This window comes from Lentzea tibetensis, assembly GCF_007845675.1.
In the GTDB taxonomy this organism is placed as follows: Bacteria; Actinomycetota; Actinomycetes; order Mycobacteriales; family Pseudonocardiaceae; genus Lentzea; species Lentzea tibetensis.
Genome location: NZ_VOBR01000031.1, coordinates 57672 through 115342 on the forward strand (window position 1 = coordinate 57672; position 57671 = coordinate 115342).

Here is a 57671-nt window from a genome sequence, read left to right on the forward strand (position 1 = left end):
GTGTTTCCGGGACGAACGCGCACGTGATCGTCGAGGAGGCGCCGCCTGTCGGGCCCGTTTCGGTGTCTGATGTGGATGGTGTGGTGCCACTGGTGGTGTCGGCCCGATCGGCTGCCGCGCTGCAGAGGCAGGCTGACCTGCTTGCAGAGCTTGACGCTGGTGCTGGTGAGTTGGCTGGTTCTCTGGTGGGGCGGTCGTTGTGGGAGCACCGGGCGGTGGTGCTGGCGGCTGATGGGGACGGGCTTCGTGATGGTCTGCGGGCGTTGGCCGAGGGGCGTTCGGCTCCCGGTGTGGTGACCGGTGTCGCTGATGGGCTCGGCGGAAAGCTGGTGTTCGCGTTCACGGGTCAAGGTGCGCAGCGGGCAGGTATGGGCCGTGAGCTGTACGAGACCTATCCGGTGTTCGCCTCGAAGTTCGATGAGGTGTGCGCCGCGCTGGATGCTCCGGTGCGGGATGTGGTCTTTGATGAGCCGGATGGTCGGCTTGATCAGACGGAGTTCACGCAGCCCGCCCTGTTCGCGTTCGAGGTCGCGCTGGCGGCCTTGTTGCAGTCGTGGGGTGTGCGGCCGGATGTGCTCGTGGGGCACTCGATTGGTGAGCTGAGCGCCGCGCGCGTGGCCGGTGTGTGGTCACTGGCCGACGCGGCGAAGCTCGTGACAGCACGAGCGCGATTGATGCAGGAGCTGCCCGCCGGTGGGGCGATGACGGCGGTCGCTGCCACCGAGGACGAGGTTCTCGAGGTGCTGGCCGGGCGAGACGGTGTAGGTGTTGCGGCGGTGAACGGCCCGTCTTCGGTGGTGATCTCCGGGACCGCGGAGGCTGTTGCTGAGGTCGGCCGCGTGTTCATCGAGCGGGGCCGGAAGGCCAAGCCGTTGACGGTGAGTCACGCGTTCCACTCGGTGTTGATGGAGCCGATGCTGGACGAGTTCCGTGAGGTCGCTGAGTCGGTCGAGTACCTGGAGCCGAGGATCCCGATTGTCTCTACGGCTGGTGGCGACATGGGCACGCCGGAGTACTGGGTGGAGCAGGTGCGCAAGCCGGTGCGGTTCGCCGATGCGGCCACCTCGCTGCGCGATGCGCGGTGGGTGGAGGTCGGTCCCGACGGTGTGCTCACCGCGATGGTCCGTGATGTGCTCGGTGATGTGGTGGCGGCTGCGTTGTGCCGTCGCGACAAGCCCGAGGTCGCCACGCTGCTGGGCGGCTTGGCGGAGTTGTTCACACACGGCGTGCCGATCGACTGGACGCACCACGTTCCCGAGCAGCACGGGCACCTGGAACTGCCGACCTACGCGTTCCAACGCGAGCGCTACTGGCTCACGGCGGGCTGGGGCGGAGGGGATCTGGCGGGTGTCGGCCTGACCTCGGCGGACCATCCGCTGCTGGCGGCGGTGGTCGAGTCGGTGGACGGCGTGATCCTGACCGGTCGCATCTCGCTCGCCACGCACGCCTGGCTGGCCGACCACGCGATCTCCGGCACCGTGGTGGTTCCCGGTGCGGCGCTGGTGGAGATGGCGATCCACGCAGGCGACCAGGTGAGCTGTCCGGTGGTGGATGAGCTGGTGCTCGAGGCGCCGTTGCGGTTGGACGGCGTGACACGGGTGCGGGTCAGCGTCAACGAGATCGACGCGTCCGAACGGCGGCCGGTCTCGATTCATTCCTGTGTGGACGGTGGCGAGTGGGTGCGGCACGCGACCGGCTTCCTGGCGGCGCAGACCTCTGTCGACCGGGGTGGCCTCGATGTCTGGCCGCCCGCTGGCGCGCGTTCGGTCGAACTGGACGACTTCTACGCCACCCTGGCCACCCGCGGCTACGACTACGGGCCCGTGTTCCAGGGCCTGACCGCGGCCTGGGTGCGTGGTGACGAGATGTTCGCGCAGGTCGGGCTGCCCGAGCAGGCGGACGCCACCGGGTTCGGCATTCACCCCGCGCTGCTCGACGCCGCCCTGCAGACGGCGGGCGTCGCCGGTGCGGACGAAGCCGAGGACGGAGTGCGACTGCCGTTCGCCTGGAACCGCGTCGTCTTGCACGCGGCCGGGGCGACGGCGGCACGGGTGCGGGTGGTGTCGCGTCCGGACGGGCTCGAGCTCGACCTCGCGGACTCCGCAGGCAAACCCGTGCTGTCCGTGGGTTCGCTCGTGACCAGGTCGATTTCGCTCGACGCCCTGTCGGACGCCCGCCGGAGGGATCACCTCTACGCGCTCGACTGGCGGCCGATCGCCTCGGGTGCTGGTCAGCGGCCGACGTTGCTGCTGGAGGTCGACTCGAGCGGCGACGTGCGCGACGTACTGGGGCACGTGCTGAAGGAACTGCAGCAGTTCCTGGCCGATCCGGACCTGGCCACGAGCGTGCTCGTCGTCGCCACCCGCGGCACGGATCCCGTCGCCGCGGCGGTGTCGGGACTCGTGCGCGCGGCGCAGGCGGAGAACCCCGGCAGGTTCCTGCTGGCGGACTTCGAGAACGGCGAGGTCGAGCTCGACGTCGACGGGCTGGCCGAAGCGGGCGAGTGGCAGGTGTCGGTGCGCGACGGCCAGGTGCTCGCACCGCGTCTCGTGCGGGCCGACGAGGAACCGGGCGAGGTGCTCGGCCCCGACGGGACCGTGCTGATCACCGGCGGCACCGGCACGCTGGGTGCGTTGGTCGCCAGGCACGTGGTCACCGCGCACGGCGTGCACAGCCTGGTGCTGGTGTCCCGCAGGGGAGTCGACGCACCGGGTGCGGTCGAACTGCGGGGCGAGCTGGAGGAACTCGGGGCGCGGGTGGAGATCGTCGCCTGCGACATCGCCTCTCGCGCGCAGACCGAGGCGCTGCTCGCCGGGATCGAGGACCTGACCGGCGTGGTGCACACCGCGGGTGTGCTCGACGACGGGGTGATCACCGCGCTCACGCCGGAACGGCTCGACGGGGTGCTGCGGCCGAAGGTCGACGCCGCCGTGCACCTCGACGAGCTCACCCGCGGCCGCGGGCTGGCCGCCTTCGTGTTGTTCTCCTCGGCGGCCGGTGTGTTCGGCAGCGGTGGTCAGGGCAACTACGCGGCGGCCAACGCGTTCCTGGACGCGCTCGCTACGCGTCGTCGCGCGGACGGCGAGGCGGCCGTGTCGCTGGCCTGGGGCGCTTGGGAAAGCGGGATGGCGGGCGAGCTCGGCCACGCGGACCTGGCGCGGATGGCGAGGTCCGGTATGCGGACGCTCGACCCCGAGCAGGGCATGGCGCTGTTCGACGCCGGGCTGGCATCCAGCCGCGCCGTTCTGGTGCCCGCCGCGCTCGACATCGCCGCGTTGCGCAAGACGGGAAGCCCCGCGCTGCTGCAGGAGCTCACCGGGCGAGGCAGGCGCGCCGCTAGCAACGCCCTCGCGGCAGGTGCCTTCGCGGACCGGCTGGCCGGGCTGACGGAGACTGAACGGCGCGCCGCGCTCACGGAGCTCGTCCGCACCGAGGCCGCGGACGTGCTCGGCGGTTCGACGGACCTGGTGCGGGCCACCGGCGCGTTCAAGGACGCCGGGTTCGACTCGCTGACCGCGGTCGAGCTGCGGAACCGGCTCACCGGGCTCACCGGCGTCACGTTGCCGGCCACGATGGTGTTCGACTACCCGAACCCCGCCGCGCTGGCGGACTTCCTGCACGGTCACCTGGCCGGGCCGAGCACCGGATCCGTCGACGAGGAACAGCTCAGGCGCAAGCTCGTCGAGCTACCCGTCCATCGACTGCGCGAGGCAGGACTCCTGGATGCGTTGCTGCGTCTGGTGAACACCGCGGACACGGCTCCCGAACTGCCGGATGCCGACGTGATCGACGAACTGGACACCTCGAGCCTGCTGAAGATGGCGCGGGAAACGCTCAGCCTCACCGGAAGCGAAGGGTGACGGGAATGACCGAGAACACCGAGGCTGTCGTGACCGCGTTGCGGGAGTCGCTGAAGGAGATCAAGCGTCTCCGGGAACGGAACGCGCAGCCGATCGCGGTTGTGGGCGTCGGGGTGCGGTTGCCCGGCGGGGTCACCGGCCCTGACGACCTGTGGGCCGCACTGGCGAACGGCTCCGACCTGGTGGGTGACTTTCCCGCGGACCGCGGCTGGAACGTCGACGGGCTGTACGACCCGGACCCCGAGGTGCCGGGCAAGTCCTACACCCGCAGCGGCGGGTTCCTGTCGCAGGCGGCGGAGTTCGACGCGGGGTTCTTCGGGATCTCGCCGCGTGAGGCGTTGGCGATGGATCCGCAGCAGCGCCTGCTGCTGGAGACGTCCTGGGAGGCGCTCGAACACGCGGGGCTGGCTCCGGACGCGCTGCGGGGCCGCGACATCGGTGTCTACACCGGACTCATGTACCACGACTACGGGCTCGGAGCGCCGCCCGCCGAACTCGAAGGCATGCGTGGAGTCGGTGCCGCGGGCAGCGCGGCCGCGGGCCGGGTGTCCTACGAGCTGGGCCTGGAAGGGCCCGCTGTGGTCATCGACACGGCGTGCTCGTCGTCGCTGGTGGCGATTCACCTGGCGGCGCAGGCACTGCGGGTCGGTGAGTGCTCGATGGCGCTCGCCGGCGGCGTGACGGTGATGGCTTCTCCGGAGTCGTTCGTCGAGTTCTCCCGGCAACGCGGACTCGCACCGGACGGCCGGTGCAAGGCGTTCGCCGAGGGCGCGGACGGCACCGGGTGGGCCGAGGGCGTCGGTGTCGTGGTGCTGGAGCGGTTGGTGGACGCACAGCGCAACGGCCGCCGGATCCTGGGGGTGATCCGCGGGTCGGCGGTGAACCAGGACGGCGCGTCGAACGGCTTGACGGCGCCGAACGGTCCGTCGCAGCAGCGGGTGATCAGGCAGGCGCTGGCCAATGCGGGGATCGCTGCTACCGAGGTGGATGTTGTTGAGGCGCACGGCACGGGCACCTCGCTGGGTGATCCGATCGAGGCTCAGGCGTTGATCGCGGCTTATGGTCAGAATCGTGAGACGCCGCTGTACTTGGGGTCGTTGAAGTCGAACATCGGTCATGCGCAGGCTGCGGCCGGTGTTGCTGGTGTGATCAAGATGATTTTGTCGATGCGCCACGGTGTCATGCCGCAGACGCTGCACGTCGACGCGCCGTCGTCGAAGGTCGACTGGTCGGCTGGTGCGGTGGAGTTGTTGACCGAGGCGCGTGAGTGGCCTTCGGCTGGTCGTCCGCGTCGGGCAGGTGTCTCGTCCTTCGGTGTTTCCGGGACGAATGCTCACGTGATCGTGGAGGAGGCCCCGCCTGTTGAGCTGTCCGTGCTGTCTGCTGTGGACGGTGTGGTGCCGCTCGTGCTGTCGGGCCGGTCAGCAGAGGCGTTGCGAGGTCAGGCTTCCCGGTTGACCGAGGTTGATGCGGGTGTGGGCGAGGTGGCTGGCGCCTTGGTCTCGCGGTCGCTGTGGGAGCACCGGGCGGTGGTGCTGGCGGCTGATCGCGGCGAGGCCGTTGGTGGTCTGCATGCGTTGGCTGAGGCACGCTCAGTCCCTGGTGTGGTGACCGGTGTGGCTGATGCCGCGGGGAAGACGGCGTTCGTCTTTCCTGGGCAGGGTGCGCAATGGGTGGGTATGGCTCGCGGCTTGTGGGCTGCTGATCCGGTGTTCGCCGCACGGATGGCCGAGTGTGAGCGGGCCCTGGCCTCGGTTGTCGACTGGTCGTTGGCGGATGTGGTGCACGGTGTCGAAGGTGCGCCGACCATCGATCAGGTTGATGTGCTCCAGCCGGTGTCGTTCGCCGTGATGGTGTCGCTGGCGGCGGTGTGGCAGGCGTCTGGGATTCGGCCGGATGCGGTGGTCGGGCATTCGCAGGGTGAGTTGGCGGCGGCGTGTGTGGCTGGTGCGTTGTCGTTGGAGGATGCGGCGCGGATTGTTGCTTTGCGCAGTCAGGTGATCGCGGCGGAGCTGGCTGGCCGTGGCGGGATGATGTCGATCGCTGAGCCGGTGGAGCGGGTGGCCGAGCGCCTCATCGATCGGGTCGAGATCGCTGCGGTGAACGGGCCTGCCAATGTGGTGGTGGCTGGTGATCTGGACGCGTTGGAGTCGCTGCGGGACGCCTGTGAGAGCGATGGTGCGCGGGCTCGGTTGATCTCGGTGGACTATGCGTCGCACACCTGGCACGTGGACGCGATTCGCGAGCGGCTGGCGGAGTTGCTGGACGGCATCGCGTCGATCGCTCCGGCCGTTCCGTGGCTGTCCACTGTGGATGGCGAGTGGATCAACGGGCCGGTTGACGCCGGCTACTGGTTCCGGAACCTGCGGCAGCGGGTGCGGTTCGCGGAGGCCGTCGGTCGGCTCGCGAACGAGGGCTTCGGTGTGTTCGTGGAGGTGTCGAGCCATCCGGTGCTGACCTCCTCAGTCGAAGACTTGGTCGGCCCCGGGAAGGTCGTGTGCGGGACGTTGCGGCGGGATCAGGACGAGCAAGCCCGGTTCCTGCAGTCCCTGTCCGAGTTGTTCGTGCGGGGTGTGCCGGTCGACTGGAGCCGATACGTCCCGGCTGGCGGGCATGCCGAACTGCCGACCTATGCGTTCCAACGAGAGCGGTACTGGCTGGCAGGATCGAACGCCGGTGATCTCGAGACCGTCGGACTCGCCGGGAGCGGTCACCCGCTGCTGGGTGCCGTGGTGGAGTCACCGGAGGGCGTGACGCTGACCGGCCGGATCTCGCTGAGCACCCACCGGTGGCTCGCTGATCACGCCGTGTCGGGCGTGGTGATCGTCCCCGGTGCGGCGCTGGTGGAGATGGCCATCCACGCGGGCGACCGGATCGACCACCCGGTGCTGCAGGAACTGGTGATCGAGGCGCCGCTGCGACTCGGCGGCGAGGCCGTCGTGCAGCTCAGGGTGAGCACGGGCGAGGAGGACGATCTCGGGCGCAGGCCCGTGTCGATCCACTCCCGGCCGGACGGCGGCGAGTGGACCCGGCACGCGACGGGCTTCCTGGTCGAAGACGAGCCCGCGGGGCCGGACGGCGATCTCGTGGTGTGGCCGCCCGCCGACTCCCAGCCGGTCGGACTGGACACCTTCTACGACACGCTGGCCGGGCGCGGGTACGACTACGGCCCGCTGTTCCGCGGGCTCACCGCGGCGTGGGTGCGCGGTGACGAGGTGTTCGGCGAGGTCACCCTGCCCGACAACGCCGACTCCGGCGGGTTCGGCATTCACCCCGCGCTGCTCGACGCGGCACTGCACGCGGGCTCGGTGACCACGGCGAGCGTGCGGCGCAAGGGCGTGGCCGGGGCGGTCGACCTGCCGTTCGCCTGGAACGACGTCGTACTGCGGGCCAGCGGTGCGCGCAGCGTCCGGCTCCGGGCCGTCCTGCGCGACGGGATCCGGCTCGACCTGGCCGACCCGATGGGCGAGCCCGTGCTGTCGGTCGGTTCGCTGACGACCAGGCCGGTCGCGCTCGACCAGCTCGAGGCGCCGAAGCACAACGACGCGTTGTACGCGGTCGACTGGAAGACGGTGCCCGCGCCGGGCACCGGTACGGAGTCCGCCGTCCTGGTGTCCGATGTGGACGATCTGGAGACGGTCAAGACCTTCAGCCTCGGCCAGCCTCCCGCATGGCTGGTTCTCCGCGCCGATGTCGACGGCGCACCCGCGACGGAGACCGTGCAGGTGCGGGCCGTGCTGACCCACGTGCTGCGGGTGCTGCAGACGTTCGTCGCCGACGAGGCGTGGAGCTCGACCCGGCTCGCGGTCGCCACCTGCTCCGCGGTGATCGCCGGGCCGGGCGACCTGGCCGATCCCGTCGCCGCGGCGGTGTGGGGGTTGGTGCGCGCCGCGCAGACCGAGCACCCGGACCGGATCCTGCTCGCCGACCTGGAGAAGCCGGTGGACGACGACTCCGCGGCCGCGCTCGCGCTCGACGCGCTGGCCGCCGCGGGGGAGTGGCAGGTGGCCGTGCGGGGCGACGAGGTGCGGGTGCCGCGGCTGGTCGCCGCCGATCAGCACGCGGTGGACGGGCGCGAGCTCGACCCCGCGGGCACGGTGCTGATCACCGGTGGTACCGGGACGCTGGGTGGAATGGTCGCCAGGCACCTCGTCACCGAGCACGGCATCCGCTCGGTCCTGCTGGCGTCGCGGCGCGGCCCCGAGGCCGCGGCCGCGATCACGGCGGAGCTGGAGGCACTCGGTGCGCGGGTCGACGTGGTCGCCTGCGACACCGCCGACCGCGACCAGGTCGCGGCGCTGCTCGCCCGAGTCCCGGCCGATGCTCCGCTCACCGGCGTGGTGCACGCGGCGGGTGTGCTCGACGACGGAGTGATCTCCGCGCTCACCCCGGAGCGGATCGACCACGTCCTGCGGCCGAAGGTCGATGCCGCGGTGCACCTGGACGAGCTGACCAGAGGGATGGGACTGGCGGTCTTCGCTCTGTTCTCCTCCGCGGCAGGCACGCTGGGCGGTGCCGGTCAGGCCAACTACGCCGCCGCCAACACCTTCGTCGACGCCGTGGCCGAACGGCGGCGCGCCGCCGGTGAGCCCGCGATCTCCCTGGCCTGGGGCTACTGGGAGCAGAGCAGCGAGATGACGGCGAACGTCGGCGACACCGAGCTGTCGCGGATGGCACAGGCCGGCGTGCTGCCGCTCGACTCCGCACTGGGCCTGCGTTTGCTGGACACCGCACTGCGCTCCCCGCGGGCCGTGCTGGTACCGACCGTGCTGGATCGCAGGCAGCTGCGCAAGATGACCGCCGCGCCCGCGATCCTGCGCGGACTGGCCGGCCGGGGCAGGCGGGTCGCGAACACGGTGAACGCCAGCAAGGACCTGCTCGCCCGCCTCGAACGGCTCACGGCCGAGGAGCGGCTGACCGAGCTGACGGCGCTGGTGTGCGCGGAGGCCGCCGCGGTGCTCGGCGCGGCGGGCACCGACCTGGTCGCGGCGAACGCGGCCCTGCTGGACATCGGGTTCGACTCGCTCACCGCGGTCGACCTGCGCAACCGGCTCACCGGCCACACCGGACGGGCGTTGCCGTCGACGCTCGCCTTCGAGTACCCGACCCCGGAGATGATCGCCGAACACCTGCTGGAAGAGATGTTCTGACAGAAGGGAAGTGACCATGTTCGACGCAGAGACGTACCTGCGGGCGATCGGCCACACCGGTGCGGTGGCACCGGACCTGCCCACGTTGCGCGCGTTGCACCGCAGGCACGCCGAAGCAATTCCGTACCGCAGCGATCCGCAGGACCCGTTGATGAACAAGGCGATCTCGACCTGGGACTGGGACGAGGTCTTCCGGCGTTCGATCGTCGACGGCAGGGGCGGGAACTGCTTCGAGGTCAACGAGACGTTCGGCAGGTTGCTCTGGTCCATCGGGTTCGAGGTGGACCGCCTGTCCGCGAGCAGCCTGTTGCCCGACGGCCGGTACGGACCGGAGATCGAGCACCAGGCACTGCTGGTGAAACTGGACGGCGAGTCCTACCTCGTCGACGTCGGCTTCGGCCAACCCACCTCGGTCGACCCGCTGCCCGTCGAGTCGGCGGCGCAGGGGTCGTTCCGAGTCGTCACCTCGGGGGAATGGCACAGCTACGAGCGTCGGAGCAAGGACAAGTGGATCCCGGTGTACCGCTTCAAGCTCGTGCACCGCTCGCTCGACGACTGGGACTTCCAGAGCGAGGAGTTCGTCAACCTGGCCAACGACATCCCGGTCGCGCGGCTCAGGGTGATCAGCCGTGTCGTCGACGGCTCCACGCTGACGCTGAGCGGGAAGCGGTTCTGGAAGCACAACGCCGACGAGGAGACGTTCCGGATGATCCTCGACCGCGCCGAGTTCGAAGACCTCACCCGGCTGATCCTCAACGAGAACTGAAGGAGATCGACGTGGACTGCGACGTGCTGATCGTCGGCTTCGGACCGGTCGGACAGCTGCTCTCGATCCTGCTCGCGGACAAGGGATGGCGGGTGGTCGTCGTCGAGCGGCGCACCGAGCCGCACGCCATCGCGAGGGCGGTCTCGTTCGACGGCGAGGCCGCGCGGATCTTCGCGGCGGCCGGACTCGCCGACGAGCTGCCGGAGCTGGGGGAGCTGTCCAGGGAGATCGAGTTCCACAACGGCAGGGGCGACGTCCTGTACCGGTCTGAGCCCGCCGCGGAGGGCTACTTCGGCTGGCCGGACAGCACTTCCTTCTACCAGCCGGACCTCGAGGCGGCGCTCATCGCGCGCACCGAACAGTTCCCGAACCTCTCCGTGCTGCTCGGCACGGAGGCGGTCGGCGTTGAGGAGACCGGAGAGCACGTCGACGTCCGACTCCAGGACGGTTCCCGGATCAGCGCCCGGTGGGTCGTCGGCTGCGACGGCGCCCGCAGCTTCGTCCGCGAGCAGATGGACGTCTCCGAACAGCAGGCCGGGTTCTCGTTCGACTGGCTCGTCTGCGATGTGGTGCCGCACGAGATCACCGAGTACCGGCCCAACAACCTGCAGATCTGCGACCCGAAACGACCCAGGACGCACGCGTCGGCAGGCCGCGGGCACCGGCGCTGGGAGTTCATGCTCCTGCCCGGTGAGTCCCCGTCCGAGATGAACACCCCTGACTACGCCTGGAAACTGCTCGCGATGGCGGACGTCACGCCGGAGAACGCGACACTCGAACGGCACTCGGTCTACAAGTTCCGGTCGGCCTTCGCCGACCGCTGGCGGGCAGGCAGGCTGTTGCTCGCTGGCGACGCCGCGCACGTGATGCCGCCGTTCAGCGGTCAGGGCATGTGTTCCGGCGTCAGGGACGCGCGGAACCTCTCGTGGCGGCTCGACCTCGTGTTGCGCGGCCTGACCTCCGACGCGCTGCTGGACTCCTACGGCGTCGAGCGGATCGACCACCTGCAGAACTCCATCGAGCTGGCCATCAAGCTCGGCAGGGTGATCTGCCTGACCAACGAGAAGCTCGCCGCCGCAAGGGATGCGGCGATGCTCGCGGGCCGCGCGCGGGGCGACGTGCCGCCGCGCCCCGAAGACATCTACTGGCCCATCAGGAAAGGCGTGTTCGGGCACGCCGACCAGGTGACCGGGCGGCTGGTTCCCCAGGCGCGCGTGGCCTCCGCCGATCGTGAAGGGTTGTTCGACCAGGTCGTGGGCACCGGCTTCGTGCTGATGACGCTCGGCGACCCGGCGCAGTGCGTGAGCCCCGAGAGCCAGGAGATCCTCGACTCGCTGGACGCGCTCGTGGTGGGCATCCTGCCTCCCGGCACGCCGCGGGACACCCTGCGGCCCGGCACGGTCGTCGACGTCGACGGAACCTGTTCGGCCTATCTTTCCGGCGCTCACGGCGAGGCTGTTCTGATGCGGCCCGACTTCTACGCTTTCGGCGCCGATGAAATCAACGACCTGATTCGCCAACTGGCGACCGAGCTGAATCTCGTGCTCCGTGAAGATGTCTTGAAAGTGGGATGAAATCGCCACTCTCTAGCTTTTGACCTGCCTGTTCAGGTCGATTCGCGAGGAGTGAGTGATGACCAGTGCCGACCAGGCCGCATGTCCTTATCCGTTCGGTGAGGCCGACCGGTTGGAGCTCCACCCCGAGTACGGCAGGCTGCGCGACACCGGCCGACCGGCCAGGGTGACGTTGCCGTACGGCGGCGAAGCCTGGATGGCGCTGAACCACGCGGACGTCCGCACGGTGCTGACCGACCCCAGGTTCAGCCGTGCCGCGACCGTCGGGCAGGACGTGCCCCGCGTCGTCCCGATGATCATCAAGAAGGCGAACATCGGGTTCATGGACGGCGCGGAGCACGCCAGGCTGCGCAAGCTGGTGGCGAAGGCGTTCACCGGGCGGCAGACCGCCCGCCTGCGGCCGCGGATCGAGGAGATCGTCGACGGCCTGCTCGACGACATCATCGCGACGGGTGCCCCGGCCGACCTGCTCGAGGGCCTCGCGATGGTGCTGCCGATGCACATCATGTGCGAGCTGCTCGGCGTGCCGTTCGCCGACCGCGACCGGTTCCGCGACTGGTCGGAAGTCGTGCGCACGATGGGGGACACCTACACCGCCGAGCAGTACGCCACGGCGACCAACGAGCTCGAGTCCTACCTCGCGGGCATGATCGCCCGGCGACGCGAAGAACCGTCCGACGACCTGCTGGGCGTGCTGGTCGCCGCCCGCGACGAGGGCGAACGCCTCACCGAGACCGAACTGGTGCAGTTCGGCGTGCTCCTGCTGATCGCGGGCCACGACACGACCGCGAACTACCTCGCCAACTCGATCTACTGCCTGCTCTCGCGGCCGGATCAGCTGGAGCGGCTCAGGTCCGACCCGTCGTTGCTGCCGACAGCGGTCGACGAACTGCTCCGCTACCTGCCGCTCGGCACCACCGCGGGGGTCGCCCAGATCGCGCTCGAGGACGTCGAGCTCAGCGGTGGCGTGGTGGTCAGGAAGGGCGAGGCCGTGCTCACCCAGGCCGCGGCCGCCAATTTCGACGAAAACGTGTTCGCGGACGCGGACGAGCTGGATCTGGCGCGCACGCACAATCCGATGCTCACCTTCGGGCACGGCCCGCACCATTGCGTCGGTGCCCAGCTCGCCAAGGTCGAGATCCAGGTCGCGATCGGCTCGCTGCTCCGCCGGATCCCCGGTGTGCGGCTCGCGAAACCCGTCGACGAGATCGAGTTCAGGTACGGCAGCATGATTCGCGGGCTGGTGGCTCTGCCTGTCACGTGGTGATTCCGGCAACGCATTCATCGTGACAGGAGGCTTGTGTTGAGCTGGGTACCCGAGTCCGCGCGGATCGCCGTCGTCGGCTTGTCCTGCAGGTTCCCGAAATCACCTGACCCGGCGTCGTACTGGCGGCTGCTGGCAGGCGGCGGGGACGCGATCGGTCGCGCACCGCGGGACCGCCGGGACGCGGCGGGAGACCCGCCACCCGGTGGCTTCCTGGACCACGTCGACCGCTTCGACCCGGCGTTCTTCGGGATCCTGCCGCGGGAAGCGGGTGCGATGGACCCGCAGCAGCGGCTCGCGCTCGAGCTGTGCTGGGAGGCCGTCGAGGACGCCGGTGTGGTGCCGGAACGGTTGCGGGACACCGCGACCGGCGTGTTCATCGGCGCGATCTGGGACGACTACGCCGCGCTGGTGCACCGCCGAGGGACCGACGAGATCACCGCGCACTCGTTCACCGGACTGCAGCGGAGCATGATCTCCAACCGGGTGTCGTACCTCCTCGGCACCAGGGGACCGAGCCTCGTGGTCGACTGTGGACAGTCGTCGTCGCTGATGGCCGTGCACATGGCGTGCGAGAGCCTGCTGCGCGGTGAGTCGGAGCTCGCGCTCGCCGGTGGCGTCAACCTCGCGCTGTCCGACGACTGCACGATCGCGGCCGAACGGTTCGGCGGACTCTCCCCGGACGGCCGGTGCTACACCTTCGACGCCCGTGCGAACGGCTTCGTGCGGGGTGAGGGCGGCGGCATCGTGCTGCTCAAGCCGCTCGAGGCGGCACTCGCCGACGGCGACGACATCCACTGCGTGATCGCCGGTACCGCCACGAACAACGACGGCGGCGGCAGCAGTCTCACCTCACCCAACCGGGATGCCCAGCGCGAAGTGCTGCTGCTCGCCCAGCAGCGGGCGGGCGTGACGGCCGACGAGGTGCAGTACGTCGAGCTGCACGGCACCGGCACCCCCACGGGCGACCCCGTCGAGGCCGCCGCGCTCGCCGACGTGTTCGGCGACGCGCCGGTCGACGTCGGATCGGTCAAGACGAACATCGGGCACCTCGAAGCCGCGGCCGGTATCGCCGGCCTGCTCAAGGTTGCGCTCTCGCTGAAGCACCGGCAGCTGCCCGCGAGCCTGAACTTCGCCACCCCCGCGTTCCCGCTCGGCCCGGTGACGGTGCGCACCGAGCTGGGGCCGTGGCCCGAGCCGGACGTGCCGCTGGTCGCCGGGGTCAGCGCGTTCGGGCTCGGCGGAACCAACTGCCACGTGGTCGTGACCGAGGCTCCGCCCGTCAGGCCTCGGGACGCGGCGCACGCGGATCGCGGTGTGTGGGTGCTCTCCGCCAAGAACGAGCGGTCGCTGCGGGAACAGGCGCGCCGGCTGGCCGAGCACCCCGGTGACCTCGCGGACATCGGGCTCTCACTGGCCACGACGCGGACGGGCTTCCCGGTCCGCGCGGCCGTCACGGGTGATCGCACCGAGCTGAACGACGGACTGCTCGCGCTCGCCACCGGAATCCCAGCGCCCAGCCTGGTGCGCGGAACCGTCACCGGCGACCACCGGGTGGCGTTCGTCTTCCCCGGCCAGGGCGGCCAGTGGACGGGCATGGCCGCGGAGCTGATGCGTGCGGAACCGGTGTTCGCCGAGCACATGCGGTCGTGCGCCGCCGCTCTCGCCCCGCACGTCGACTTCGACCTGTTCGACGTGCTCGACGACGAGAAGGCGTTGCGCCGCATCGATGTCGTGCAGCCCGCACTGTTCGCGATGATGACCTCGCTCGCCGCGCTGTGGCGGGCGAACGGCGTCGAACCGGATGCCGTGGTCGGCCACAGCCAGGGTGAGATCGCCGCGGCCTACGTCGCGGGCGCGTTGTCGCTGCGGGACGCCGCGATGATCGTGGCGGTGCGCTCTCGGCTGCTCAGCACGCTCGTCGGGTCCGGCGGCATGATCTCCGTCGCGGCACCGGCGGACGAGGTGCGCGGGCTGCTGCAGGGCGACCTGGTGGTGGCCGCGGTGAACGGTCCCGGCTCGGTCGTCGTGTCCGGTCCCGACGACCAGCTCGACGCCTTCGCCGCCGCGCACCCGCTGCGCGTGCGGCGCATACCCGCCGACGTCGCTGGCCACTCCGCTCAGGTCGAGGCCGTCCGAGACCAGCTGATCGACCAGATCGCGGCGGTCACCCCGAGAGCGGCAGCGGTCCCGTTCCTGTCGACGGTCACCGGCGACTGGCTGGACGACACCACCGCGCTCGACGCGCATCACTGGTATCGCAACCTGCGGCAGACCGTCCAGTTCGCCCCTGCGGTCGAGCGGCTGGCGGGATTCGGCGTCCTGATCGAGGTCAGTCCGCACCCGGTGCTGACGATCGGCGCCCAGCAGACCTTCGAGGCAGCGGGCTCCGACACCGCCGTGATCGGCACGCTGCGCCGGGACGAGGGCGGGTTCCCGCGGGCGCTGGCGAACGCGCACGTCGCCGGGGTCGGCGTGGACTGGCACTCGGTCTTTCCCGGCGCCCGCCCGGTGCGGTTGCCGACGTACGGCTTCGATCGCCAGCGCTACTGGCTGGGCGACCACGACGCTCCCGTCATCACGGACCGGACCGACCACCTCGCGGTCGTCTGCGCGCACGTCCGCGCGATCACCGGCCGGGACCCGGATCCGGACCGGACTTTCAAGGACCTCGGACTGGACTCGCTCGCGGCCGTCGAGCTGCGCAACGGCCTCAACACCGGGCTCGGCGCCGACCTGCCGTCCTCGGCCGCGTTCGACCACCCGACGCCGCGGCTGCTCGCGGGCAGGCTGAGCGCACCGGGAACGACGGTCACCGCGCACGCCAAGGCCGTTGTGGACGAACCCATCGCGATCGTGGGGATGGCGTGCCGCTATCCCGGTGGTGTCACCTCACCGCTGGACCTCTGGAACCTCGCCGCCGACGGTGTCGACGCGATCACCGGCTTCCCGGAGAACCGCGGCTGGGACCTCGACGCGCTGTACGACCCGGCGATGAGCAGGCCGGGCACCTCCGCCGTGCGCGAAGGCGGTTTCCTGCACGACGCGGGCTTGTTCGATCCCGCGTTCTTCGGGATCAGCCCGCGCGAGGCGCTGGCGATGGACCCGCAGCAGCGGTTGCTGCTGGAGATCGCGTGGGAGGCGTGTGAACGCGCGGGCGTCGACCCGCGGTCCGCGGTCGGCGAGCGGGCCGGTGTGTTCATGGGCGTCATGGCTCAGGAGTACGGACCGCGGCTCGACGCCGCGCCTGACGGGCTCGGCGGCTACCTGCTGACCGGAACGACCACGAGCGTCGCATCGGGCCGGATCGCTTACGCCTTCGGGTGGAACGGACCGGCGGTCACCGTCGACACCGCCTGTTCCGCGTCACTCGTGGCGATTCACCTCGCGGCGCAGTCACTGCGCACCGGTGAGAGCGATGTCGTGCTCGCCGGAGGCGCGGCGGTCATGGCGGGACCGGGCACGTTCGTCGAGTTCAGCAGGCAGGGTGGCCTCGCTCCGGACGGCCGCTGCAAACCGTTCTCCGCTGCGGCGGACGGCACCGGATGGGCCGAAGGCGCCGGCGTCGTCCTGATGGAGCGGTTGTCGGACGCGCGCCGCAACGGCCACCCGGTGCTCGCCGTCCTGCGCGGCAGCGCGATCAACTCCGACGGCGCGTCGAACGGGCTCACCGCGCCGAACGGGACGTCGCAGCAACGGGTGATCCACGCCGCGCTCGCCGCGGCCGGACTGTCCACTTCGGACATCGACGCGGTGGAGGCGCACGGCACGGGCACGGTGCTGGGCGACCCGATTGAGGCGACGGCGGTGCTCGCCACCTACGGGCAGGGGCGGGAGACGCCGCTGTACCTGGGTTCTCTCAAGTCGAACATCGGACACACCCAGGCCGCCGCCGGCGTGGGCGGCGTGATCAAGATGGTCATGGCGCTGCGCCACGGCGTGCTGCCCGGCACGCTGCACCTGGACGAGCCGTCCCCGCACGTCGACTGGGCGTCGGGGGCGGTCGAGCCGTTGACCGCCACCAGGCCGTGGCCGGAGGTCGGCCGGGTGCGCAGGGTGGGTGTGTCGTCGTTCGGCGTGAGCGGCACGAACTCGCACGTGATTCTCGAAGAGGCGCCGCTGGAGGAACCACGACCGGCACCCGTGCCGGTTCCGTGGGTGGTCTCCGGTCGCACGGTGCAGGCGGTGCGCGACCTGGCGGCCGCGGTCGGCTCGGTGGACGCGGACCCGGCTGTGGTCGGGTGTTCGCTCCTGACGACCCGGACGCCGCTGGAGTACCGGGCGGTGGTGCGGCCCGGCGAGACGGACTTCCCCGTGGCGGCGGCCCGGCGCGGCAAGGTCGCGTTCGTGTTCCCCGGCCAGGGCGCGCAGTGGGTGGGGATGGCGCTGCGGCTGGTCGAGGAGTCTCCGGTGTTCGCCGCCCGGCTGGCCGAGTGCGGGGACGCACTGGGGTGGGACGTGCCCGCCGTGCTCGCGGACGCGGAGGCGTTGCGGCGGGGCGACGTGGTGCAACCGGCGTTGTTCGCGGTGATGGTGTCCCTCGCCGAGCTGTGGCGTTCGTTCGGTGTCGAGCCGGACGCCGTGCTGGGGCACAGCCAGGGCGAGATCGCGGCCGCTGTCGTTTCGGGTGCGCTGTCGCTGGCCGACGGCGCGAAGATCGTGTTGTTGCGCAGCAAGGCGTTGCTGCGGATCGCCGGCCGTGGCGGCATGGTGTCCGTCGCGCTGCCGCGTGACCAGGTCGAGGGGATCTCGGTCGCGGCGGTGAACGGTCCGACGTCGACGGTCGTGTCCGGTTCCACGCGGGAGCTTGAAGACTTCGTCGCTCGGTGCGATGCGCGGACCAGGTGGATCGAGGTGGACTACGGCTCGCACTCCGCCGAGGTCGAGGAGCTCGAAGCCGAGCTGCTCGAGGTGCTGGCGGGGATCGAGCCACGGGCCGCACAGGTTCCGTTCTTCTCCACGGTGACCGGTGAGTGGCTGGACACGACGCGGCTCGACGCGGAGTACTGGTACCGGAACCTGCGGCAGACCGTCGAGTTCGACTGCGCCGTGAACACGCTGGCAGACGAGGGTTTCGCGTTCTTCGTCGAGGCGAGCCCGCACCCGGTGCTCGTGCCGGGCATCGAGATCGACGTGGTCGCGTCGGGCACGTTGCGCCGCGACGAGGGCGGCCTGGACAGGTTCCTGCTGTCGGCGGCCGAAGGGTATGCGCGAGGCGTGCCGGTCGAGTGGAGCCGGGTCTTCGCCGGCGCGGAGCGGACCGAACTGCCCACGTACGCGTTCCAGCGGGAGAACTTCTGGCTGCCGCGCGGTGAGTCCGTCATCGCACCGGCATCAGACGACTGGCACTACCGGACGTGCTGGGAGACGGCGCAGATCGGCGGGACGGGCCTGACCGGCACCTGGCTGGTGATCGGGAGTGATGCAGCGTCCGACGCGCTCGAGGTGGCCGGTGCGCGGGTCGTGACGGTCGCGGACCCGCGCGCCGACCGGGCGGAGCTGGCCGAGCGGCTCCGGGTCCTCGCGGGCGAGGAGATCACCGGTGTGGTGACCGTGCTGCCGGAGGACGACTTCCACCCGCTGCACCGGTCGGTGCCGTCGGGGATGGCGCTCGGCCTCGTGCTGACCCAGGCACTCGGTGACGCCGGGATCAGCGCGCCCGCCTGGTGGGTCACCACCGGAGCCGTGGACGGCGTGACCGCGCCGTGGCGGTCGGCGTTCTGGGGATTCGGCAGGGTGGCGGCGCTGGAGCACCCCGAACGCTGGGGCGGCATGATCGACCTGCCGGACGGGAACGATGCGTTCACCCGGCTCGCCGAGGTGCTCGCCGATCCGCGCGGAGAAGACCACATCGCGGTGCGGCCGGCCGGTGTCCGCACCCGGCGGTTGCGTCGAACCTCCCTCCGCGCCGGGGGAAAGTGGCAGCCTCGCGGCACGGTGCTGATCACGGGTGGCACCGGAGCGCTGGGTGCCAAGGTGGCCAAGCGGCTCGCGGAGAACGGCGCGGATCACCTCCTGCTCGTCAGCAGGCGCGGTGCGGATGCGCCGGGAGCCGCGGAGCTGCTCGCCGAACTGGACGCGCTGGGCTGCCGGGTGACCGTCGCCGCGTGCGACGTGGCCGACCGCGCCGAGCTCACCGCGTTGCTGGACACCGTGCCGGAGGACCAGCCGCTGACCGCGGTCGTCCACACGGCGGCGGTGCTGGACGACGGCCTCGTCGACGCGCTCGACCTCGGTCAGGTGGACCGGGCGCTGCGCGCGAAGGCCGTCGCCGCGCAGAACCTGCACGAGCTGACCACCGATCTCGACGCGTTCGTGTTGTTCTCGTCGTTCGCCGGAACGTTCGGTGCGGCCGGGCAGGCGAACTACGCGCCCGGCAACGCGTTCCTCGATGGGCTGGCCCAGCACCGCAGGTCGATCGGGCTCCCGGCGACGTCGGTCGCGTGGGGACCGTGGGCGCAGGGCGGCATGGCCGCCGACACCGACCTCGCGGCGATGCTGCGACGGCACGGCGTGCCGCAGATGGCGCCCGACCGCGCGCTCGACGCCATGGAGCTGGCGGTGCTGGGCGACGAGACCTGCGTGCTGGTCGCCGACGTCCAGTGGGAGCGGTTCGTCACCGCGTTCACCGCGAACCGGGCGACCCGGTTCCTCGACACCGTCCCGGATGCGGTCCCGGCTGGTGAACAGCGCGACCGGATCGACCCCTCGACCGCGCGGGACGTGGTGCGCGCACAGGTCGCGATCGTGCTGGGACACCGCGACCCGGCCTCGCTCGACCCGTCCCGCGCGCTGCGCGACCTCGGCTTCGACTCGGTGAGCGCGCTGGAGCTGCGCAACCGGCTCAGTGATCTCACCGGGTTGCGGCTGGCACCGACGGTCGTGTTCGACCACCCGAACGTCGACGCGCTCGCCGAGTTCGTCCGAACCGAGCTCACCGGTGCGACACCACGGGTCGCCGAGATCACCACCGCGCCCGTGGACCACGACCCGATCGTGATCGTCGGGCTCGGCTGCCGGTACGCGGGCGGTGTCCGGTCACCGCAGGAGTTCTGGGACCTGCTCGCCGCGGGCGGTGACGTGATCGGGGACTTCCCGGCCGACCGCGGCTGGGACCTCGACGCCCTGTACCACCCCGACCCGGCGCATCCGGACACGAGCTACGTCCGCCGCGGCGGGTTCCTCGACGACGCGGCGATGTTCGACCCCGAGTTCTTCGGGATCTCGCCGCGTGAAGCGCTGGCGATGGATCCGCAGCAGCGGTTGCTGCTCGAGACGTCGTGGCAGGCGCTGGAGCACGCGGGCATCGATCCGCTGTCGTTGCGCGGCAGCAGGACCGGGGTGTTCGTCGGCACGAACGGCCAGGACTACGCGGGCATGACCACCGCGGCACCGGAAGAGACGCAGGGCTACCTCGGCACCGGCACCATCGCGAGCGTCCTGTCCGGCCGGGTCGCCTACTCCTTCGGGCTGGAAGGACCGGCCGTCTCCGTCGACACCGCGTGCTCGGCTTCCCTGGTCGCGCTGCACTGGGCGATTCGGTCACTGCGCGCGGGGGAGTGCGACGCGGCGCTGGTCGGCGGCGTGACGGTGATGTCCACGCCCGGCTTGTTCGTGGAGTTCAGCAGGCAGCGCGGCCTCGCTCCGGACGGGCGCACCAAGCCCTTCGCCGCCGCGGCCGACGGCGCGGGCTTCGCCGAAGGCATCGGCGTCGTGGTCGTGGAACGGATGTCCGACGCGCTCCGCTCCGGCCACCAGGTGCTGGCGGTCGTGCGCGGCAGCGCGATCAACTCCGACGGTGCCTCGAACGGGCTCACCGCGCCGAACGGCCTCGCCCAGCAACGGGTCATCCGGCAGGCGCTCGCCGACGCCGGACTGTCCACTTCGGACGTGGACGTGGTGGAGGCGCACGGCACCGGCACCACGCTCGGCGACCCGATCGAGGCGCAGGCGGTGCTCGCCACGTACGGGCAGGACCGGGACGAGCCGGTGCGGCTCGGCTCCGTGAAGTCGAACATCGGGCACACGCAGGCGGCCGCCGGCATCACCGGCGTCATCAAGATGGTGCTGGCCCTGCGCAACGAGATGGTGCCCGCCACCCTGAACGTGGACGCGCCCACGCCGCACGTCGACTGGTCGGCCGGTTCGGCCGAGCTGGTGACCGGCAACGCCCCGTGGCCCCGGACCGGCCGTCCGCGGCGGGCCGCGGTGTCCTCGTTCGGCGTCAGCGGGACGAACGCGCACGTGGTTCTCGAGGAAGGCCCGGTTGACGCGGCGCGTGAGCGGTCCGCTCGGGTGGCGGTGCCGTTGGTCGTGTCCGGCCGGACACCGGAGGCTGTGCGGGAGCTGGCGGACGCGGTTCGGGCGGTGGACGCGGATCCTGCGGATGTCGGGTTCTCGTTGCTGGCGCGGTCGCGGTTCGAGTACCGGGCCGTGGTGGGTGGCGTTCCGGTCGCGGCGCGGGACGGCAAGGTCGCGTTCGTGTTCCCCGGTCAGGGGTCGCAGTGGGCTGGGATGGCTCTGCGTTTGGTTGATGAGTCGCTGGTGTTCGCGGCGAAGCTCGCTGAGTGCGGTGTGGCGTTGGGTTGGGATTTGCCCGCGGTGCTGGCTGACCAAGCCGCGATGGAGCGGGTTGATGTCGTTCAACCTGCTTTGTTCGCGGTGATGGTGTCGTTGGCGGAGTTGTGGCGTTCGTACGGTGTCGAGCCCGCTGCGGTGGTTGGCCACAGCCAGGGTGAGATCGCTGCTGCGTGCGTCGCTGGTGCGTTGTCGTTGCGGGATGCGGCGAAGATCGTGTTGTTGCGCAGCAAGGCGTTGACGCGCATTGCCGGTCTGGGTGGCATGGTGTCCGTTGCGCTGCCGCGTGACGAGGTCGAGGGGATCTCGATCGCTGCGGTGAATGGTCCGAGGTCGACGGTGGTGTCGGGTTCGGTGGCGGAGCTGGACGAGTTCGTGGCACGTTGCCAGGGACGCACGCGCCGGATTCCGGTGGGCTACGGGTCGCATTCGGCTCAGGTGGAGCAGCTGGAAGCGGAGCTGTTCGAGGTTCTGGCGGGGATCGAGCCGCGTGCCTCGGAGATTCCGTTCTTCTCCACGGTGACGGGTGAGTGGCTGGACACGACTCAGCTGGATGCCGAGTACTGGTACCGCAATCTGCGGCAGACGGTCGAGTTCGACCGGGCTGTCACGGGGCTGGCGGACGAAGGTTTCTCGTTCTTCGTGGAGGTGAGCCCGCATCCGGTGCTGGTGCCCGGTATCGAGGCGGATGTCGTTGCGCTGGGCACGCTGCGGCGTGACGAGGGCGGCCTTGACCGGTTCCACCTCTCGGCGGCCGAGGCGTTGGTGCACGGTGTCGACGTCGACTTCGGGCCGATGCCGGGTGGACGGCGGATCGAGCTGCCCACGTACCCGTTCCAGCGGCAGAGGTTCTGGCTGGAGCACACCGCGGTCGAGCGGCGGACCACCGATCACCCGTTGCTCGACGCGATCGTCCCGCTGGCCGACGGGGACGGACTCCTGCTCACCGGCAGGTTCTCGCTCCGCACGCATCCGTGGCTCGCCGATCACGCCGTGTCGGGCACGGTGCTGCTTCCCGGCACCGCGTTCGCCGAGCTGGCCGTCCGGGCCGCCGACGAGATCGGGTGCGACCTGGTCGAGGAGCTCACGCTCGAAGCCCCTCTGGTCGTGCCAGCCGAGGGTGTCGTGCACCTGCAGGTGGTGGTCGGGGAAAGCCGGAGCATCGCCGTTCACGCCCGGATCGACGACGGCCCGTGGACCCGGCACGCCACCGGGTTCCTGGGGTCCGGCGCGGGAACCGGGGTCGCGCTCGCGGAGTGGCCGCCTGCCGGTGCGGAAGCACTCGAGGTGTCCTACGACCGGATCGCGAGCCTCGGCTACGACTACGGCCCGGTGTTCCGGGGACTGCGCGCCGCCTGGCGGCGAGGTGACGAGCTGTTCGCCGAGGTGGCGTTGCCCGTCGAGCCGGGCGGGTTCGGCATCCACCCGGCGCTGCTCGACGCGGCGATCCACCCGTGGCTGCTGAGCTCGGCCGACGAGGGCAGGCTGCCGTTCAGCTGGTCCGGTTTCGCCCTGCACGCCGGGGGAGCGACCGAGCTGCGCGTGCGGATCACCCCGGCAGGAGACGGTGTGTCGCTCGCGGTCGCCGATCGCACGGGTGCTCCCGTGGCGACGCTCGACTCGCTGATGGCGCGGCGGATGGAGCCGGGCGCGATCGGGGACCTCCCGCTGTACCGCGTCGACTGGCGTCCGGTGGCCGGTGCGTCCGCGCCGCAGTGGGCGACGTGGCCCGAGGTGGCGGACGTCGTGGTGCACCGCTGTCCGGAGGAACTGGGCGATCCGCTGGCCGGGGCGCGTGCGTCGACCAACCGCGTGCTCGGTGTGCTGCAGGACTTCCTCGCCGACGAACGGTACGAGGGCTCCCGGCTCGTGCTGGTCACGCGGGGCGCGCTGGACGAGAACCTGGCGCAGTCGCCGGTGTGGGGCCTGGTGCGCACCGCGCAGACCGAGCACCCCGGCCGGTTCACCCTGGTGGACCTCGACGACGAGCAGACGTTGCCGTCCGTCCTCGGCCTGGCCGAGCCGCAGATCATCGTGCGGGACGGCGAACCGCTGGTGCCCCGGTTGAACCGCGCGCCGCTCGGCCGGAGTCCGGAGTGGACGGACGGGCGAGTGCTGGTCACCGGGGCGTCCGGCGTGCTCGGTGGCGTGGTGGCACGGCACCTGGCGACGTGCGGCGTCCGGGAGCTGTTGCTGCTCAGCCGATCCGGCGGCTCCGCGGAGCTGGTCGACGAACTGACTGAGCTCGGGGTCGACGTGGTCGCGACGGCGTGCGACGTGGGCGACCGGGAGGCGTTGGCCGCGGTGCTGGCCGAACACCCGGTGACCGCGGTCGTGCACGCGGCGGGCGCGGTGGACGACGGGGTGCTCACGGCGCAGACCCAAGCCCAGGTGGATGCGGTGTTCCGGCCGAAGGCCGACGCCGCCTGGTACCTGCACGAGCTCACCTCGGACCTCAAGGCGTTCGTGTTGTTCTCCTCGGCCGCCGCGACGTTCGGTGCCGCAGGCCAGGCGAACTACGCGGCGGCCAACGCCTTCGTGGACGCACTGGCCGCCCACCGGCGGGCGCACGGCCAGCCCGCGGTCTCGCTGGCGTGGGGCCTGTGGGACGAGCGCAGTGCGCTGACCGGTGACCTCGGCGACGCCGACGTGTCCCGGATGGCCCGCACGGGTGTCGTCGGCCTGTCCACACAGGACGGCGTCGCGCTGTTCGACGCCGCGCTCGACGCGGGCGAGGCACTGCTCGTGCCCGCCAGGCTCGACCTCGCACCTCGTGCCGACGTGCCCGCGTTGCTGCGCGGGCTGGTCCGCACGACCCGGCGGCAGGCCAGCGCCGAACCGTTCGCCATGACCGAGGAACGCGTGCTCGACCTCGTCCGCACGCACGCGGGTGAGGTGCTCGGGTTCACCACGCCCGTCGCGGCGGACCGGCGGTTCGCCGACCTCGGCTTCGACTCGCTCACCGCGGTGGAACTGCGCAACCGGCTCACCGTCGTGACCGGCCTGCGGCTGCCCGCGACACTGGTGTTCGACCACCCGACCCCGCTCCTGCTGGCGAAGCACATCCTCGGCACCACCCCGGTGGCCGAGTCGACTGCGACGGCGCCGGCCGACGAGCCGATCGCGATCATCGGCATGGCCTGCCGCTATCCGGGAGGCGTCGCGTCACCGGAGGACCTGTGGCGGCTGGTCGCCGAGGGCGGCGACGCGATCACGGAGTTCCCGGAGAACCGCGGCTGGGACGTCGACGGCATCTACGACCCGGACCCCGAGGCGTCCGGCCGGACCTACACCCGTCACGGCGGCTTCCTGCACGACGCGGGGTTGTTCGACCCGGCGTTCTTCGGCATCTCGCCGCGCGAGGCACTGGCGATGGATCCGCAGCACCGGTTGCTGCTGGAGACCTCGTGGGAGGCAGTCGAACGCGCGGGCATCGACCCTCGTTCACTGGCGGGTTCCCGCACCGGCGTGTTCGCCGGACTGATGTACCACGACTACGCCTCCGGTCTGCGGCAGGTTCCGGCGGATGTGGAGGGCTACCTGAGCAACGGCGTCGCGGGCAGCATCGCGACCGGCCGGATCGCCTACACGTTCGGGTTCGAAGGCCCGGCCGTCACGGTCGACACCGCGTGCTCCTCCTCGTTGGTCGCTCTGCACTGGGCGGTGCAGTCGCTGCGCAACGGTGAGTGCGCACTGGCGCTGGCGGGTGGCGCGACCGTCATGTCCACACCCGTGCCGTTCACCGGGTTCAGCAGGCAGCGGGGACTCGCCGTCGACGGCAGGTGCAAGCCGTTCTCGTCGTCGGCCGACGGCACCGGCTGGTCAGAGGGCGTCGGTGTGCTGCTGGTCGAGCGACTGTCCGACGCCGTCCGCAACGGACACCCTGTGCTGGCCGTCGTGCGCGGCACCGCGATCAACCAGGACGGTGCGTCCAACGGCCTCACGGCGCCGAACGGCCCGGCGCAGCAACGCGTCATCCGGCAGGCGCTGCGGTCCGCGGGACTCGCCGCCGCCCAGGTCGATCTCGTCGAGGCGCACGGCACCGGCACGGTGCTGGGCGATCCCATCGAGGCGCAGGCGCTGCTGGCGACCTACGGGCAGGACCGCGAGACCCCGGCACATCTGGGGTCGCTGAAGTCGAACATCGGACACGCGCAGGCCGCGGCCGGCGTCGGCGGCGTCATCAAGGCCGTCATGGCCATGCGGCACGGCGTGCTGCCCAAGACGGTGCACGTCGACGAGCCGACGCCGCACGTGGACTGGTCGGCGGGCGCGGTCTCGTTGCTGACCGAGGCGCGGGACTGGCCACGTGGCGACGAACCACGGCGCGCGGCCGTGTCCTCCTTCGGGGCCAGCGGCACGAACGCTCACGTCATCGTGGAGGAAGCTCCGGCTGAGGTCAGCGTGGAGCCAGCGACTGCCGTTTCCTTGCCTTGGGTGTTGTCGGGGCGGTCGCCGGACGCGGTGCGTTCGCTGGCCGCGGCCGTGCGAGGTGTCGAGGCTGATCCGGCTGACGTGGCGGTGTCCTTGCTGGCGCGGTCGCGGTTCGAGTACCGGGCGTTGGTGCGGCCCGGCGATGTGGACTTCCCTGTGGTCGCGGCGAGGGACGGCAAGGTCGCGTTCGTGTTCCCCGGTCAGGGTTCGCAGTGGGCTGGGATGGCGTTGCGTTTGGTTGATGAGTCGCCGGTGTTCGCGGCGAAGCTCGTCGAGTGCAGTGCTGCTTTGGGCTGGGACCTGCCTGCGGTGTTGGCCGATGAGGCTGGACTGGGGCGGGTTGATGTTGTTCAGCCTGCTTTGTTCGCGGTGATGGTGTCGTTGGCGGAGTTGTGGCGTTCGTACGGTGTCGAGCCCGCTGCGGTGGTGGGTCATTCGCAGGGTGAGATTGCGGCGGCTTGTGTCGCGGGTGCGTTGTCGTTGCGGGATGCGGCGAAGATCGTGTTGTTGCGCAGCAAGGCGTTGACGCGGATTGCTGGCTTGGGTGGCATGGTGTCCGTCGCGCTGCCGCGTGATGAGGTCGACGGGATCTCGATCGCTGCGGTGAATGGTCCGAGGTCGACGGTGGTGTCGGGTTCGGTGGCGGAGCTGGACGAGTTCGTGGCACGTTGCCAGGGCCGCACGCGCCGGATTCCGGTGGACTACGGGTCGCATTCGGCTCAGGTGGAGCAGCTGGAAGCGGAGCTGTTCGAGGTGCTGGCAGGCATCGAGCCGCGCACGTCTGACATCCCGTTCTTCTCCACCGTGACCGGCGAGTGGCTGGACACGATCCAGCTGGACGCGGACTACTGGTACCGCAACCTGCGGCAGACGGTCGAGTTCGACCGGGCTGTCACCGCGTTGGCGGGGGAGGACTTCTCGTTCTTCGTCGAGGTGAGCCCGCATCCGGTGTTGGTACCGGGTATCGAGGCGGATGTTGTTGCGCTGGGCACGTTGCGGCGTGACGAGGGCGGCCTTGACCGGTTCCACCTCTCGGCGGCTGAGGCGTTGGTGCACGGTGTCGATGTCGACTTCGGGCCGATGCCGGGCGGACGGCGGATCGAGCTGCCCACGTACCCGTTCCAGCGGGAGAACTTCTGGCTGCAGTCGACCGGCGCGGAACCCGATGGCCACCCGCTGCTCGGCCGGGCCGTGGACGTGGCAGGCGAGGACACGGTCGTGTTCACCACCGCGCTGTCGGTGCGGACGCACCCGTGGCTGGCGGATCACGCGGTGTCGGGCACGGTGCTGTTGCCGGGGACGGCGTTCGTGGAGCTCGCACTCGCGGCCGGCGAGGAGGTCGGCTGCGACGTGCTCGCGGACCTCACGCTGGAGGCGCCGCTCGTCGTGCCGGAACGCGGCGCGGTCGAGATCCAGGTGACCGTCCAGGACCGGGCTTTGCGCGTGTACTCCCGGGACGGGGACGAATGGGTGCCGCACGCGAGCGGCCAGCTCGGCTCGTCCACCGGCTCGTCGGGCGTTGAGCTCGCGGAGTGGCCACCGGCGGGCGCGGAGCCCGTCGACCTCACCGAGTTCTACCCGGATCTCGCAGAAGGTGGTTTCGGCTACGGGCCCGCGTTCCAGGGGCTGCGCGCGGCGTGGCGGCGCGGCGACGAGATCTTCGCGGACGTGTCGGTGGGCGAGGACGTGACACCGTTCGGAGTGCATCCGGCGTTGCTCGACGCGGCGCTGCAGACGAGTCACCTCAGCGCGCTCGCCGGACAGTGCCTGCCGTTCTCCTGGCAGGACGTCGAACTGCACGCCACCGGTGCCACCGCGCTGCGGGTGCGGATGACACCGGACGGCACCGAGTCCCTCGCCCTGCTGGTCGCGGACACCACCGGACGTACGGTCCTGTCGGTCGGCCGCGTGTCGGTGCGCCCGTTCGAACGGTTGCGCGACAACGGATCGCTGCACCGCGTCGGCTGGGTCGACGCCCCGCCCGCTGGCGAGAGCGCCGACGTCACCGTGCTGACCTGCGAGCCCGCGCCGGGCGACGTGCCGGAGTCGGTGCGCGCCAGCGTGGTCGCGGTGCTCGAGGCGGTGCGGAACCACGTGGACGAGCCGTCCAGGCTGGTGATCGACACGAGTGGCCTGTCCGAGCTCGTCCGGCCCGCGGTGCACGGACTGGTGAGGTCGGCGCAGACCGAACATCCCGGCCGGTTCACCCTCGTGGACCTCGACGACCCGGCCGCGCTGCCCACCGTGCTCGCACTGGACGAGCCGGAGATCCGCGTTCGTGACGGCCGGACTCAGATCCCGAAGCTGGTGCGAGTGGCGGCCGAACCCAACAGTCCGATGTGGACCGAAGACGACCGCGTGCTGATCACCGGCGCCTCCGGCACCCTCGGTGGCCTGGTCGCCCGGCACCTGGTGATCGAGCACGGCGTGCGAAACCTGCTGCTGCTCAGCCGTGGCGCCGTCCCGGCCGAGCTGGTGGCGGAGCTGTCCGCGCACGGTGCCGGGGTGACCACGGCGGCTTGTGACGTGTCCGACCGTGCGGCACTCGCGGAGGTGCTGGCCGGCCATCCGGTGACTGCTGTCGTGCACGCGGCGGGCGCGCTCGATGACGGCGTGGTCGCCGCGCTCACCCCGGACCGCGTCGACGCGGTGCTGCGCCCCAAGGTCGACGGCGCGTGGCACCTGCACGAGCTCACCGGTGACCTCAAGGCGTTCGTGTTGTTCTCCTCGGCCGCGGGGACGATCGGTAGCCCCGGCCAGGCGAACTACGCGGCGGCCAACGCGTTCCTCGACGGTCTCGCGGAGCACCGGCACGATCTGGGACTGCCCGCGGTGTCGCTGGCCTGGGGTCTGTGGGAGCGCAGCAGCGGGCTGACAGGGAACCTGGCCGACGTCGACCACGCCCGGCTGCGCCGCATGGGTGCCCAGCCGATGAGCGACGCCGAAGGACTGGCGCTGTTCGACCTCGCGATCACGCAGGACGAACCGGTGCTCGTGACCGGGAAGATCACCCCACAGGTCCGCAAGCCGGTGCGCAGGACGGTCACCGCCGAGCCCGTCGGCCGGTCCGAGGAGGCACTGCTCGAGCTCGTGCGCGGCCAGGCCGCGGCCGTGCTCGGCCACGCCTCACCGTCGACCGTGGCCGGCCACAAGGCGTTCCGCGACCTGGGCTTCGACTCGCTGACCGCGGTGGAGCTGCGCAACCGGCTCAGCGCGCTGACCGGGATGCGGCTGCCCGCGACACTGGTGTTCGATCACCCGACCCCGGAGGCGCTGGCCCGGTACCTGACCGGCGACCGGACTCCGGGCCGTGCGCGCACCGAGGTCACGGCCGACGAGCCGATCGCGATCATCGGCATGGCCTGCCGCTACCCCGGCGGCGTCGCGACACCGGACGACCTGTGGCACCTCGTGGCCACCGGCGGTGACGCGATCACCGAGTTCCCGACCGACCGCGGCTGGGACGTCGAGCAGATCATCGAGTCGGGCAGGAGCTACGTCCGCGAGGGCGGCTTCCTGCACGACGCGGCGTGGTTCGACGCGGCGTTCTTCGGGATCAGTCCGCGCGAGGCGCTCGCGATGGACCCGCAGCAACGGCTGCTGCTGGAGACCTCGTGGGAGGTGCTCGAACGCGCGGGCATCGACCCGGAAGCGTTGCGCGGCAGCGACACCGGTGTGTTCGCCGGAGTCATGTACCACGACTACACGGCCCGCATCGGCGCCGTTCCCGAGGACGTCCAGGGCTATCTCGGCAGCGGCGGGTCCGCCAGCGTCGTGACCGGCAGGGTCGCGTACACGTTCGGCTTCGAGGGGCCCGCGGTCACGGTGGACACCGCGTGCTCGTCGTCGCTCGTGGCGTTGCAGCTCGCGTGCCAGTCGCTGCGGCGCGGTGAGACCTCGCTGGCGCTGGCCGCCGGTGTCACGGTGATGCCGACGCCCGGCGGGTTCGTCGAGTTCAGCCGCCAGCGGGGACTGGCGCCGGACGGGCGCTGCAAGCCGTTCGCGGCGGCGGCCGACGGCACCGGCTGGTCCGAGGGCGCGGGCGTCCTGCTGGTGGAACGGTTGTCGGACGCGCGCCGCAACGGACATCAGGTGCTGGCGGTCGTGCGCGGCGTCGCGGTCAACCAGGACGGCGCGTCGAACGGCCTGACCGCGCCGAACGGCCCGAGTCAGGAACGGGTGATCAGGCAGGCGCTGGACGTCGCCGGTCTGTCCACTTCGGACGTGGACGTGGTGGAGGCGCACGGGACCGGCACGGTGCTGGGCGACCCCATCGAGGCACAGGCGATTCTCGCCACGTACGGACAGGAACGGGAGACGCCCCTCTACCTGGGGTCGCTGAAGTCGAACATCGGGCACGCGCAGGCGGCGGCCGGTGTCGGTGGTGTCATCAAGATGGTGCAGGCGATGCGGCACGGCGTGCTGCCCAAGACGTTGCACGTCGACGAGCCGTCACCGCACGTGGACTGGTCGACCGGCGCGGTCGAGCTGCTCACGGATGCCAGGGAGTGGCCCGAGCTGGGCAGGCCGCGCCGTGCCGCGGTGTCGTCGTTCGGCGTCAGCGGCACGAACGCCCACGTGATCCTGGAGGGCGTGCCTCAGGAAGAGCGTGCCGAAGGTGCCGCGGAGGTCCCGCTTCCGTGGGTGCTGAGCGCGAAGACGCCGGAGGCGGTGCGGGAGCAGGCACGCGCGCTGCGCGACCACCCGGCGGATCCCGCCGACGTGGCGTTCACGTTGCTGACCGCACGAGCGGCACTGGAGCACCGTGCGGCGATCCGCCCCGCCGAGCTGGAACGGCTGATCGACGGCGTGCTTCCGATCACCGCCGCGCGCAGCGGCAAGGTGGCGTTCGTGTTCCCCGGCCAGGGCTCGCAGTGGCCGGGGATGGCGCTGGCGCTGGCCGAGGAGTCGCCGGTGTTCGCCGCCCGGCTCGCGGAATGTGGTGCGGCCCTCGGCTGGAACCTCAACGACATCCTGGCCGATGACGAAGCGCTGAGCCGGGTCGACGTCGTGCAACCCGCGTTGTTCTCCGTCATGGTGTCGCTGGCGGCGTTGTGGCGGTCGTTCGGTGTGGAGCCGTCGGCTGTGGTTGGTCACAGTCAGGGTGAGATCGCCGCGGCGTGTGTGGCTGGCGCGTTGTCCCTTGAGGATGCGGCGCGGATCGTGCGGCTGCGCAGTGAGTTGATCGGACGGACGCTGGCGGGCCGGGGCGCGATGATGTCCGTGCTGGCGCCCTACGACGACGTGCTGGGATTGCTGGCGGGCTGGGAGGACAGGCTCTGGGTCGCTGCGGTCAACGGCCCGGCGTCGGTCACGGTCTCGGGTGACGCTGACGCCATGGCCGGCTTCGGGATCGTGCTGTCCGAAGCCGGAGTACTGCGGTGGCAGCTGCCCGGTGTCGACTTCGCCGGCCACTCCGGGCACGTTGAGGAGATCCGCGAGGAGTTGCTCGCGATCGCCGCGGGCGTTGTTCCGAGTGAGTCGCAGATCCCCTTCTACTCCACGGCGGATCAGAAGTGGCTCGATGGCACCGAGCTGGACGCGGAGTACTGGTACCGCAACCTGCGCCAGCCCGTGCGGTTCGACCAGGCCATGAACACCCTGCCGGACGAGGGTTTCGGGTTCTTCGTCGAGATGAGCCCGCACCCGCTGCTGGTGCCCGATCTGCGCGACGACGTCACCGGTGTCGGTTCGCTGCGACGCGATGAAGGCGGCCTGGAGAGGTTCGCGCTGTCACTGGGCGAGGCGCACGCGCACGGTGTCGCGGTCAACTGGAGTCCGCTGACGGCGGGGGCGCGTCGGGTGGATCTGCCGACGTATCCGTTCCAGCGCCAGCGGTTCTGGCTGGAGTCGGCAGGCGACGACGTGCGGGCGGACCACCCGCTGCTCGACCGGATCACCCCGACCGTCGACGGCCTGCTCGGCACCGGACGGCTCTCGGTGCGCAGGCAGTCCTGGCTCGCCGGACACGCGTTCGACGGCGCGGTGCTGGTGCCGGGTGCGGCATTCGCCGAGATGGCGTTGCGGGCAGGCGACGAACTGGGCTGCGACGCGGTCGCGGAGCTCACCCTCGCCGCACCCGCCGTGCTGCCCGAACGCGGCGAGCTCGAGCTCCAGCTCACCGTTGGTGCACAAGGCCAGGACGGCAGCCGTCCGCTGACCGTGCACTCGCGCGGTGCCGACGGCACCTGGCTGCAGCACGCGACCGGCTCGCTCACCAGCGGCGGTCGCGTCCCGGCGAACGAGCAGACCTGGCCGCCCGCGGACGCCGTCCCGGTCGACCTCGACGGCTTCTACGACACCCTGAACGAGCGCGGCTACGGCTACGGCGAGGCGTTCCAGGGCCTGCGCGCCGCGTGGTGCGACGGCGACCAGGTGCTCGCGGAGGTGCGGCTCCCGGACGACGTCGACAGCACCGGTTTCGGCATCCACCCGGCGCTGCTGGACGCCGCGCTGCACACCGTCGGCCTGCTGACGACCGACGACCAGCCGCGACTTCCGTTCTCCTGGAACGAGATCAGGCTGCACGCCACCGGCGCGAGGTCGGTGCGGGCCCGGCTCGTGCGGCACGGCGACGCCGTGGGACTGGAGCTGGCGGACGACACCGGTCAGCCCGTCGCGTCGATCGGCTCGCTGCTTTCGCGACCCGTCTCGATCACGCGCACCGCGCTGCCCTACCGGCTCGACCTGGTGCCGTGCACCGGTGAACGTCACCACGACGGCCCGTGGACCGCGGTTCTCCCGGACGGCACGTGGGCGGACCTCGCCGAGCTGACCGTGATCCGCCCGCTGGACGGCTCCGGTGACGACCTCACCGCCGCGGTCCACGACGCGAGCCAACGTGCGCTGTTGCTGGCGCGGACCTGGCTGGCCGAGGAGACCGACGCACGCCTGGTGTTCGTCACCAGGAGCACCGACCTGGCGCACGCCGCCGCGCGCGGACTGCTGCGCACCGCCCAGTCGGAGAACCCGGACCGGTTCGTGATCGTGGAGACGGACCGGGACGAACTCCCGGCCGACGTGCTGCGGGACGCGCTCGCGACCGGTGAGTCCCAGCTCGTCCTGCACGAAGACGACGTGCTCGTGCCGATGCTGGCCAAGCAGACCGGAACCCTCGTCCTGCCCGCGGATCGGAGTTGGCGGCTCGACGTCACCAGCAACGGCACGCTGGAGAACCTCGCGTTCCTCCCGCACGAGCCCGCGCCGCTGGCCGACGGCCAGGTGCGGATCGAGGTCCGTGCCGCAGGCGTCAACTTCCGCGACGTCCTCGTGGGCCTCGGCATGTACCCCGGCGAGACCGAGATGGGCAGCGAGGGCGCTGGCGTCGTCGTCGAAGTCGGGCCCGGCGTCACCGCGCTCGCACCGGGCGACCGGGTGATGGGACTGCTCGCCGGTGGTTTCGCGCCGACCGTCGCGGTCGACCACCGGTGGGTGACCAGGATGCCGGACTCCTGGTCGTACACCGAGGCCGCGGCCGTGCCGATCGCCTTCCTGACGGCCTACCACGGCCTGGTCGACCTGGCCCGCCTGCGCGCGGGGGAATCCGTGCTGATCCACTCCGCCACCGGCGGCGTAGGCATGGCGGCACTGCAGATCGCCCGGCACCTCGGCGCGGAGGTCTTCGCGACGGCGAGCCCTCCCAAGTGGGACACCCTGCGCGCCGAGGGCTTCGACGACGAGCACATCGCCTCTTCACGCGACCTCGGCTTCGAGCGGAAGTTCCTCGACGCCACGGCGGGCAACGGCGTGGACGTCGTGCTCTGCTCGCTGGCCAAGGAGTTCGTCGACGCCTCGTTGCGGCTGCAGCCGAACGGCGGGCGGTTCGCCGAGATGGGCAAGACCGACGTCCGCGACGCGGACGAGATCGCCGCCGCACATCCGGGCGTCGCTTACCAGGCGTATGACCTGATCGAAGCCGGACCGGAACGCATCCACGCGATGCTGAACGAGGTGCTGGAGCTGTTCGCGCAGGGTGCGCTCAAGCCGATCCCGACGTCCGAATGGGACATTCGCCAAGCGCCGGAGGCGTTGCGCTTCCTCAGCCAGGCCAGGCACATCGGCAAGCTCGTGTTCACCGTGCCGCGCACGATGGACCCGGACGGCACGGTGCTGGTCACCGGCGGCACCGGCACGCTCGGTGGTCTCGTCGCCCGGCACCTGGTCGTCGAACGCGGAGTCCGCCACCTCGTACTCGCCGGTCGCAGCGGCACTGCCGACGTCGCCGCGGAGCTCACCGCGGCCGGTGCCGAGGTCACCGTCGCGGCCTGCGACGTCACCGACCGCGCCGCGCTCGCGGCACTGCTGGCCCGGATCCCGGCCGCGCACCCGCTGACCGGCGTCGTGCACGCGGCGGGGGTGCTGGACGACGGCCTGCTCACCTCGCTCACCCCGGACCGGGTGGCGCACGTGTTGCGCGCCAAGGCGGACGCCGCGATCACCCTGCACGAGCTCACCCAGCACGACGACCTGGCCGAGTTCATCCTCTTCTCCTCGGTGGCCGGTGTGTTCGGCGGTTCCGGCCAGGCGGCCTACGCCGCCGCCAACTCGCTGCTCGACGCGCTCGCCCGGCACCGCCGCGCGAACGGCCTGGCCGGGACGTCGATGGCCTGGGGCCACTGGGACGTGCGGACCGGACTGACCGCACACCTGGACCACGCCGACCTGAGCCGGATGGCCCGCTCGGGCATCCTGCCGATGAAACCGGCCGACGCACTGGCCCTGTTCGACGCGGCGACCCGCTCGGCGGAACCCGTGTCCGTCGCGGCCCGGTTCGACCTCGCCGCCCTGCGCAACGCGGGCGCGCCACCGGCGCTGCGGGCGCTGACCGGTGCGCCTGCCCGGCGGATCGTGACGAGTGCGCCGATGGGCGACCGGTTCACCGCGCTCTCCGGCGCCGACCGCGAACGGGCACTGGTCGAGCTGGTGTGCGCACACGCCGCGACCGTGCTCGGCCACGCGGGCACCGCTGCCGTGCCCGCCGACCGGCCGTTCAAGGAACTGGGCTTCGACTCGCTGACCTCGGTCGAGCTGCGCAACCGGCTCGGTGTCGCCACCGGGCTCAAGCTCCCGGCGACGCTGATCTTCGACCACCCGACCCCCGCCGAGCTGGCCGTCCACATCGGACACGAGCTGGCCGGGACCCGGCAAGCTGTCGAGCCTGTCGCGGTGACGGCTGCCGCCGCCGACGATCCGATCGTGATCGTCGGGATGGCCTGCAGGCTGCCCGGCGGTGTTACCTCGGCCGAGGACCTGTGGCGGCTGGTCGCAGGCGGTGTGGACGCCATCTCGCCGTTCCCGTCGAACCGCGGCTGGACCTCGTTCGACTCGAACACCGGCGAGGGCGGCTTCGTGCTGGACGCCGACCGGTTCGACGCGGGACTGTTCCGCATCTCGCCGCGCGAGGCCGTCGCGATGGACCCGCAGCAACGGATGCTGCTGGAAACGTCGTGGGAGGCACTCGAACGGTCCGGCATCGACCCGATGTCGTTGCGCGGCAGCCAGACCGGCGTGTTCGTCGGCGCCGTGCCGCAGGACTACGGCCCCCGCCTGCACGAGCGCCACGACGTCGCCGACGGGCACCTGCTCACCGGCAACACGACCAGCGTCATCTCCGGCCGCGTCTCCTACGTGTTCGGGCTGGAGGGCCCTGCGGTCACGGTCGACACGGCCTGTTCCTCCTCGCTGGTCGCGATGCACCTCGCGGCACAGGCGCTGCGGGCGGGCGAGTGCACGCTCGCGCTGGCGGGCGGCGTGACCGTGATGGCGACACCCGGCGCGTTCGTCGAGTTCAGCAAGCAGGGCGGACTGGCCGCCGACGGCCGCTGCAAGGCGTTCGCGGGCGCGGCCAACGGTTTCGGCGCGGCCGAGGGCGCCGGCGTCGTGCTGCTCGAACGACTCTCCGACGCCCGCCGCAACGGCCACGAGGTGCTCGCCGTGCTGCGCGGCAGCGCGGTCAACCAGGACGGTGCGTCCAACGGGCTCACCGCGCCGAACGGGCCGTCGCAGCAGCGGGTGATCCGCAGGGCGCTCGCGAACGCGGACCTTGCTCCCTCCGACATCGACGTGGTGGAGGCGCACGGCACCGGCACCGCGCTCGGCGACCCCATCGAGGCGCAGGCGCTGCTCGCGACGTACGGCCAGGACCGCGACCGGCCGCTGTGGCTCGGTTCGGTCAAGTCGAACATCGGGCACACCCAGGCGGCCGCGGGCGTCGCGGCGGTGATCAAGATGGTGATGGCGCTGCGCAACGGCGTGCTGCCGAGGACGCTGCACGTCGACGAGCCCACACCGCACGTGCAGTGGGTGGACGGTGCGGTCCGGCTGCTGACCGAGGACGTTGCGTGGCAGCCGAACGGTCATCCGCGCCGGGCGGGCATCTCGTCGTTCGGCATCAGCGGCACGAACTCCCACCTCATCCTCGAAGCCCCGGAAGAGGCCCCACAGCTGTCGGACAGCCGGGACAGCTCGCCGCACGGCACCCCGTGGGTGTTGTCGGCGCGCGACGAACGCGCGGTGCGCGAGCAGGCCGGACGGCTGCGTGCGCACGTGCTGGCGAACCCCGGTCTGTCCGTCGACGACATCGGCTGGTCGCTGGTGTCCACCCGCGCGACGCTCGAGCACCGGGCCGTGGCCGTCGGCCGCGACCGGGACGAACTGGTGCAGGCGCTCGAGGGGCTGGCCGGTGACCAGCCGGTCGCCGGACTCGTCACGGGTACCGCGGCGGTCCGCGGCAAGATCGCCTTCGTCTTCCCCGGCCAGGGCTCGCAGTGGGCGGGCATGGCGGTGCGACTGGCTGACGAGTCGGCGGTGTTCGCGGCGAAGCTCGCGGAATGCGCGGCGGCGATCGGTGAGTTCGTCGACTGGGACCTGTACGACGTGCTGGCCGACGAGGCCGCGCTGGAGCGGGTCGACGTCGTGCAGCCCGCCTTGTTCGCGGTGATGGTGTCGCTGGCCGAGCTGTGGCGGGCGCACGGCGTCGAACCGGACGCCGTGGTCGGCCACAGCCAGGGTGAGATCGCCGCGGCCTGCGTCGCGGGCGCGTTGTCGCTCACCGACGCCGCGCGCGTGGTCACGTTGCGCGCCAAGGCACTCAGGCGGATCGCCGGACGCGGCGGCATGCTGTCCGTACCACTGCCACGCGACCAGGTCCGGATCACCGAGGGCCTGTCGATCGCCGCCGTCAACGGCCCGTCGTCGACCGTGGTGTCCGGCTCCACCGAAGCACTCGAAGAACTGCTGGAGAGCTACCTCGCCGAAGGCGTCCGGGCTCGGATGGTGCCGGTGGACTACGCCTCGCACTCCGCACACGTGGAGGAGCTGGAAGAGGAGCTGGCGGAGCTGCTGGCACCGATCACCCCGCTCCGGCCCGCGGTGCCGTTCTTCTCGACGGTCACCGGCGAGTGGGCGGACGCGCTGGACGCCGGCTACTGGTACCGCAACCTGCGCCGGACGGTCGAGTTCGACCAGGCCGTGACCTCGTTGCGGGACCAGGGTTTCGAGGTGTTCGTCGAGTCCAGCGCGCACCCCGTGCTGCCGATCACCGGGGACGACGTGGTGACGGTCGGCACGCTGCGCCGGGACGAGGGCGGACTCGAGCGGTTCGGCGTCTCGCTCGGTGAGGCGCACGTGCACGGCGTCGACGTCGACTGGGCGCCGCTGTTCACCGGAGCCCGCCGCGTGCCGCTGCCCACGTACGCGTTCCAGCGCGAACGCTACTGGCTGGAGCCCAGCATCTCGGCCGCCACGTCGCCCGAGGACCGGTTGCGGTACACGATGGCGTGGCGCCCGGTCTCGGTCGAACCTGCGGCGGCACAAGGAACCTGGCTGCTGCTCGTGCCGTCGGAGCAGGCGGATCATCCGGCTGTGCGCGTGACCGCGCAGGCTTTGCGCGACGTCGTGCCGATCTTCGTGGACTCGGCCGACCGCGCGGTGCTCGCCGACGAGATCCGCGGCCACGGCACACCGCAGGGCGTGGTGTCCCTGCTCGCACTGTCCGAACGCACGTACGACGGCGTTCCCGCACCGCTGGCGCTCAACGTGGCGCTGGCGCAAGGACTGCGGGACGCGGGCTGCGCGGCCCCGCTGTGGTGCCTGACGCAGGGCGCGGTCGGCACCGGCCCCGCCGACACCGTCGACAGCCCCGCACAGGCCCTCATGTGGGGACTCGGTTCTGTGCTGCGCCAGGCACAACCGCGGTCGTGGGGCGGCCTCATCGACCTCCCGCAGGACGTCACCGAGCAGGTCGCCGGACAGGTGGGCGCGCTGCTTACCCAGCGCGGCGAGGACGAGGTGGCGGTGCGGCCGTCCGGCGTGTTCGCCCGGCGACTGGTGCGCGCGCCGCTCGCCGACCGGCCCGCGGTGCGCGAGTGGACGCCCGAGGGCACGGTGCTGGTGACCGGTGGCACCGGAAAGCTCGGCGCTCACGTGGCGAGGTGGCTGGCGCGCAACGGCGCCGAGCACCTGCTGCTCGCGAGTCTGCGCGGGATGGACGCCCCCGGTGCTCCCGAGCTCGTCCACGAGCTGACCGAGCTCGGCGCGCGGGTCAGCGTGGTGTCCTGTGATCTCGCTGATCCCTCCGCGGTGGCCGGCCTGCTCGACGGCATCCCGCCCGAGTTCCCGCTGCGGGCGGTCATGCACACCGCGGCGATGCTGGACGACGCGCTGGTGGACGAGCTGACCGCCGGGCAGATGGACCGCGTGCTGCGGGTGAAGGCGCACACCGCCTGGCACCTGCACGAGCTGACGGCCGGTCACGACCTCTCCGCGTTCGTGCTGTTCTCCTCACTCGCGGGCAGCGCGGGTGACGTCGGCCAGGCGAACTACGCGCCGGGCAACGCGTTCCTGGACGCGCTCGCGCTGCACCGCCGCAGCCGCGGTCTGCCCGCCACCTCGGTGGCGTGGGGCCACTGGGCGGGTGGCGGCATCGGCGAGGGCGTCATCGAGGAACGGTTGCAACGCCTCGGTGTCACGCCGCTGCGTCCGGAAGTGGCCACCGCGGCGCTGCGCCGGGTGCTCGACCACGACGAGGTGTTCGTCGCGGTCGCGGACCTGGACTGGGCGTGCGTCGCGGAGGCCGGGTCGGCCAGGCCCAACCCGCTGCTCAGGGAGATCCCGGAGTTCGGGGTGTCCGAGGTGCCCGGCGACGACGCGCTGCGCGTGCGACTGGCGAAAGCGAAGGGTGCCGAGCGGGACGGGATCCTGCTCGACCTCGTGCGCGGTCACGCCGCCGCGGTGCTCGGGCACCGCTCGATCAGCGCGGTCGGTGCGCGGACCCCGTTCCACGACATCGGTTTCGACTCGGTGATGTCGGTGGACCTGCGCAACCGCCTCGAGGCCGCGACGGGCTGCAAGCTGCCCGCGTCGGTGCTGTTCGACCACCCGACGCCCGCTGGCGTGGTGGATCGACTGCGCGACGAGCTCGTCCTCGACGACAGGCCGACCCCGGCGTCGGTGCTCGCCGGCCTGAACCAGTTGAGCGACGAGCTGGCGGCGCTCAGCGCGGGCGGTGAGGACCACGACACGATCGCGCTGGTCCTGCGAAACCTCCTGGCGCAATGGACCGCGGCCGAGGACGTCGAAGAGATCGAGTCGGCATCGGCCGACGACCTGCTCGACCTGATTCAGCGGGAGTTCGGCAAGAACTGAACCGGTGTGGAGGTGTTTTCCGTGGCGACAGAGCAAGACCTGGTGGAGAACCTCAGGTGGGTGACCGCGAACCTGCGGGAGACCCGACGCAAGCTGCGCGAGCTGGAGGACGGCGCGACCGAACCCGTCGCGATCATCGGCATGTCCTGCCGCCTGCCCGGCGGCGCCTGGACCCCCGAGGACCTGTGGGACATCGTCGCATCGGGCACGGACGCCCTGTCGGCGTTCCCGAAAGACCGCGGCTGGGACCTCGCGACCGTGTACGACGAGGACGGCCCGGAGGTCGGTGGGTTCTTCCACGACGCGGACCGCTTCGACGCCGAGTTCTTCGGCATCTCCCCGCGCGAAGCATCCACGATGGACCCTCAGCAGCGACTGCTGCTGGAGATGGCCTGGGAGTCGGTCGAAAGAGCCGGGATCGACCCGGAGTCGTTGCGCGGCAGCCGGACCGGTGTGTTCGCGGGCGTCATCCACAACGACTACGCCGGCCAGCTGCGCACCAGCCGGTCCACGACCGAGGCGCACGTCGCGACCGGAACCACGAGCAGCGTGGCGACCGGCCGCGTCGCCTACTTCGGTGGCTTCGAGGGACCCGCGATCACCGTGGACACGGCGTGTTCGTCGTCGCTCGTCGCCGTGCACCTCGCCTGCCAGTCGCTGCTCCGCGAGGAGTCGGAGCTGGCGCTCGCGGGTGGCGCGGCCGTGCTCGCGACACCGGGCGTGTTCACCGAGTACAACAGGCAGGGCGGCCTGGCCGGCGACGGCCGCAGCAAGGCGTTCGCCGCCGCGGCGGACGGCGCGGGGTTCGCCGAGGGCGGTGGAGTCCTGCTGCTGGAACGGCTGTCGGACGCCGAACGCAACGGGCACCCGGTGCTCGCGGTGATCCGGGGCAGCGCGGTCAACCAGGACGGCGCGTCCAACGGGCTCACGGCACCCAACGGCCCGTCGCAGCGCCGGGTCATCCGGCAGGCGCTGCGCAACGCCCGGCTCACCGCTGACCAGATCGATGTGGTGGAGGCGCACGGCACCGGCACGAAGCTCGGTGACCCCATTGAGGCACAAGCGATCCTGGCCACCTACGGCACGGGGCGCACCACCCCCGTGCACCTCGGCTCGGTGAAGTCGAACATCGGGCACACCCAGGCCGCGGCCGGGGTCGCGAGCGTGATCAAGATGGTGATGGCGCTGCGGCACGGGACGCTGCCGAAGACGTTGCACGCCGACGAGCCGTCACCGCACGTCGACTGGTCGGCAGGCGCGGTGGAGCTGCTCACCGCCACGAAACCCTGGCCGGACACCGGACAACCGCGTCGTGCCGCGGTGTCGTCCTTCGGGCTCAGCGGAACCAATGCCCACCTCATCCTCGAGGAGGCTCCTCGAAAGGCCGAGGAGCCCGACGAGCTCCACGGCACGCTGACGCCGTGGGTGCTCAGCGGGCGCACCGGGAACGCGCTGCGCGAGCAGGCCGTGCGGCTGCGGGAACACGTGGCAAAGCTCGGCGTGGCCGAGGTCGGTCACACGCTGGCCACCGGCCGCGCCCGGTTCAAGCACCGCGCCGTGATCGTCGGCACCGAGCGGACGACGTTCGACCGGGCGCTGGACGCGCTGGTGGCGGGTGACAACGCGCCGGGGCTGGTGCGCGGCGTCGCCCGTCCGGAGAACAAGGTGGCGTTCGTGTTCCCCGGTCAGGGTTCGCAGTGGCCGGGCATGGCGCTGGCGCTGGCCGAGGAGTCGCCGGTGTTCGCGGCTCGGCTCGCGGAGTGCGGTGCGGCATTGGGCTGGAACCTCGATGAGGTGCTGGCCGATGAGGAGGCTTTGAACAGGGTTGAGGTCGTGCAACCCGCGTTGTTCTCGGTGATGGTGTCGCTGGCGGCGTTGTGGCGGTCTTTCGGTGTGGAGCCGTCGGCTGTGGTTGGTCACAGTCAGGGTGAGATCGCCGCGGCGTGTGTGGCTGGCGCGTTGTCGCTCGAGGATGCGGCGCGGATCGTGCGGCTGCGCAGTGAGTTGATCGGACGGACGCTGGCGGGCCGGGGCGCGATGTTGTCGGTGCTGGCGCCGTACGACGAGGTGCTGGGTTTGCTGGCGGGGTGGGAGGACAGGCTCTGGGTCGCTGCGGTCAACGGCCCGGCGTCGGTCACGGTCTCGGGTGACGCCGATGCCATGGCCGGCTTCGGGATGGTGTTGTCCGAGGCGGGAGTGCCGCGGTGGCAGCTGCCGGGTGTCGACTTCGCCGGCCACTCCGGGCACGTCGAGGAGATCCGTGAGGAACTGCTCGCGATCGCCGCGGGTGTCATCCCCAGTGAGTCGCAGGTTCCGTTCTACTCCACCACGGATCAGAAGTGGCTCGTCGGCACCGAGCTGGACGCGGAGTACTGGTACCGCAACCTGCGGCAGCCGGTGCGGTTCGACCAGGCGATGACGACTTTGCCGGACGAGGGTTTCGGGCTCTTCGTGGAGATGAGCCCGCATCCGTTGCTGGTGCCCGACTTGCGCGACGACGTCGTCGGTGTTGGTTCTCTGCGTCGCGGTGAGGGTGGTCTCGAGCGGTTCGCGTTGTCGTTGGGTGAGGCGCATGCGCACGGTGTCGCGGTCGACTGGAGTTCGCTGACGGCGGGGGCGCGTCGGGTGGATCTGCCGACGTATCCGTTCCAGCGGCAGCGGTTCTGGCTCGACGCACCCGCCGTTGCGGGTGATGTGGCCGCCGCGGGCCTGGAGGATGTCGGCCACCCCCTGCTGGCCGCGTGCACCTCACTGCCCGGTACCGACAGCATGCTCTTCACCGGATCGGTCTCCTCGCGCACCGTCCCCTGGCTGGTCGACCACGCCGTCTTCGGCTCGGTCGTCGTGCCCGGCGCGGTGTTCGTCGACCTGGCCGCGCACGTCGCCACCAGGGCGGGTTGCGACCTGGTCGAGGAGCTCACCCTCACCGCCCCGCTGGTGCTGCTGGACGCCGAGCCGGTGGCGCTGCACGTCGTCGTCGACGGTGGCCGATCCGCCTCGATCTACTCCCGAAGGCAGGACGAACCGTGGCAGCTGCACGCCACGGCGGCGTTCGGCCACGGGCGGGCCGCGGTCGGTGTTGACGGCACCTGGCCGCCCGCAGGCGCTCACCCTGTTGCCACCGAACAACTCTACGAGCTCTTCGGTGGCATCGGCATCGACTACGGTCCCGCGTTCCGGGGCCTGCGCGAGGTGTGGCAGCGCGACGGCGAGATCTTCGCGACCGTGACGCTGCCCGGAGAACTCCGTGCGGGGAAGCACTTCCTGCACCCCGTGCTGCTGGACGCGGCACTGCACCCGCTCGTGCTCGACAACCAGACCGATGGCGCCGCACTGCCGTTCGCCTGGCGAGGGCTCGCGCTGCACAACGAGGGAGCGACCGAGCTGCGGGCGCGGATCGTCCGCTCCGGTGACGAGGTGTCCGTGCACCTCGCGGACCAGACGGGCAGGCCGGTGCTGTCGATCGCGGGCCTCACCGCGCGACCGGTGACCCCGGCCCAGATCCACACAGGCCCCCAGGACTCCCTGTTCCGCATCGACTGGGTGCCGTTCGACGGCGTGCCCGGCCCGGCCGCTCCGGTCGAGTGCCTGACGCTGACCGGCACCGGAGCCACCGCGCACGAAGTCGTGTGCGACGTGCTGGGGAGCCTGCGCTCGTGGCTCGCGGAGGACCGTCCCGGCAAGCTCGCCGTGGTCACCTCCCGCGCGCTCGCCGCGTCGCCGGGTGAGGAGGTGCTCGACCTGGTCAACGCCGCCGTGTGGGGACTGGTCAGGTCGGCGCAGTCCGAGCACCCCGGCCGGTTCGTGCTCGTGGACGCCGACGACCCGGCCGCGTTGGAACGGCACCTCCCCGTGCTGGGGTCCTCGGACGAGACGCAGTTCGCGCTGCGCGACGGAGTCCTCTCCGTGCCGAGGCTCGCCCGGATGCCCAGGATCTCCGCCGAGCCCGTGTGGGACCCGGAAGGCACGGTGCTGATCACGGGTGGTGCGGGCACGCTCGGCGGTCTCGTCGCCAGGCACCTGGTGACCGAACGAGGTGTCCGGCACCTGGTGCTGGCCGGCCGCAGTGGTGCTGGAGCGGAGCTCGCCGCCGAGCTGACCGAGCTCGGCGCCGACGTGCGGATCGCGACGTGCGACGTCGCCGACCGGAGGGCGGTGGCCGCCCTGCTGGACGGCATCCCCGAGGATCGTCCGCTGCGCGGTGTCGTGCACGCCGCGGGCGTGCTGGACGACGGCGTGCTCGAGTCGCTGACCCCGGACCAGGTCGACGCGGTGCTGCGGCCCAAGATCGACGCCGCGCTGAACCTGCACGAGCTGACGAAGGACCTGGACGCGTTCGTGCTGTTCTCCTCGGCTGCCTCGACGTTCGGCTCGCCGGGACAGGGCAACTACGCCGCCGCCAACGCCTTCCTGGACGCGCTGGCACAACACCGCGCCGCGCAGGGATTGCCCGCGACGTCGCTCGGCTGGGGCCTCTGGCAGCAGCGCAGCAAGCTGACCAGCGGCGTGATCGGCACCGACCTGGCGCGGATCGAGCACTCCGGCGTCGCGGAGCTGCCGACCGCCGACGGGCTCGCGTTGTTCGACGCGGCCTGCGCGGCGGGGGAGGCGGTGCTCGTGCCGGTCCGGCTGGACCCGCTCGCCCTGCGCGGGCGGGCGTTGCCACCGCTGATGCGCGGACTCGTCCGGGTTCCTCCGAAGTCCATTGAGGACACCGCGGCGGTGTTGCGTCAGGCGCTGGACGGCAAGGACGAGAACGGGCGCAGGCGGGTGCTGCTCACGCTGGTGCGCACCAAGGCCGCCGACGTGCTCGGCTACCGCGCGCCGGCCGACATCGACGCCGACCAGGGGTTCCTGGACAGCGGGTTCGACTCGCTCACCGCGGTCGAGCTGCGCAACCACCTGGCCGCGGCCACCGGCCTGCGGCTGCCGTCGACCCTGCTGTTCTCCCACTCGACGCCCCGTGCGCTGGCGAAACAGCTGAGCGAAGAGCTGCCGGGAGAGAACCGCACGGAGCTCGACGACGCCGTGACCGCGCAGGACGTACTGGCACTCGTCGAGCGCGAGCTCGGCATCACCGACCGGGGAGTTGCCTGATCATGCCGAGCGAGCAGCAGTACATCGACTACCTCAAGCGGATGACCGCGGAGCTGAGGCAGACCCGGCAGCAACTGCGCGAGGCGACCGACCACGACCCGATCGCGATCGTCGGCATGGGCTGCCGGTTCCCCGGCGACGTCGCGTCCCCCGAGGACCTGTGGCAGCTGCTCGCCGACGGCAGGGACGCGGTCACGCCGATGCCGGGCAACCGGGGCTGGCCGGTCGAGTCGCTCTTCGACCCCGACCCGGACCGCACGGGCCACAGCTACGTGCGCGAGGGCGGCTTCCTGCACGACGCCGACCAGTTCGACGCCGAGCTGTTCGGCATCAGCCCGCGCGAGGCGCTCACCGTCGACCCGCAGCAGCGACTGCTGCTGGAGATCTCCTGGGAGGCGATCGAACGCGCGGGCATCGACCCGGCGTCGTTGCGGGGCAGCCGGACCGGCGTCTTCGCGGGTGTCGTCTACAACGACTACGCCGCCCGCTTCCAGCAGGCCCCCGACGGGTTCGAGGGCCACGTCGGCAACGGCAGCGCGGGCAGCGTCGCCACCGGCCGGGTCGCCTACGCGCTGGGCCTCGAGGGGCCCGCCATCACCATCGACACCGCGTGCTCGTCCTCCCTGGTCGCACTGCACTGGGCCGCCGCCGCGTTGCGGTCCGGCGAGTGCACGCTCGCGCTGGCGGGCGGCGTCACGGTGATGTCGACGCCGATGCCCTTCGTGGAGCTCAGCAGGCAGCGGGCACTCGCGCCGAACGGGCGCAGCAAGGCGTTCGCCGCCGCGGCCGACGGGGTCGGCTGGGGCGAGGGCGCGGGCATCGTGCTGCTGGAACGACTGTCCGACGCCCAGCGGCACGGTCACCCGGTGCTCGCGCTGCTGCGCGGCAGCGCGGTCAACCAGGACGGTGCGAGCACCCGGCTCACCGCGCCGAGCGGGCCCGCGCAGCAGCGGGTCATCCGGCAGGCGCTGACCGGGGCCGGACTCACACCATCCGAAGTGGACGCCGTCGAAGCGCACGGCACCGGCACCAAGCTGGGCGACCCGATCGAGGCCGAGGCGCTGCTGGCCACCTACGGCCAGGGCCGCCGCACACCGTTGCTGCTGGGGTCGCTGAAGTCCAACATCGGGCACGCCCAGGCGGCGGCCGGTGTGGGTGGCGTCATCAAGATGATCATGGCCATGCAACGGGGTGTGCTGCCGAAGACCTTGCACGTGGACGAGCCGTCACCACACGTCGACTGGTCGGCCGGGTCGGTCGAGCTGCTCACCTCGGCGACGCCCTGGCCCGACGTGGACCGGCCGCGCCGCGCCGCCGTGTCGTCGTTCAGCGTGAGCGGAACCAACGCGCACGTCGTGCTGGAACAAGCCCCGCAGGCCGAGGAACCACCGAAGACCACGACTTCCGGCCCGGTGCCACTGATCATCACCGGCCAGACCGCCGACGTGGTCCGGGCGCAGGCGGGCCGGATGCGGGACCACCTGGTCACACGTCTTGAGCTCCATCCCGCCGACGTCGCCTGCTCGCTCGCGACCGGTCGTGCGCGGCTCCGGCATCGCGCGGTCGTGCTCGGTGCGGACCGCGACGAGCTGGTGAGCGGACTCGACGCGGTGGCAGGTGGACTCCACCTGCCGGGGCTCGCGCGGTGCTCGAACCCGGTGTTCGTGTACCCCGGCCAAGGTGCGCAGTGGACAGGCATGGCCGTCGACCTGCTCGGCACGTCCGAGGTGTTCGCGCGCCGGATGAACGAGTGCGCGGAGGTGCTGCGCTCCTTCGTGGACTGGGATCTGCTCGACGCGTTGTCCGACGAGGCCGCGCTGGAGCGGATCGACGTCGTGCAGCCCGCGCTGTTCGCGGTGATGGTGTCGCTGACCGAACTGTGGCGCTCGTTCGGCGTCACGCCGGGCGCGGTCGTCGGCCACTCCCAGGGCGAGATCGCCGCCGCGTGCGTGTCCGGCGCGCTGTCACTGGAAGACGCCATGCGCGTCATCGCGTTGCGCAGCAAGCTGATGACGCGCGTCGTCGGCCGCGGCGCGCTCGTCTCCGTCGCGCTCCCGCACGACCGCGTCGAGCTCACCGACGGCCTGGCGATCGGCGCGATCAACGGCCCGGCCGCCACCATCCTGTCCGGTACCGAGGACGCCGTGGCCGCGTTGCTCGCCCGGTGCGCGGCGGACGGAGTGCGGGCGCGCCGCGTCCCCGCGAGCGTCCCGTCGCACTCGGCGCTGGTCGAGGACCTCGAAGCCGAACTGCTCGACTGCCTGGAGGGCATCACCCCGCAGGTGCCGAAGATCCCGTTCTTCTCGACGGTCACCGGCCGCTGGGTGGAGACCGCCGAGACCGACGCCGCGTACTGGTACCGCAACATGCGCCTGCCGGTCGGTTTCCACCAGGCGATCACCGAGCTGACCGCCGAGGGCTTCGACGTGTTCGTCGAGCCCAGCGCCCACCCGACCTCGCTCCCGGTGCTGCCGGAGGAGCTGTCCGCGGTCGGCACGCTGCGGCGCGGCGAGGGCGACATGGATCGGTTCCTGCGCTCGGTGGCCGACGCCCACGTGCTGGGTGTCGACGTCGACTGGACACCCGCCTTCCCCGAAGCACGCCGCGTCGACCTGCCCACGTACGCGTTCCAGCGCCAGCGGTACTGGCTCGAAGGACCGGCACCCGTGCGCGACGACAAGGCGCTGGCCGACTCGTGGCGCCACACCCTCACCTGGACCCGCGTCGAGGACGCACCCGCCCGGTTGGACGGCACGTGGCTGCTGCTCGTACCCGCCTCAGGCGCGGAACTGGCCGCGCCGGTGCAGGCCGCGCTGGAGGCGCACGGCGCCGAGGTGCGCCGGGTCGAGGTCGGGCCGACCGCGGACCGCGAGACGTTCGCCGTGCTGCTGCCCGACTCGACCGGCGTCGTGTCACTGCTGGCGATGTCCGAGGACCGCACCGGCGCGCTGCCGCTCGGCCTGGCGCAGACGCTGAACCTCGTGCAGGCCGTGGGAGACCGCGAACTGCCCGTGTGGTGCGCGACCACGGGCGCCATGAGCACCGGGCAGGACGACCTCGTCGAGCATCCGGACCAGGCGATGGTCTGGGGTCTCGGTGCGATCGTGCGGGTCGCCCACGCGCACCGCTGGGGCGGCCTCATCGACCTGCCGGGCACGTTCGACGACACGACCGGTGCCCGCCTCGCCGCCGTGCTCACCGGGACCGGTGAGGACCAGATCGCGTTGCGCGCCAACGGAACGCACGCGCGCAGGCTGGTGCGCGCACCGTTGAACGGCAGGCCGGGACACCGCGCGTGGCGGCCGGAGGGCACGGCGCTCGTCACCGGTGGCACCGGCGCCATCGGCGCGCACGTGGCCCGCTGGCTCGCCAGGAACGGCGCGCCGCACCTGCTCCTGTTGAGCAAACGCGGTCCGGACGCGCCCGGCGCTGCCGAACTGGAGGCCGAGCTGACCGAGCTCGGCTCACGGGTCACCCTGGTCGCCTGCGACCTGGCCGACGCGGGTTCGCTCGCCGACGTGCTCGCGCTGGTTCCCGACGAGCTCCCGTTGCGCGCGGTCATGCACACCGCGGCGATGCTCGACGACGCGCTGGTCGACGACCTGACCCGCGAGCAGATGGACCGCGTGCTGCGGGTGAAGGCCGAGGCGGCGCGCAACCTGCACGAGCTCACCGCGGACGCCGACCTGACCGCGTTCGTGCTGTTCTCCTCGCTGGCGGGCACCGCGGGCGACATCGGGCAAGCGAACTACGCGCCCGGCAACGCCTACCTCGACGCGCTCGCGCACCACCGGCGGGCCCGCGGGCTCCCCGCGACCTCGGTGGCGTGGGGGCACTGGGCGGGTGGCCTCGGCGACGGCATCGTGGACGGCAGGCTGCGGCGCCTCGGTGTCCGCACCCTCGAGCCGCGCGTCGCACTCGAAGCGCTGCAACCACTTCTCGACCACGACGACGCGTTCGTCGCGGTGGTGGACGTCGAGTGGGCCAGGGCGGGTGGAGCGGTCGACGCGCCCCGGTTCAACCGGCTCCTGCTCGGCCTCCCGGAGATCGAGGCGGCGCTGCGCGAGCTGGAGCCGCGGCAGCAGAAGTCCCTGTCCCGCGCGGAACTGCTGGAGCTCGTGCGCACCCAGGCCGCCATCGTGCTGGGACACGAGGGAACGGCTGCCGTCGAGCCGACACGGGCGTTCGCCGAGCTCGGGTTCGACTCCGTGACCGCGCTCGAGCTGCGCAACCACCTCAGCGCCGCGACCGGGCTGAAACTGCCCGCGACACTGGTCTTCGACCACCCGAACCCGGTCGCGCTCGCCGATCACCTGCACGGCGACGTCGGTGAACCAGACGTTCCGGTGGCGGCGGTCGCGGACGACGACCCCGTGGTGATCGTGTCGATGAGCTGCCGGTTCGGCGGCGGGATCGGCTCTCCCGAAGAGCTGTGGCGGGTGCTCGCGGACGGCCGCGACGTGCTGTCCGGCCTGCCTGCCGACCGGGGCTGGGACACCGAGCGGCTGTACGACCCCGAGCAGGACCGCGCGGGCACCAGCTACGTCGGCGCAGCCTGCTTCCTCGACGACGCGGCCGCGTTCGACGCGGCGTTCTTCGGCATCTCGCCCCGCGAGGCCACCGGCATGGACCCGCAGCAACGACTGCTGCTCGAGATGTCGTGGGAGGCGTTCGAACGAGCGGGCGTCGACCCGAAGTCGTTGCGCGGCAGCCAGGTCGGTGTGTTCGTCGGCGGGAGCGGCGGCGACTACGGCGGTCTGCTCGCCGGCAGCGCCGAGGCCGCGGACGGCTTCCTGATCACCGGCAACGCGGCGAGCGTGGCATCCGGCCGGGTGTCCTACGCCTTCGGGCTGGAGGGTCCGTCGGTCACGGTCGACACGGCCTGCTCGTCCGCGCTCGTGGCGCTGCACATGGCGGCCCAGTCGCTGCGGACGGGCGAGTGCTCGCTCGCACTCGTCGGCTCGGCGGCCGTGCTGGCCACCCCGACGACCTTCGTGGAGTTCAGCCGTCAGCGCGCGTTGGCGCCGGACGGCCGCTGCAAGCCGTTCGCCGCCGCCGCCGACGGCACGGCGTGGGGCGAGGGCGGTGGCGTGCTGGTGCTGGCGCGGCTGTCCGACGCCCAGCGGCACGGTCACCCGGTGCTCGCCGTGCTGCGCGGGTCCGCGGTCAACTCCGACGGCGCCTCCAACGGCCTCACCGCGCCCAACGGCCCGGCTCAGCAACGGGTGATCCGCAAGGCGCTCGCGGCCGCCGGTCTGTCCACTTCGGACGTCGACGCGGTGGAGGCGCACGGCACCGGCACCAAGCTGGGCGATCCGATCGAGGCCGAGGCGCTGCTCGCGACCTACGGCCGCGACCGCACCACACCGCTGTTGCTGGGTTCGGTGAAGTCCAACATCGGCCACACCCAGGGCGCGGCCGGGATCGCGGGCATCGTGAAGACGGTGCTCGCGCTGCGGCACGGTGTGCTGCCCCGGTCGCTGCACGTCGACTCGCCGTCCCCGCACGTGGAGTGGTCGGCGGGGTCCGTGGAGCTGCTCACCGCCGAGACCCCGTGGCCCGCGCACGACCGGCCTCGCCGCGCGGCGGTCTCCGCGTTCGGCATCAGCGGCACCAACGCTCACGTGATCTTGGAAGGTGTCGTCGACGGCACACCCGGTGATGTGAAGACGCCGGCTGCCGCGCAGCCGTGGCTGTTGTCGGCGCGCACGCCTGAGGCGCTGCGGGAGCTGGCGGCGCGGCTGGCCGAGGTCGACGCTGACCCGGCTGACATCGCGTTCACCCTGGCGACCTCACGAGCGGGCCTGGAGCACCGGGTCGCGTTCACCGATCCGGGGGCGCTCGCCGCCTACGGCCGAGGTGAAGCGGTTCCCGGTGTGGTCAAGGGGATCGCCCGCGCGGGCAAGGTCGCCTTCGTCTTCCCCGGCCAGGGCGCGCAGTGGGCGGGCATGGCCGTGCGACTGGCGGAGGAGTCACCCTTCTTCGCCGCACAGCTGGCGGAGTGCGGCGCCGCGCTCGGGATGGACCTGACCGCCGTGCTCGCCGATGAGGACGCTCTGCGTCGCGTCGACGTCGTCCAGCCCGCGTTGTTCGCGGTGATGGTGTCGCTGGCCCGCCTGTGGCGCTCGGCGGGCGTCGAACCGGACGCCGTCGTCGGCCACTCGCAGGGCGAGATCGCGGCGGCGGTCGTGGCCGGGGCGCTGTCGCTCGCCGACGGCGCGCGCATCGTGCGGCTGCGCGCCAAGGCGCTGACCTCGGTGTGCGGGCAGGGCGGCATGGTGTCGGTGGCGCTGCCACGCGACGAGGTGCCGCTGACCGGGGGACTGTCCATCGCGGCCGTCAACGGTCCGTCCGCCACCGTCGTCTCCGGCGCGAACGACGCACTGGACGCGTTGCTGTCGCGCTGCGCGGACGTCGGCGTGCGCGCCAAGAGGATCCCGGTCGACTACGCGTCGCACTCCGCCCAGGTGGAGGCACTCGAAGCGGAGATCGTGTCCGCGCTGGCCGACGTGCGCCCGCGGTCGTCCGAGGTGCCGTTCTTCTCGACGGTCACCGGGCAGTGGCTGAACACCGCCGAGCTGGACGCCGCGTACTGGTACCGCAACCTGCGGGAGACCGTGGAGTTCGGCCCGGCTGTGGCCACGCTGACCGACCAGGGCTTCGGGCTCTTCGTCGAGGCCAGTCCGCATCCTGTGCTCGTGCCGGAGATCGACGCCCCGGCGTGCGGCACGCTGCGCCGCGACGACGGCGGCCTGGACCGCTTCCTCGCCGCGCTCGCCGAGGCGCACGTGCACGGCGCCGTCGTCGACTGGCGCTCGGTGCTCACCGGGCGGTTCGTCGACCTGCCGACCTACCCGTTCGAACACGAGCGGTTCTGGCCCACGGTGCGGCGCGACGATCGGTCCGTTGTGGACGGATGGCGCTTCGGTGTGAGCTGGAAGCAGCTGACGGAACGCACCGGCACGCCGGAAGGCACGTGGCTGGTCGTGGTGCCGGACAACGACGTGGACCTGCACTGGCTGCCGGACATCGACCACCGGGTGGTCGTCGGCGCCGAACGGGTGGACACCGGCGAACCGATCGCCGGCGTGCTGTCACTGCTGGACGTCTCGGGCACGGCTGATCTCCTCCGCACGATCGACGCGCCGCTGTGGTGCGTCACCAGCGGAGCCGTCGCGGTGGGGACCTCGGACCAGGTCACCAGTGCCGAACAGGCTCAGCTGTGGGGGTTCGGCCGGGTCGCCGCGCTCGAACACCCGCGGCGGTGGGGCGGGCTGATCGACCTGCCCGCGACGTCCGGCACGAAGACCAGGGAACGGCTGGCCGCGGTCCTGTCCGGGGCCTACGGCGAGGACCAGGTCGCGGTGCGGCCGTCCGGCGTCTACGCGCGCAGGCTCGTGCGGGCTCCGCTCGGTGCGAACCCCAGGCAGGACTGGACACCTCGCGGCACCGTGCTCGTCACTGGCGGCACGAGCGGTGTCGGTGCGCAGGTCGCGAGGTGGCTGGCCGAGCAGGGCGCCGAACGCCTCGTGCTCGCGAGCAGGCGCGGACTCGACGCGCCCGGTGCGCGCGAACTGGTCGCGGACCTGGGTGTCCCGGTCAGCGTGGTGGCGGCGGACGTCGGCGACCGGGACGCGGTCGCGGCGCTGCTGGCGGACCACGACGTGACGGCCGTGTTCCACGCCGCCGCGGCGATACCTCGCGGCTCGGACCAGGCGGCGATCGCGGAAGCCTTGCACGCCAAGGTCTCCGGCGCGATCCACCTGGACGAGCTGGCCGGTGACCTGGACGCGTTCGTGGTGTTCTCGTCGATGGCGGGCGTGTGGGGGAGTGGCGACCAGGGTGCCTACGCCGCGGCCAACGCGCACCTCGACGCGCTGGTGGAGCTCCGCAGGCAACGCGGCGCCCGCGGCACGTCGGTGGCCTGGGGTCCGTGGGGCGGTGGCGGCCGGGTCGACGCGACGGCGGAGGAAGTGCTGCGGCGCAGGGGAATGCCGCCCATGCCACCGCGGCTCGCACTGACCGCGCTGCACCAGGCGCTGTCGCACGACGAGACTTTCGTCGGCGTCGTGGACGTCGACCTGTCGGTGTTCCTGCCGACGTTCACGTCCGTGCGCGCCAGCACGTTGTTCGACGAGATCGTGCCGCCCGCGCCGCAGAGCGACGCACCGGTGGTCAAGATGCACGGACGGGCGCTGCTCGACCTCGTGCGGGCGCAGGCGGCCGCGGTGCTCGGGCATGCCTCGCCCGACGCGGTCGACACCGACCGGGCGTTCCGCGACGCGGGCTTCGACTCGCTGATGGCGGTGGAGTTGCGCAACCGGATCGCCGCCGAGACGGGGCTGAGCCTCCCGGCGACGGTCGTCTTCGACAACCCGACGCCTGCCGCGCTCGCGGAGTTCCTGTCCGGTGATCGCGAGACCGAGATCGTCGACGTCGTCGCGACGGACGAGCCGATCGCGATCGTCGCGATGGCGTGCCGCTATCCGGGCGGCGTGTCCTCGCCGGAGGACCTGTGGCGGATCGTCTCCGACGGGACCGACGTGCTGACGGCGTTCCCCGCCGACCGCGGCTGGGACGTGGACTCGCTGTACGACCCGGACGGCAGGCCCGGCACGTCGTACGTGCGCGAAGGTGGTTTCCTCGACGCTGTCGGGGACTTCGACGCCGACCACTTCGGCATCAGCCCGCGCGAGGCGCTGGCGATGGACCCGCAGCAGCGGTTGTTGCTGGAGACGACGTGGGAGGCGTTCGAACGCGCGGGCATCAACCCCCGGTCGGCGCGCGGCAGCCGGACCGGAGTGTTCGTCGGCACCACAGGCCAGGACTACCACCTGCTCGCGGGCGCGGGCACGGACAACGGGTACCTGATGACCGGCAACTCGGGCAGCGTCCTGTCCGGCCGGATCGCGTACACCTTCGGGCTGGAAGGACCTTCGCTCACCGTCGACACCGCCTGCTCGTCCTCGCTCGTGGCGCTGCACCTGGCGGCGCAGGCGCTGCGGGCGGGCGAGTGCACCCGCGCGATCGCGGGCGGCGCGGCGGTCATGTCGACCCCGGCCGCGTTCGTGGAGTTCAGCAGGCAACGCGGGCTGGCTCCGGACGGCCGGTGCAAGGCGTTCGCGGCCGCCGCCGACGGGACCGGATGGGCCGAAGGCGTCGGCGTGCTGCTCGTCGAACGGCTGTCCGACGCGCTGCGCGACGGCCATCCCGTGCTGGCGGTCCTGCGCGGCAGCGCGGTGAACTCGGACGGTGAGTCCAACGGACTCGCCGCGCCGAACGGCCGCGCCCAGGAGCGGGTCATCAGGCAGGCACTGGCGAGTGCGCGGCTCACACCGTCCGAAGTGGACGCGGTGGAGGCGCACGGCACCGGTACGAAGCTGGGCGACCCGATCGAGGCGCAGGCGCTGCTCGCCACCTACGGCCAGGACCGCACCGAGCCGCTGCACCTCGGGTCGGTGAAGTCCAACATCGGCCACGCACAGGCCGCGGCCGGCGTCAGCGGCGTGATCAAGATGGTCATGGCCTTGCGCCACGAGAGCCTGCCGCGCACGCTGCACGTCGACGAGCCGTCGCCGCACGTGGACTGGTCGCGGGGCGCGGTCCGGTTGCTGACCGAGCCGGTCGAGTGGCCGCGCGGGACGACGCCGCGCCGGGCGGGTGTCTCGGCGTTCGGTGTCTCCGGCACCAACGCGCACGTGATCCTCGAAGAGCCTCCGGCACCCGCGGTCGACAGCACCCGCGAGACGTCATCGACCGCACTCCCCGTCGTGGTCTCGGGGCGGTCGGCCGAGGCGGTGCGGGCGCAGGCCGCTGAGCTGAAGGCGTTCGTGGAGCAGGAGAATCCGGACCTCGCGGACCTGGCGCTGTCGCTGGCGACCACGCGCGCCGCGCTGGAACACCGGGCCGCCGTGGTGGCCGAGGACCACGCGGAACTGCTGCGCGGACTCGACGCGATCGCCACCGGGGCGCCTGGCGTGGTGCGCGGCACGGCGAGGAGCGGCGGGCTCGCCTTCCTGTTCACCGGCCAGGGCGCTCAGCGACTGGGCATGGGACGGGAACTGTACGAAGAGTCCGCTGTGTTCGCGGCGGCGTTCGACGAGGTGTGCGCGCAGCTGGAGCCGGTGCCGGTGCGCGAGGTGATGTGGGGCGATGACGCCGCGGCGCTGGAGCAGACGGGGCACGCCCAGCCCGCGCTGTTCGCCGTGGAGGTCGCCCTGTTCGCGCTGGTCCGGTCGTGGGGCGTGGAGCCGGAGGTGCTGGCCGGGCACTCGATCGGCGAGATCGCGGCCGCGCACGTCGCGGGCATGCTGTCGCTGGCCGATGCCGCGAAGCTCGTGGTGGCGCGCGGCAGGCTCATGCAGGGACTTCCCGCCGGTGGCGCGATGGTCGCGATCCGGGCGGCGGAGGCCGAGGTGGCCGCGGCGCTGCCGGACGGCGTCGACATCGCCGCGGTCAACGGCCCCGAGGCCACGGTCGTCTCCGGTGACTCCGCGTCGGTGCTGCGCTGTGCCGACCACTGGAAGTCGTTGGGACGCAAGGTCAAGCGCCTGCCGGTGAGCCACGCGTTCCACTCCGGTCTGATGGAGCCGATGCTCGCGGAGTTCCGCGAGGTCGTGCACGGGCTGGAGTTCCGCGACCCGGTCATCCCGATCCTGTCTACGGTGACCGGCGAGCGGCTGCGGCCGGACGACCCGGAGTACTGGGTGACCCAGGTGCGCGCGACCGTGCGGTTCTCGACCGCCGTCCAGACGCTCGCCGGTTCGGGCATCACCACGTTCCTCGAGATCGGCCCGGACGCGGTGCTGTCCGCACTGGGTGGGGATTGCGCGGACGCGGTGTTCGTGCCGCTGCTGCGAGCGGACCGTCCCGAGCTCACCACGGCGCTCACCGCGCTGGCGGAGCTGCACGTGCACGGTGTGCCGGTCGACCTGACCGCGTCGTGCGGCGGGGCGCGCCGGATCGACCTGCCGACGTACGCGTTCCAGCGGCAGCGGTTCTGGCTCGGGGCGCCGGTCACCCGGCCTGCCTCGCCGGCACCGGACGCGGTCGCGGCACCCGAGGTGGCCGATCTCGTGCTGGCCTCGATCGCGGCCGTGCTCGGCCACCCCGACACGGACGCGGTGGACGCGGACCGGGAGTTCCTCGAGCTCGGCTTCGACTCGATGACCGCGGTCGAGCTGCGCACGATGCTCACCGAGGCCACCGGGCGCGAGCTGCCCGCCGACCTCACCTACCGCTTCGCCACACCGAGAGAGCTGGCCGCGCACCTGGAGACCGGGGCCGAGTCGTCCGCACCGAGTCCGCACAGCGTCGAGTCGCTGTACGTGGACGCGTGCCTCGACGGCCGCGGTCGCGAGTTCATGAACGTGCTCACCCAGCTCGCGCGATTCCGGCCCGCGTTCGACAACCCGCTCGACCTGGACCACGCGCCACGCCCGGTGCGCCTCGCCCGCGGCGACGGCGGGCCGCACCTGATCCTGCTGCCCGCGATCGTCGGGTTCGCGGGAGCGCAGCAGTTCACCCGGTTCGCCTCCGGTTTCGCGAGCCACGACGTGTCCGTCCTGCCGGAGCCGGGGTTCCGGCCGGGCGAGCTGCTGCCCGCCGACCTCGACGTCGCCGTCGAGTCGCTGGCCATGGCGGCGGTGCGGCTCGCGAACGGGCAACCGTTCGTCGTCGGTGGCTACTCCTCCGGCGCGTTCGTGGCGCACGAGGTGGTGCACCGGCTGGAGAAGCGCGGTCACGCCGCGGACGGGCTGGTGCTGCTGGACGTCTACCTGCCGCAGGCCGCCGCCGCGATTCCGGGCTACGAACAGGGCGTGCTGGACGGGCTCGTCGCGCGCCGGGACCTGATCATGGGCGCAGGCGACGAGTGGCCGACCGCCATGGCCCGCTACTGGGACTACTTCTGGGACTGGAAGCCCGCCCAGACTTCCACGCCGACCCTGCTGGTGCGCGCGACCGAGCCGATCTCCGCGGAGGCGGCCGCGCACGACTGGCGGTCGGACTGGGAGTTCGACTGCGACGTCGTGGACGTGCCGGGGAACCACTTCACCTTCATGGAAGACCATGCCGCCCAGACGTCACGGGTCGTGCGGGAATGGCTGATGCGAAAGGACCGGACATGAGCACACTCGTGCAGGTGCGTGACGAGTTCTGCTGCTACACCACCAGCGACTTCAACCACCAGGGCCTCACCCAGGCGCACTTCACCTACGAGGAGATCTTCGAGCTGCGCACCTACCTCCGGCACGGGGTGCGGCTCGCCCCGGACGCCGTGGTGCTCGACGTCGGCGCCAACATCGGGCTCTTCAGCCTGTTCGTGAAGCAGGAGTGCCCCAGCGCTCGGGTGCTCGCGTTCGAACCGATGCCCGCGGTCGTGGAAGCGTTGCGGCGCAACCTCGATCTGCACGGCGTGCCGGACGTGGAGGTCCACGCGCTGGCGCTGGGCGCCCGCCGCGAGGAGGCCGTCTTCACGTACCACCCCGCGCTGTCGTGCAACTCCACGAACAGGCCGGAGGGCAAGGAGTTGCTGCTGGAGATGCAACGGGTGCTGTTCGGCGAGCACGCCGCCGGCTCCGAAGAGGTGCGGGTCGACGTGGACACGCTGTCCGCGGTGCTCGAGCGGCGGTCCGACCTCGACCGGATCGACCTGCTGAAGATCGACGTCGAGGGCGCGGAACTGGATGTGCTGCGCGGCGTCGGTGCCGCGAACTGGCCGCGCGTCGACCAGGTCGTGGTGGAGGTGCACGACCGGGACGGCAGGCTGGCGGACGTGCTCGCGCTGCTCGGCGCCCAGGGGTTCCGCACGTCCTCCCAGGCGTCCTCGCTGCTGACCGAGTCCGCCGACCTGCGTGAAGCCGGCGCCGAGGACGTGCCGCCAGGCGACTACCTGGTGTACGCCACGAGGCCGCGATGAAGATCGTCATCGTCGCGGTCGGATCGCGTGGTGACGTCGCGCCGCTGACCGGGCTGGCCGTCCGGCTGCGCGCGGAGGGACACGACGTCGCGATCGCGACGCAGCAGCCGTTCGAGAAGCTCGTGCGCGGCTGCGGGCTCGAGTTCCGGCTGATACCAGGAGACATGCGGGCCGGGCTGACTTCGGCCGGGACCGGGATCAAGGCTGCCGTCGACCTCGCCGCCGCGGTCGCCGCGGACATCGGCGCCGGCATCCTCCAGGCGACGGAGGGAGCGGATGTCCTGCTCCTGCAACGAATGGCGCTCGCACACGGCCACCTCGTGGCACAGGCGAGGGGGATCAGGGCGGTCCCGGTGGAGCTGTGCCCGTCCCTGCCAACGGAAGAG

General features: G+C 71.7%; 9 protein-coding genes and 1 pseudogene (2 of these 10 cut by a window edge). All 10 read left to right on the forward strand.

The features are described from left to right. A protein-coding gene (locus FKR81_RS35095) for a type I polyketide synthase (protein WP_146358552.1) crosses the window boundary here: on the forward strand, positions 1–3860 show its 3' portion. 6283 nt of this gene lie to the left of the window's left edge; only the last 3860 of its 10143 coding nucleotides appear in the window; its start codon lies beyond the left edge, outside the window; its stop codon occupies positions 3858–3860. Further along, on the forward strand, positions 3857–9010 hold the full coding sequence (locus tag FKR81_RS35100) for a type I polyketide synthase (RefSeq protein ID WP_407936569.1): 5154 nt from the start codon (positions 3857–3859) through the stop codon (positions 9008–9010). The genes FKR81_RS35095 and FKR81_RS35100 overlap by 4 nt, the downstream gene beginning before the upstream one ends. A gap of 16 nt (positions 9011–9026) precedes the next feature. Then, positions 9027–9776: an arylamine N-acetyltransferase family protein gene (locus FKR81_RS35105; RefSeq protein ID WP_146358554.1), complete on the forward strand. Its 750-nt coding sequence runs from the start codon at positions 9027–9029 to the stop codon at positions 9774–9776. An 11-nt stretch (positions 9777–9787) separates the two neighbouring features. Further along, the gene (gene mhpA, locus FKR81_RS35110; RefSeq protein ID WP_222598504.1) at positions 9788–11350 is read left to right on the forward strand and encodes a bifunctional 3-(3-hydroxy-phenyl)propionate/3-hydroxycinnamic acid hydroxylase MhpA; all 1563 of its coding nucleotides are present in this window, start codon (positions 9788–9790) and stop codon (positions 11348–11350) included. Between the two features lie 58 nt (positions 11351–11408). After that, positions 11409–12617: a cytochrome P450 gene (locus tag FKR81_RS35115; RefSeq protein WP_146358555.1), complete on the forward strand. Its 1209-nt coding sequence runs from the start codon at positions 11409–11411 to the stop codon at positions 12615–12617. Between the two features lie 36 nt (positions 12618–12653). Further along, the gene (locus tag FKR81_RS45335; protein ID WP_235922034.1) at positions 12654–39269 is read left to right on the forward strand and encodes a type I polyketide synthase; all 26616 of its coding nucleotides are present in this window, start codon (positions 12654–12656) and stop codon (positions 39267–39269) included. Between the two features lie 21 nt (positions 39270–39290). Next, a complete protein-coding gene (locus FKR81_RS35235; RefSeq protein ID WP_186763363.1) occupies positions 39291–44366 on the forward strand; it encodes a type I polyketide synthase in 5076 nt (1691 codons plus the stop codon). Beyond that, positions 44363–56452, forward strand: a pseudogene (locus FKR81_RS45340) (SDR family NAD(P)-dependent oxidoreductase); the annotation flags it as partial. The gene FKR81_RS35235 and the pseudogene FKR81_RS45340, both read left to right, overlap by 4 nt. A 38-nt stretch (positions 56453–56490) precedes the next feature. Continuing rightward, positions 56491–57285: an FkbM family methyltransferase gene (locus tag FKR81_RS35260; RefSeq protein WP_186763364.1), complete on the forward strand. Its 795-nt coding sequence runs from the start codon at positions 56491–56493 to the stop codon at positions 57283–57285. Next, positions 57282–57671, forward strand: the 5' end (the start) of a protein-coding gene (locus FKR81_RS35265; protein ID WP_146358558.1) for a glycosyltransferase. Its footprint extends 840 nt past the window's final position; 390 of the gene's 1230 nt are visible here — the first part of the coding sequence; it begins with the start codon at positions 57282–57284; the stop codon falls past the right edge of the window. Before FKR81_RS35260 ends, FKR81_RS35265 begins: the two co-directional genes overlap by 4 nt.

Excerpts from the sequence above, each read along its gene's own strand:
- FKR81_RS35115 (WP_146358555.1), top strand. The coding sequence starts at position 11,409 with ATGACCAGTGCCGACCAGGCCGCATGTCCTTATCCGTTCGGTGAGGCC.
- FKR81_RS35260 (WP_186763364.1), top strand. The coding sequence starts at position 56,491 with ATGAGCACACTCGTGCAGGTGCGTGACGAGTTCTGCTGCTACACCACC.
- FKR81_RS35105 (WP_146358554.1), top strand. The coding sequence starts at position 9,027 with ATGTTCGACGCAGAGACGTACCTGCGGGCGATCGGCCACACCGGTGCG.